The sequence below is a fragment of the Vibrio sp. JZG120 genome, from assembly GCF_053890955.1.
Genome location: NZ_JBSRRK010000013.1, coordinates 1 through 56455 on the forward strand (window position 1 = coordinate 1; position 56455 = coordinate 56455).

At 46.3% G+C, this 56455-nt stretch carries 62 protein-coding genes and 2 pseudogenes (1 of these 64 cut by a window edge); 35 read left to right on the top strand and 29 right to left on the bottom strand.

Features of this window, described 5'->3' with window-relative positions; translation table 11 throughout:
• Positions 1-110 precede the first annotated feature (110 nt).
• Positions 111-659 carry a gamma carbonic anhydrase family protein gene (locus ACWPOD_RS20030; protein ID WP_005461433.1) on the top strand — a complete coding sequence of 183 codons (549 nt, stop codon included), beginning with the start codon at positions 111-113 and terminating at the stop codon, positions 657-659.
• 7 nt (positions 660-666) lie between these two features.
• On the opposite strand, the gene ACWPOD_RS20035 is transcribed toward ACWPOD_RS20030, so the two are convergent.
• The 4 genes from ACWPOD_RS20035 to ACWPOD_RS20050 all read right to left on the bottom strand — a co-directional run bounded on the left by ACWPOD_RS20035 (position 667) and on the right by ACWPOD_RS20050 (position 3391).
• Positions 667-930, bottom strand: a complete 264-nt coding sequence (locus ACWPOD_RS20035) for a DUF1488 family protein (protein WP_012841273.1) — start codon at positions 928-930, stop codon at positions 667-669.
• Between the two features lie 3 nt (positions 931-933).
• On the bottom strand, positions 934-1767 hold the full coding sequence (aroE, locus tag ACWPOD_RS20040; RefSeq protein ID WP_167426120.1) for a shikimate dehydrogenase: 834 nt from the start codon (positions 1765-1767) through the stop codon (positions 934-936).
• Positions 1768-1868: 101 nt separating this feature from the next.
• On the bottom strand, positions 1869-2786 hold the full coding sequence (gene hemF / locus ACWPOD_RS20045; protein ID WP_065645011.1) for an oxygen-dependent coproporphyrinogen oxidase: 918 nt from the start codon (positions 2784-2786) through the stop codon (positions 1869-1871).
• 47 nt (positions 2787-2833) lie between these two features.
• Positions 2834-3391: an L-threonylcarbamoyladenylate synthase gene (locus ACWPOD_RS20050; RefSeq protein WP_046874602.1), complete on the bottom strand. Its 558-nt coding sequence runs from the start codon at positions 3389-3391 to the stop codon at positions 2834-2836.
• Between the two features lie 199 nt (positions 3392-3590).
• Between ACWPOD_RS20050 and purE the strand changes: the two genes are divergently transcribed.
• Positions 3591-4076 (top strand): 5-(carboxyamino)imidazole ribonucleotide mutase, encoded by a 486-nt coding sequence (gene purE / locus ACWPOD_RS20055; RefSeq protein ID WP_005379082.1) that lies wholly within the window; start codon positions 3591-3593, stop codon positions 4074-4076.
• Between the two features lie 4 nt (positions 4077-4080).
• Positions 4081-5208: a 5-(carboxyamino)imidazole ribonucleotide synthase gene (locus tag ACWPOD_RS20060; RefSeq protein WP_167426119.1), complete on the top strand. Its 1128-nt coding sequence runs from the start codon at positions 4081-4083 to the stop codon at positions 5206-5208.
• Between the two features lie 69 nt (positions 5209-5277).
• On the opposite strand, the gene ACWPOD_RS20065 is transcribed toward ACWPOD_RS20060, so the two are convergent.
• From ACWPOD_RS20065 to ACWPOD_RS20080, 4 genes are all read right to left on the bottom strand, one after another.
• Positions 5278-5847: a DNA topoisomerase family protein gene (locus ACWPOD_RS20065; RefSeq protein ID WP_167426118.1), complete on the bottom strand. Its 570-nt coding sequence runs from the start codon at positions 5845-5847 to the stop codon at positions 5278-5280.
• A 78-nt stretch (positions 5848-5925) separates the two neighbouring features.
• On the bottom strand, positions 5926-6405 hold the full coding sequence (locus ACWPOD_RS20070; RefSeq protein WP_005379074.1) for a DUF494 family protein: 480 nt from the start codon (positions 6403-6405) through the stop codon (positions 5926-5928).
• Between the two features lie 2 nt (positions 6406-6407).
• The gene (gene dprA, locus ACWPOD_RS20075) at positions 6408-7517 is read right to left on the bottom strand and encodes a DNA-processing protein DprA (RefSeq protein WP_167426117.1); all 1110 of its coding nucleotides are present in this window, start codon (positions 7515-7517) and stop codon (positions 6408-6410) included.
• Positions 7501-8595 carry a LysM peptidoglycan-binding domain-containing protein gene (locus ACWPOD_RS20080; protein ID WP_167426116.1) on the bottom strand — a complete coding sequence of 365 codons (1095 nt, stop codon included), beginning with the start codon at positions 8593-8595 and terminating at the stop codon, positions 7501-7503. The genes dprA and ACWPOD_RS20080 overlap by 17 nt, the downstream gene beginning before the upstream one ends.
• 138 nt (positions 8596-8733) lie before the next feature.
• Here ACWPOD_RS20080 and def point away from each other — a divergent pair, with 138 nt between their 5' ends.
• The 6 genes from def (at position 8734) to ACWPOD_RS20110 (ending at position 15103) form a co-directional block, all read left to right on the top strand.
• Complete coding sequence (def, locus tag ACWPOD_RS20085; protein WP_005379068.1) at positions 8734-9252, top strand: peptide deformylase; 519 nt, start codon at positions 8734-8736, stop codon at positions 9250-9252.
• 33 nt (positions 9253-9285) lie between these two features.
• Entirely contained in the window at positions 9286-10233 is a 948-nt protein-coding gene (gene fmt / locus ACWPOD_RS20090; RefSeq protein ID WP_005461453.1) for a methionyl-tRNA formyltransferase, read from the top strand.
• 80 nt (positions 10234-10313) lie between these two features.
• Positions 10314-11597: a 16S rRNA (cytosine(967)-C(5))-methyltransferase RsmB gene (gene rsmB / locus ACWPOD_RS20095; protein ID WP_005394040.1), complete on the top strand. Its 1284-nt coding sequence runs from the start codon at positions 10314-10316 to the stop codon at positions 11595-11597.
• Positions 11598-11661: 64 nt separating this feature from the next.
• Positions 11662-13038 (top strand): Trk system potassium transporter TrkA, encoded by a 1377-nt coding sequence (gene trkA / locus ACWPOD_RS20100; RefSeq protein WP_005379062.1) that lies wholly within the window; start codon positions 11662-11664, stop codon positions 13036-13038.
• A gap of 9 nt (positions 13039-13047) precedes the next feature.
• Positions 13048-14493 (top strand): TrkH family potassium uptake protein, encoded by a 1446-nt coding sequence (locus ACWPOD_RS20105; protein ID WP_006742925.1) that lies wholly within the window; start codon positions 13048-13050, stop codon positions 14491-14493.
• Between the two features lie 25 nt (positions 14494-14518).
• Positions 14519-15103, top strand: coding sequence for a DUF3157 family protein (locus tag ACWPOD_RS20110; protein WP_185090727.1), 585 nt, complete (start codon positions 14519-14521; stop codon positions 15101-15103).
• Between the two features lie 38 nt (positions 15104-15141).
• Here ACWPOD_RS20110 and trhA read toward each other — a convergent pair whose 3' ends face one another.
• Positions 15142-15795, bottom strand: coding sequence for a PAQR family membrane homeostasis protein TrhA (gene trhA / locus ACWPOD_RS20115; RefSeq protein WP_005394044.1), 654 nt, complete (start codon positions 15793-15795; stop codon positions 15142-15144).
• A 70-nt stretch (positions 15796-15865) separates the two neighbouring features.
• Positions 15866-16672, bottom strand: a complete 807-nt coding sequence (locus ACWPOD_RS20120; protein WP_005394045.1) for a sporulation protein — start codon at positions 16670-16672, stop codon at positions 15866-15868.
• Between the two features lie 296 nt (positions 16673-16968).
• Here ACWPOD_RS20120 and ACWPOD_RS20125 point away from each other — a divergent pair, with 296 nt between their 5' ends.
• From ACWPOD_RS20125 to ACWPOD_RS20145, 5 genes are all read left to right on the top strand, one after another.
• Entirely contained in the window at positions 16969-17136 is a 168-nt protein-coding gene (locus ACWPOD_RS20125; RefSeq protein WP_005379043.1) for a hypothetical protein, read from the top strand.
• A gap of 166 nt (positions 17137-17302) precedes the next feature.
• A complete protein-coding gene (locus ACWPOD_RS20130) occupies positions 17303-17569 on the top strand; it encodes a YihD family protein (RefSeq protein ID WP_047010287.1) in 267 nt (88 codons plus the stop codon).
• Positions 17570-17882: 313 nt separating this feature from the next.
• Entirely contained in the window at positions 17883-19304 is a 1422-nt protein-coding gene (gene ccoG / locus ACWPOD_RS20135) for a cytochrome c oxidase accessory protein CcoG (protein ID WP_046874594.1), read from the top strand.
• 54 nt (positions 19305-19358) lie between these two features.
• A complete protein-coding gene (locus tag ACWPOD_RS20140) occupies positions 19359-20345 on the top strand; it encodes a serine/threonine protein kinase (RefSeq protein ID WP_167427052.1) in 987 nt (328 codons plus the stop codon).
• Between the two features lie 34 nt (positions 20346-20379).
• Entirely contained in the window at positions 20380-20982 is a 603-nt protein-coding gene (locus ACWPOD_RS20145; protein ID WP_005379036.1) for a thiol:disulfide interchange protein DsbA/DsbL, read from the top strand.
• A 45-nt stretch (positions 20983-21027) separates the two neighbouring features.
• Here ACWPOD_RS20145 and ACWPOD_RS20150 read toward each other — a convergent pair whose 3' ends face one another.
• Entirely contained in the window at positions 21028-21906 is an 879-nt protein-coding gene (locus tag ACWPOD_RS20150) for an acyltransferase (RefSeq protein WP_006742920.1), read from the bottom strand.
• Between the two features lie 149 nt (positions 21907-22055).
• Here ACWPOD_RS20150 and ACWPOD_RS20155 point away from each other — a divergent pair, with 149 nt between their 5' ends.
• Positions 22056-23012: a DUF2860 domain-containing protein gene (locus ACWPOD_RS20155; protein ID WP_456232160.1), complete on the top strand. Its 957-nt coding sequence runs from the start codon at positions 22056-22058 to the stop codon at positions 23010-23012.
• A 57-nt stretch (positions 23013-23069) separates the two neighbouring features.
• On the opposite strand, the pseudogene ACWPOD_RS20160 reads toward ACWPOD_RS20155, so the two are convergent.
• Positions 23070-24401: pseudogene (locus ACWPOD_RS20160) on the bottom strand (YifB family Mg chelatase-like AAA ATPase); the annotation flags it as partial.
• Positions 24402-24437: 36 nt separating this feature from the next.
• On the opposite strand from ACWPOD_RS20160, the gene ACWPOD_RS20165 reads away from it, so the two are divergent.
• From ACWPOD_RS20165 to ACWPOD_RS20225, 13 genes are all read left to right on the top strand, one after another.
• Positions 24438-26036, top strand: a complete 1599-nt coding sequence (locus tag ACWPOD_RS20165) for a recombinase family protein (protein WP_262660537.1) — start codon at positions 24438-24440, stop codon at positions 26034-26036.
• A gap of 120 nt (positions 26037-26156) precedes the next feature.
• On the top strand, positions 26157-26837 hold the full coding sequence (locus tag ACWPOD_RS20170) for a DUF7424 family protein (protein ID WP_456232161.1): 681 nt from the start codon (positions 26157-26159) through the stop codon (positions 26835-26837).
• A 32-nt stretch (positions 26838-26869) separates the two neighbouring features.
• Positions 26870-27211: a hypothetical protein gene (locus ACWPOD_RS20175; protein WP_258496276.1), complete on the top strand. Its 342-nt coding sequence runs from the start codon at positions 26870-26872 to the stop codon at positions 27209-27211.
• Between the two features lie 373 nt (positions 27212-27584).
• Entirely contained in the window at positions 27585-27773 is a 189-nt protein-coding gene (locus tag ACWPOD_RS20180; protein WP_262660535.1) for a transposase, read from the top strand.
• On the top strand, positions 27770-28687 hold the full coding sequence (locus ACWPOD_RS20185; RefSeq protein ID WP_456232162.1) for a BT4734/BF3469 family protein: 918 nt from the start codon (positions 27770-27772) through the stop codon (positions 28685-28687). The genes ACWPOD_RS20180 and ACWPOD_RS20185 overlap by 4 nt, the downstream gene beginning before the upstream one ends.
• 2 nt (positions 28688-28689) lie before the next feature.
• Positions 28690-30573, top strand: a complete 1884-nt coding sequence (locus ACWPOD_RS20190) for a hypothetical protein (RefSeq protein WP_262660533.1) — start codon at positions 28690-28692, stop codon at positions 30571-30573.
• Positions 30574-30817: 244 nt separating this feature from the next.
• Positions 30818-30985, top strand: a complete 168-nt coding sequence (locus tag ACWPOD_RS20195; RefSeq protein ID WP_262660532.1) for a hypothetical protein — start codon at positions 30818-30820, stop codon at positions 30983-30985.
• The gene (locus ACWPOD_RS20200; RefSeq protein ID WP_262660531.1) at positions 30978-31460 is read left to right on the top strand and encodes a hypothetical protein; all 483 of its coding nucleotides are present in this window, start codon (positions 30978-30980) and stop codon (positions 31458-31460) included. Before ACWPOD_RS20195 ends, ACWPOD_RS20200 begins: the two co-directional genes overlap by 8 nt.
• A complete protein-coding gene (locus ACWPOD_RS20205) occupies positions 31450-31815 on the top strand; it encodes a hypothetical protein (protein ID WP_262660530.1) in 366 nt (121 codons plus the stop codon). Before ACWPOD_RS20200 ends, ACWPOD_RS20205 begins: the two co-directional genes overlap by 11 nt.
• Positions 31808-32737 (top strand): hypothetical protein, encoded by a 930-nt coding sequence (locus ACWPOD_RS20210; protein WP_262660529.1) that lies wholly within the window; start codon positions 31808-31810, stop codon positions 32735-32737. The genes ACWPOD_RS20205 and ACWPOD_RS20210 overlap by 8 nt, the downstream gene beginning before the upstream one ends.
• Positions 32738-33004 (top strand): hypothetical protein, encoded by a 267-nt coding sequence (locus tag ACWPOD_RS20215; protein WP_456232163.1) that lies wholly within the window; start codon positions 32738-32740, stop codon positions 33002-33004.
• A 13-nt stretch (positions 33005-33017) separates the two neighbouring features.
• A complete protein-coding gene (locus ACWPOD_RS20220) occupies positions 33018-33329 on the top strand; it encodes a hypothetical protein (protein WP_258496287.1) in 312 nt (103 codons plus the stop codon).
• Positions 33298-33762 (top strand): hypothetical protein, encoded by a 465-nt coding sequence (locus ACWPOD_RS20225; protein WP_262660527.1) that lies wholly within the window; start codon positions 33298-33300, stop codon positions 33760-33762. The genes ACWPOD_RS20220 and ACWPOD_RS20225 overlap by 32 nt, the downstream gene beginning before the upstream one ends.
• A 58-nt stretch (positions 33763-33820) precedes the next feature.
• Here ACWPOD_RS20225 and ACWPOD_RS20230 read toward each other — a convergent pair.
• Positions 33821-34021 (bottom strand): annotated as a pseudogene (locus tag ACWPOD_RS20230) (magnesium chelatase domain-containing protein); the annotation flags it as partial.
• 464 nt (positions 34022-34485) lie between these two features.
• Between ACWPOD_RS20230 and ilvG the strand changes: the two are divergent.
• The 5 genes from ilvG to ilvA are packed head-to-tail and all read left to right on the top strand — an operon-like array spanning position 34486 to position 40785.
• On the top strand, positions 34486-36132 hold the full coding sequence (gene ilvG, locus ACWPOD_RS20235; protein ID WP_456232164.1) for an acetolactate synthase 2 catalytic subunit: 1647 nt from the start codon (positions 34486-34488) through the stop codon (positions 36130-36132).
• A gap of 11 nt (positions 36133-36143) precedes the next feature.
• The gene (ilvM, locus tag ACWPOD_RS20240; protein ID WP_005378958.1) at positions 36144-36428 is read left to right on the top strand and encodes an acetolactate synthase 2 small subunit; all 285 of its coding nucleotides are present in this window, start codon (positions 36144-36146) and stop codon (positions 36426-36428) included.
• 12 nt (positions 36429-36440) lie between these two features.
• A complete protein-coding gene (ilvE, locus tag ACWPOD_RS20245; RefSeq protein ID WP_005378953.1) occupies positions 36441-37379 on the top strand; it encodes a branched-chain-amino-acid transaminase in 939 nt (312 codons plus the stop codon).
• A gap of 14 nt (positions 37380-37393) precedes the next feature.
• Entirely contained in the window at positions 37394-39235 is a 1842-nt protein-coding gene (gene ilvD, locus ACWPOD_RS20250; protein ID WP_193448146.1) for a dihydroxy-acid dehydratase, read from the top strand.
• A gap of 2 nt (positions 39236-39237) precedes the next feature.
• The gene (gene ilvA / locus ACWPOD_RS20255) at positions 39238-40785 is read left to right on the top strand and encodes a threonine ammonia-lyase, biosynthetic (RefSeq protein ID WP_134648225.1); all 1548 of its coding nucleotides are present in this window, start codon (positions 39238-39240) and stop codon (positions 40783-40785) included.
• Positions 40786-40840: 55 nt separating this feature from the next.
• On the opposite strand, the gene punR is transcribed toward ilvA, so the two are convergent.
• Positions 40841-41743 carry a DNA-binding transcriptional activator PunR gene (punR, locus tag ACWPOD_RS20260; protein WP_005394068.1) on the bottom strand — a complete coding sequence of 301 codons (903 nt, stop codon included), beginning with the start codon at positions 41741-41743 and terminating at the stop codon, positions 40841-40843.
• A gap of 152 nt (positions 41744-41895) precedes the next feature.
• Between punR and punC the strand changes: the two genes are divergently transcribed.
• Complete coding sequence (punC, locus tag ACWPOD_RS20265; RefSeq protein ID WP_456232165.1) at positions 41896-43101, top strand: purine nucleoside transporter PunC; 1206 nt, start codon at positions 41896-41898, stop codon at positions 43099-43101.
• 45 nt (positions 43102-43146) lie between these two features.
• Here the strand turns inward: punC and ACWPOD_RS20270 are convergent, their stop codons facing one another.
• A complete protein-coding gene (locus tag ACWPOD_RS20270; protein WP_048625599.1) occupies positions 43147-43923 on the bottom strand; it encodes a transporter substrate-binding domain-containing protein in 777 nt (258 codons plus the stop codon).
• Positions 43924-44038: 115 nt separating this feature from the next.
• Between ACWPOD_RS20270 and ACWPOD_RS20275 the strand changes: the two genes are divergently transcribed.
• Positions 44039-44779, top strand: a complete 741-nt coding sequence (locus ACWPOD_RS20275; RefSeq protein WP_031780374.1) for an amino acid ABC transporter permease — start codon at positions 44039-44041, stop codon at positions 44777-44779.
• Between the two features lie 81 nt (positions 44780-44860).
• On the opposite strand, the gene glmU is transcribed toward ACWPOD_RS20275, so the two are convergent.
• The 14 genes from glmU to mnmG all read right to left on the bottom strand — a co-directional run.
• Positions 44861-46222, bottom strand: a complete 1362-nt coding sequence (gene glmU, locus ACWPOD_RS20280) for a bifunctional UDP-N-acetylglucosamine diphosphorylase/glucosamine-1-phosphate N-acetyltransferase GlmU (protein WP_005394079.1) — start codon at positions 46220-46222, stop codon at positions 44861-44863.
• A 149-nt stretch (positions 46223-46371) separates the two neighbouring features.
• Positions 46372-46794 (bottom strand): F0F1 ATP synthase subunit epsilon, encoded by a 423-nt coding sequence (locus ACWPOD_RS20285; protein ID WP_005378937.1) that lies wholly within the window; start codon positions 46792-46794, stop codon positions 46372-46374.
• An 18-nt stretch (positions 46795-46812) separates the two neighbouring features.
• Positions 46813-48216: a F0F1 ATP synthase subunit beta gene (gene atpD, locus ACWPOD_RS20290; RefSeq protein WP_005383849.1), complete on the bottom strand. Its 1404-nt coding sequence runs from the start codon at positions 48214-48216 to the stop codon at positions 46813-46815.
• Positions 48217-48251: 35 nt separating this feature from the next.
• Positions 48252-49118: a F0F1 ATP synthase subunit gamma gene (atpG, locus tag ACWPOD_RS20295; RefSeq protein WP_005394082.1), complete on the bottom strand. Its 867-nt coding sequence runs from the start codon at positions 49116-49118 to the stop codon at positions 48252-48254.
• A gap of 44 nt (positions 49119-49162) precedes the next feature.
• Positions 49163-50704: a F0F1 ATP synthase subunit alpha gene (gene atpA / locus ACWPOD_RS20300; protein ID WP_005394084.1), complete on the bottom strand. Its 1542-nt coding sequence runs from the start codon at positions 50702-50704 to the stop codon at positions 49163-49165.
• Positions 50705-50717: 13 nt separating this feature from the next.
• Positions 50718-51251 carry a F0F1 ATP synthase subunit delta gene (gene atpH, locus ACWPOD_RS20305; protein ID WP_005394085.1) on the bottom strand — a complete coding sequence of 178 codons (534 nt, stop codon included), beginning with the start codon at positions 51249-51251 and terminating at the stop codon, positions 50718-50720.
• Positions 51252-51265: 14 nt separating this feature from the next.
• Positions 51266-51736: a F0F1 ATP synthase subunit B gene (atpF, locus tag ACWPOD_RS20310; protein ID WP_031780375.1), complete on the bottom strand. Its 471-nt coding sequence runs from the start codon at positions 51734-51736 to the stop codon at positions 51266-51268.
• A 74-nt stretch (positions 51737-51810) separates the two neighbouring features.
• Complete coding sequence (gene atpE, locus ACWPOD_RS20315) at positions 51811-52065, bottom strand: F0F1 ATP synthase subunit C (RefSeq protein ID WP_002540812.1); 255 nt, start codon at positions 52063-52065, stop codon at positions 51811-51813.
• Between the two features lie 57 nt (positions 52066-52122).
• Positions 52123-52935 carry a F0F1 ATP synthase subunit A gene (atpB, locus tag ACWPOD_RS20320; protein ID WP_005378922.1) on the bottom strand — a complete coding sequence of 271 codons (813 nt, stop codon included), beginning with the start codon at positions 52933-52935 and terminating at the stop codon, positions 52123-52125.
• Between the two features lie 8 nt (positions 52936-52943).
• Positions 52944-53333 (bottom strand): F0F1 ATP synthase subunit I, encoded by a 390-nt coding sequence (locus ACWPOD_RS20325; protein WP_005378921.1) that lies wholly within the window; start codon positions 53331-53333, stop codon positions 52944-52946.
• A gap of 189 nt (positions 53334-53522) precedes the next feature.
• Positions 53523-54404, bottom strand: a complete 882-nt coding sequence (locus tag ACWPOD_RS20330; protein WP_167426110.1) for a ParB/RepB/Spo0J family partition protein — start codon at positions 54402-54404, stop codon at positions 53523-53525.
• Between the two features lie 24 nt (positions 54405-54428).
• Positions 54429-55202, bottom strand: a complete 774-nt coding sequence (locus ACWPOD_RS20335; protein ID WP_005383838.1) for a ParA family protein — start codon at positions 55200-55202, stop codon at positions 54429-54431.
• A 10-nt stretch (positions 55203-55212) separates the two neighbouring features.
• Entirely contained in the window at positions 55213-55848 is a 636-nt protein-coding gene (rsmG, locus tag ACWPOD_RS20340; protein WP_005394093.1) for a 16S rRNA (guanine(527)-N(7))-methyltransferase RsmG, read from the bottom strand.
• 1 nt (position 55849) lies between these two features.
• Positions 55850-56455, bottom strand: the end of a protein-coding gene (gene mnmG, locus ACWPOD_RS20345) for a tRNA uridine-5-carboxymethylaminomethyl(34) synthesis enzyme MnmG (protein WP_167426109.1). 1290 nt of this gene lie beyond the right edge of the window; only the last 606 of its 1896 coding nucleotides appear in the window; its start codon lies off the right edge, out of view — the gene reads right to left on this strand; it ends in the stop codon at positions 55850-55852.

Sequence of the window (56455 nt, forward strand, 5' to 3'; positions counted from 1 at the left end):
ACATTTTTTTTGATTTTTTTATCGTTTGGGTGTTTTTTATTCTAAAAGGCGAGTTTTCACTACTATTCTACCTCCATATCCCCAGTAATCGCCCCTAATAAGGAGAAAAGATGAGCTCAATTAGAAGCTACAAAGGTATAAAGCCCCAACTTGGTGAGCGTGTTTACGTTGACTCAACCTCAGTGTTAGTCGGAGATATCCGTATTGGGGACGATTCTAGCATTTGGCCATTAGTAGCGGCACGAGGCGATGTGAACCACATTCACATTGGTGATCGAACTAATATTCAAGATGGCAGTGTTTTGCATGTCACCCATAAGAACTCTGAAAACCCAAACGGCTATCCACTTATTATTGGCAATGACGTTACGATTGGCCACAAAGTGATGCTGCACGGTTGTGAGATACACGATCGTGTATTGGTTGGTATGGGGGCGATTGTTTTAGATGCTGTCGTTATTGAATCAGAGGTGATGATTGGAGCGGGCAGTTTAGTACCGCCAGGAAAGAGATTAGAAAGCGGTTATCTTTATGTCGGTAGTCCAGTAAAACAAGCTCGCCCTCTATCAGAGACAGAACGAGCTTTTTTGCAAAAGTCTGCCAATAACTATGTTCAAAACAAAAACGACTACTTACATGAAGTAGAAGACTTGAACTAAAGGTCTGTTAGCCGATGATAATATGGCCTTCTTCGTTGAAGGCTTCATCTTCTATTAACTCTTCTGCTATTTCTTCCAGATCAAATCGGTAGTCAATAAAAGCAGAGAGCACGGCCTGCTCCGTATCTAACTCTGAGCCAGATAACTTTTCTAACTTTTGTTTCGTCACAAAGCATTCTATTAGTGCGCCTGATTGTTGCGCCGCAAAGTTTACTGATTGTGATACTTCATCCCATGATTGCATGTCTGGGAATAAAATGGATTGATTCATCGCTTATTGACCTTCAAGGTTCTTTCTTAATTCACGCAAAATCTGTTTGGCGCCTGGACGAAGACCGCGCCATAACATAAAACTCTCAGCAGCTTGGCCAACTAACATACCTAAACCATCATAAGCATGTGCCGCACCGTGTTGCTTAGCCCATTGGTTAAATGTGGTATCACCTTTGCCATACATCATGTCGTAGCTTGTACTATTGGCGGCGAACACCGAGGAAGAGATCGCAGGTAACTCACCACTCAATGATGCAGACGTGGAGTTGATTACGACATCGAACTCTTCAGCAATGGTATTCATCTCGTTTGCTGTAACAGGGCCATATGCAGAAAACAATTCTGCCAATTCTTCGGCTTTGGAAAATGTACGATTAGTTATCGTTAGAGATGTTGGTTTTTGATCGAGCAATGGTTTAATCACACCTCGAGCGGCACCACCAGCTCCTATGATCAAGATACGTGCACCTTCTAACACGACTTGATGTTGCAACAAGTCCTGCACTAAGCCTGCACCATCAGTGTTATCACCAATGATTTCACCATCATCAAGCTTCTTAAGTGTATTCACAGCTCCAGCAAGCTGAGCACGCTCGGTCAAACGGCTGGCAAATTGATAGGCGTCTTCTTTAAAAGGCAAGGTCACGTTACAACCTTTGCCGCCGTCCGAAAAAAATGCTTTCGCCGCCTCGATAAATCCACCCACAGGCGCACATTCTGCGGTGTATGTTAGGGACTGATTCGTTTGACGAGCAAAGAGTGTATGGATAAATGGCGACTTGCTGTGCCCGATAGGGTTACCAAACACGGCGTAACGATCGATTTGCAGGGTCATTTCCTTACCTTTATTCCTTACTTAGATATAGAGAAAACAGGGCCATCTGATTACGGATGACCCTATCACTATCTATCTATATAGAAAAGGAGATTCCGTGCTTACCATTCGCGTGGTTTCAGGTATCGATCGTAAAGTTCGGCTTCAGGCGTTCCTGCTTCTGGTTCGTAGCGGTACTCCCATCGCGCTAACGGCGGCATCGACATCAGAATCGACTCGGTACGCCCACCACTTTGTAAACCGAATAAAGTGCCACGGTCGTACACTAAGTTGAACTCAACATAACGACCACGACGGTAAAGTTGGAATTCACGTTCGCGCTCGCCATATTCGATGTCTTTACGACGAGACACGATCGGCAAATAAGCTTGGCAATAGCCTTCACCCACCGCTTTGATGTAATCAAAACACTTATCAAACTCCCAGTGATTCAAATCATCAAAGAACAAACCACCAACACCACGAGTTTCATTTCGGTGTGGCAAGAAGAAGTACTTATCACACCACGCTTTGTGTTCAGCATATACTTCTTCACCAAATGGGGCACAGATTGCCTTAGCTGTATCGTGCCATGACTGACAATCTTCTTCGAAAGGATAGAAAGGAGTCAGGTCGAAACCACCACCAAACCACCAAATTGGTTCTTCGCCCTCTTTCTCGGCGATAAAGAAACGCACATTCGCATGAGAAGTTGGGACGTAAGGGTTTTTGGGATGGATAACCAAAGAGACCCCCATCGCTTCAAAACGGCGACCCGCTAGCTCCGGACGATGTGCCGTCGCAGATGCTGGCATTTCTTTCCCTTCTACATGCGAGAAGTTCACCCCACCTTGCTCGAAAACAAGGCCATCACGCATAACACGTGAGCGCCCACCGCCACCAAGACGTTCGCCCGGTTCACGATGCCATGCATCCTCGACAAAGACGGCCTCTCCATCTTCTTGTTCTAACTGCTGACAAATGGAGTCCTGAAGTGACATCAGGAACTGCTTTACGGCGTGCTTATCGATTGCTGACATACGTTATTACCTATTACGTGATACCGGTTGATGACTGGCAAGCAGGGTTAGCCCTGTCTTAATATTTGTGAAGTCTTGGCGTCACGAATCTCGCTGGGTTTATCACGACCGCTGGTTTCACCACGAAGAATGGCCACCAGCTTGTCACCCAATTGCTCTTCGACTTCTTCCGTGGTCATACACGGTGGCAAGCCGGAAAGATTCGCGCTGGTAGAGGTTAACGGCTTTCCGAATGCATTACACATCTTTTGAACCAAAGGATGATCAGTCACACGAACTGCAATTGAATCAAACTGCCCTGAAACCCAGTTGGAGACTTTATCGCTCGCAGGCATGATCCAAGTGTATGGACCTGGCCAAGTTGCATGAACGGTCGCTAATTGTTCTCGAGTCAGTTGAGATTCATCAATATACGGCAAGAGCTGCTCATAACTTGCAGCGATCAGAATCAGCCCTTTTTCCACCGGGCGCTGCTTGAGCTCCAGCAGTTTTTGAATTGCTTCTGGGTTATCTGGATCGCATCCGACACCAAAAACCCCTTCTGTTGGGTAGGCAATCACTTCGCCTTGTTGTAGTGCGTTGAGCACTTGTTCAAAGTTATCCACCGATTACTTCCTGATTGTCTGACTGTATTATTTTCACTAAGTGTACAAATATTCATTCTCAGACACTAAAGCAATTTTTTTATAAAATGTATCAATAGCGTCAACAACAAGACGCAAACGTTTGCTTGAGATAAAAATCCCCGTATAATGCGCACAAATTTATCAGCTCACCTAATTTTGCAGCTTGAAGGAGTTTGAGATGAAAGTCGGTATCATCATGGGTTCTAAATCCGATTGGCCAACCATGAAACTAGCAGCGGACATGCTAGACCAATTTGGCGTACCTTACGAAACAAAAGTCGTGTCAGCACACCGAACTCCTCAATTACTGGCGGACTACGCCAGTGGCGCAAAAGAACGCGGCATCAAAGTTATCATCGCAGGCGCAGGTGGTGCAGCCCACCTACCAGGTATGGCTGCTGCGTTTACTAGTTTGCCAGTGCTTGGTGTTCCCGTTCAGTCTCGTGCACTGAAAGGTATGGATTCACTGCTCTCTATTGTACAGATGCCAAAGGGAATTGCGGTTGGTACATTAGCGATTGGCGAAGCGGGCGCAGCAAACGCCGGTATCCTAGCAGCGCAAATCCTAGGCACTCATGATGAAAACATCATGGCGAAGGTAGAAGCGTTCCGCAATGAACAGACGGAAACCGTACTGGCTAACCCAAATCCAGCTGAGGATTAATCAGATGCATGTACTGATTCTCGGATCAGGTCAGTTGGCTCGCATGATGTCTCTGGCTGGTGCACCACTGAACATCCAAATCTCGGCTTACGATGTCGGCAGCGGTAACGTTGTCCATCCTCTTACCCAACAGGTACTTGGCCATGGTTTGGAAAATGCGATTACGCAAGTTGATGTGATTACTGCCGAGTTCGAGCATATTCCACATGACGTGCTCAAGGTTTGCGAAGCGAGCGGCAAGTTCCTACCAAGTACGCAAGCCATCAAAGCAGGTGGTGATCGCCGTATTGAAAAAGCACTGCTTGATGATGCTGGCGTGCGCAACGCGAAATACTACGTGATTGAAACTCGTGAAGACTTTGAGCGCGCAATTGAACACGTTGGTATGCCAATGGTTCTGAAAAGTGCATTGGGAGGTTACGATGGTAAAGGTCAATGGCGCTTAAAAGAAGCTTCTCAAGTCGACGACATTTGGACTGAGATGGCAGAGTGCATCGCGGCAACACCAACTCAAGCGATTGTTGCTGAAGAGTTTGTTCCTTTTAACCGCGAAGTATCACTAGTTGGTGCTCGAAGCAAAGATGGCTGCGTTGAAGTTTACCCTCTAGCAGAAAACGTTCACATCAATGGCGTACTGAGCTTATCCACCGCAATTGATGCGCCAGAACTGCAAGCCCAAGCCAAGCAGATGCTCACGGCCGTCGCAGATAGCCTAGATTACGTTGGTGTATTGGCGCTCGAATTCTTTGATGTCGATGGCACGCTGCTAGTGAATGAGATTGCCCCACGAGTGCACAACTCTGGTCACTGGACACAGCAAGGTGCAGAAACCTGTCAGTTCGAGAACCACCTGCGCGCCGTATGCGGCTTGCCGTTAGGCAGCACCAAACTGATTCGCGAAACCTCGATGGTGAATATTCTTGGTGAAGATACGTTGCCAGAAGCGCTTCTCGCCATGGATGGTTGTCACATCCATTGGTACGGCAAAGAGAAGCGTGAAGGGCGAAAAATGGGTCACATCAACGTATGTGGTGACTACCCAGGAGAATTGCACCGTAGGTTGTGCGCTCTCTCGGATGCCTTAGATCCAATGGCATTCCCAGCCGTGCACGAGTTTGCGAAACAAGCGTAACGCTAAAATCTAGCCCCAAAAACCACAAAGGGTCGCACGATGCGACCCTTTTTAATTCCTTTGATGTATTTACCCTTGCTGAGTGTGCTGGCACTTACGGTTGGCACATTGCAATTTCACACCACTGGCGAGTTTCTTCTCCACCAACAGAGTAAAACCACATTCTTCGCACCTCCCCTTTACCGGAGGGAGATTCACGGCAAATTTGCATTTAGGGTAGTTATCACATGCGTAGAAAGTTTTACCAAAACGCGTCTTACGTTCAACTAAATGACCTTTACCACATTCAGGACACGCGTGTTGTTCTTGCGGCTGCTTTTCTGGCTCAGGTTGATTAATTGACTCAATATGATGACAAGCCGGATAGTTACTGCAACCAACAAACATGCCATAACGCCCTTGGCGTAATACCAACTCGTTACCACAATCTGGACAAGGAACGCCAAGCTCTTTGACGATGTGGCCATCATTATTGTGCAGAGCTTTGATGTAATCACAGCTTGGGTAGTGGCCACAGCCAAGAAATGGACCGTGTTTGCCATGTTTGAGGATCAACTCACTGCCACATTTAGGACATGGCTCGTGTTCCAATGCGTGTTCATGGGCAGAGAAAAGGGTGTTGTCGATTTTACTACTCATACTTACCGTTTCGTGAAAAACACACCAAAAGACAAGCTCGCGTTCTTGCTAGCTAAACTCGAACTTGCCTAGATTGGGTTAGTGAAGAATCCCTTGTTCCTTGGTGTACAACAGCTCTTCCATTAGCGTATAAGCGTTTTCATTGCCAGGCACATTAAACAGCACCATCAAAATGATCCATTTGAGGTCTTCAAGCTCAAACTCACTCGTTTCTAGACCCATCACTCGGTCAATCACCATTTCGCGAGTTTCTGTGGTTAACACATTGATTTGCTCGAGAAACAATAAAAACCCTCGGCATTCCAAATCTAAACGCTGCATCTCTTTCGCTGTGTAGATACGAGTTGATGACGAAGCCATGCAAGTCGAGATTGCAGAAGAGGTGTCACTTTGCTGCAATGCGGCAAGCTCTTCTAACCAGACAAGGGCTTTGTAGATATCTTTTTGTTGGAAGCCTGCACGGAGCAGCTCTTCTTCCAACTCGTCTTGTTCGACCTGTAACTCTGCATCGCTATGGATGTAGGTTTCGAATAGATACATCAGTATATCCATCATCATAGCTAGCCCCTCCCCTTTCGAATATAGCCACCTGAAACCGCAACGACATGCCCAGAGAGTTCTAACTCTAAGAGCTGCATCATGACTTCCTGGACAGGTATATTGGTCCTGTTTGCAAGAATATCAACCGGTGTAGCTTCACTTCCTACGTTAGCTAACAGCTGAGGAAATGGCAATTCTTCTTCATCATTTAACGTAGAAAATAAATCGGTACTCTGATTAATAGACCAACCAAGCAAAGACTGTATTTCATCTAAGACATCTTTCGTCTTTTCTACGAGGCAAGCACCATGACGTATCAACTGGTTGCCACCGCTGGCATTAGGGGCATTTATCGAAGCTGGCAGCGCAAACACTTCTCGACCTTGCTCAAGCGCGTAACGAGCAGTAATTAACGAGCCACTCCTTTCCGCCGCTTCCACAACTAACACACCTAGCGATAATCCGCTAATAATGCGGTTTCGACGCGGGAAGTTTTCCGGGCGCGGCTTGGCGTTGGGACGAAACTCAGACACCAAAGCCCCATGTTCAATAACACGTTGCGCTAAACCACGATGACGTGCCGGATAAATATTTTCTAAGCCAGATCCCAGCACCGCAATCGTCTTACCTTTTGCTTGCAACGCACCATCATGCGCATGGCCATCAATGCCTAAAGCGAGACCACTGGTGACAATAAAATCGTGCTGAACAAATTCGGCGGCAAAGTGGCGTGCATGCTGTAAGCCATCAATACTCGCATTTCGGCTGCCAACCATCGCGATTTGTGGCTGCGAAAGACAAGTAGAACTTCCTTGCACAAAAAGCAGAGGTGGCGGCGCAACGATTTGTTTGAGTTGAGGTGGATAAAGCGGGTCAGTCAGTGTCAGGATATGATGATTTGTAGAAGCCTCAAGCCAACTTAAACAGGCTTCAACTTCTTTATCTGTTGAAGCCCAAGCTTGAATTTGCTTAGTTGTTAACCCAAGTTGTTGTAGCTGTTCGGGAGAGAAGTTTACGATGTTACGCGGCGTGTCTCTTGCCAGTAGCTTATTCATTTTGACCCCGCCAATGCCTGGTAAACAACTCAGTTTTAACCAGGCAGCGAGATCATCGTTATTTCTTCGATTCATCGATGGTTAATTCGTTCGCCAACGGTGACACCACCGAAACATCTTGGTTAATGGGTTTCGTACTGTTAGTGATAAGTGCCAAGCTAAAGTACTGATACGGACGAATCACAAGCAATTCGCCAACTTTACTCTGTGGCAGAGTGATTTTCTTATCAAGCACGCCAAACTCTTTCTTGAACTCATCGCCGTCTTTGTAAACTGGGTGCGCGTCTTCTTTTAAATCAAACACACTGCCTTGCTTCAGATTGTCTGACGTGCCTTTATCAATCACCACGACTTGGTTAGTTGAACTAAAGCGAATACCTTCGATATTACCTAGCAACTTTGCCGAACTGCCTTGTGGCGACGGCAGCGGGTAGAACGTAGTCGTGAAGTCAGTATTCTCAACCGATTGATTTGGCAACGCGATATCGTTACGTAGAATTTCTTGCATCTGCGATGTAAGCTTCAAACCTGAATAATCACTCGAAGCTTCAACGAGCTCGCCTTTGGCAATCAAACGCAGCGCGGTAATCTCTTCGGACACATCGTCACGCGAAAAGGTAGCTACTGGTCGGTAAATAGCCCAACCTGTCGCGGTCTGATTACCATTGATATACAGCACATCTTCTGCAGTCAGATACTTACTGCCTTTGCTGCTACCCATCACTTTTGCTGCACTGTTCAACGCATCTTGATCCAGCAACCGATCCGATTTGAGGTAAGGCATCACCAAACCTTCCGCGACCGTTGGTACCGCTTTCTTTTCCGTGATACGTGCTTTCGGGCTCAGCTTCTTAACCGGTTTTAGGCTCAATACGGGCTGACCGTTAATCCACACCAAAGACAGCTTGTCACCGGGATAAATTAAATGAGGGTTGTCGATTTCCGGGTTTACTTGCCATAAACGAGGCCACAACCACGGGCTATCCAAGTACATGGCCGAAATATCCCATAGCGTATCGCCCTTCACGACTACATATGTTTGTGGCGCATCATCTTTAACAGTCAGTGGGTTTGCATCCACATTTGCTACAGCGTTGAAAGAGAAAAGTAACGGCAACGTAACACTGGCAACGTTGCGGAAAATTCGATTCATGACCCTCGTCCTTGGTCTATTAAGCAGGAACCAGAATGGAAATTGGTGCAAGGATGCTGTCATTTAGGCTATAAAATGTCTAGAATTGAGCCAACAAGGTTTGTGCTGTTTCGGCACAGTTCAATATTTCGAGTGAATATGTCTGTATTACAAGTATTAACATTCCCGGATGATCGCCTGCGCACAGTCGCAAAGCCTGTTGAAGCGGTGACGCCTGAGATTCAAAAAATCGTCGATGACATGATTGAAACCATGTACGACGAAGAAGGTATTGGCCTTGCTGCAACGCAGGTTGATATCCACAAACGTATCGTAGTGATTGATATTTCAGAAACTCGCGATGAGCCGATGGTGCTAATCAACCCTGAGATTCTGGAAAAGCGTGGCGAAGATGGCATCGAAGAAGGCTGTCTGTCGGTACCAGGTGCACGCGCACTTGTGCCTCGCGCTGCAGAAGTTACCGTTAAAGCACTGGATCGTGATGGCAAAGAGTTCACCTTTGAAGCCGACGACCTGCTAGCGATTTGTGTTCAACACGAGCTTGATCACCTACAAGGTAAGCTATTCGTGGATTACCTATCGCCACTGAAACGCAAACGCATTCAGGACAAGCTAGCAAAAATCAAACGCTTTAACGAGAAGCAGCAAAACGCTTAATCTCGAACCATACCAATTAGAAGGAAGCCTACCTTGAGTCAGTCTTTACGTATTGTCTTTGCAGGTACTCCGGATTTCGCCGCCCGTCACTTGGCGGCGTTGTTGTCTTCGGAGCATGAAGTCATCGCGGTTTACACAAACCCAGATCGTCCAGCGGGTCGTGGCAAGAAATTGGCTGCGCCACCGGTAAAACAACTGGCGCTGGAACACAACATCCCGGTTTACCAACCTGAAAGCTTTAAGTCCGACGAAGCGAAACAAGAACTTGCCGATCTGAACGCCGATCTCATGGTTGTCGTGGCGTACGGTATGCTACTGCCACAAGCGGTTCTTGATACCCCTAAACTGGGTTGTATCAACGTACATGGTTCTATCCTACCTCGTTGGCGTGGTGCGGCTCCAATCCAACGCTCTATTTGGGCGGGCGATGCAGAAACGGGCGTGACCATCATGCAGATGGACATCGGTCTCGACACTGGTGATATGCTGAAGATTGCAACTCTGCCAATCGAAGCGACAGATACCAGCGCTTCAATGTACGAAAAATTGGCTGAGCTTGGCCCAGAAGCCCTGATTGACTGCTTAGCCGACATTGCTGCGGGTAAAGCAGTGCCAGTGAAGCAAGACGATGAGCTAGCGAACTACGCGAAAAAACTCAGCAAAGAAGAAGCACGCATCAATTGGAACGACGATGCAGCGCACATTGAGCGCTGCGTTCGTGCATTTAACCCATGGCCAATGAGCCACTTTGAGGCGGCAGAAAACAGCATCAAAGTATGGCAAAGCCGTGTCGCAGAGCAAACCAGTGACAAGCCAGCCGGCACCATCGTGCAAGCAGATAAAACCGGTATTTATGTTGCGACAGGCAACGGCGTACTGGTGCTAGAGCAACTGCAAGTTCCTGGCAAAAAAGCCATGTCAGTTCAGGATATTCTGAATTCGCGTGCGGCTTGGTTTGAAGTTGGCACTCTGCTGGTTTAAGCCATACTAGGGGTTATTATCCCCAATAATACGAACTTTTAGAGGGCAGAGATGCCCTCCTTTACTTTAAGGTACTCATCATGAATGTTCGCGCTGCGGCTGCTAACGTCCTGTATCTTGTCGTCGACAAGGGCCACTCACTTTCAAGCGCTCTTCCAGCGGCTCAACAAACGGTACGACCTCGTGACCACGCTCTGCTACAAGAGATCTGTTACGGTGCGCTACGTTACCTACCTCGCCTAGAAATGATCGCAAACCAGTTGATGGATAAGCCACTAAAAGGCAAACAACGTGTATTCCATCACCTAATTCTGGTTGGTATTTACCAACTGAGCTTCATGCGTATTCCTGCGCACGCAGCAGTCGGTGAAACGGTTGAAGGCACTAAAGAGCTGAAAGGTCCTCGTCTGCGTGGTTTGATTAACGCTGTATTGCGTAACTACCAACGCAACCAAGAAGAACTCGACCAAATGGCCGTCAGCAACAACGCTGGCAAGTACGGTCACCCAAGCTGGTTACTAAAACTGCTGCAAGAGGCCTACCCACAGCAATGGGAAAGCATTGTTGAAGCGAACAACCAAAAAGCACCAATGTGGCTGCGTGTGAACCATCAACACCACACTCGTGATGAATACCTTGCGCTACTCAAAAATGAAAACATTGATAGCACGCCACACACAGAAGCAATGGACGCCATAAAATTGGCCGCACCATGTGACGTGATGAAGCTACCTGGTTTTGATAAAGGTTGGGTTTCGGTCCAAGATGCGGCAGCGCAGCTTTCGATCAACTACCTAAAACCACAAGACGGCGAACTGATTTTAGATTGCTGTGCTGCGCCAGGTGGCAAAACGGCGCACATTCTAGAGCGCACGTCAGGTAGTGAAGTGGTCGCGATTGACTGCGACGACACACGCTTGAAACGTGTGCATGAAAACCTGAAGCGTCTCAACCTTCAGGCAAAAGTGGTTTGCGGTGATGCGCGTAATCCACAAGAATGGTGGCAAGGCGAGCAATTTGATCGCATTTTGCTGGATGCCCCATGTTCTGCGACTGGCGTGATTCGTCGTCACCCAGACATCAAATGGCTACGTCGTGCAGACGACATCGCCGCATTAGCAGAGCTACAAAGTGAAATTTTTGATGCCATGTGGACGCAGCTGAAACCCGGCGGCACAATGGTTTACGCGACTTGTTCAATCACACCGCAAGAAAACGTGGAGCAAGTAAAAGCGTTTTTAGCACGTACCGCGGATGCGCAACTGCTGGATTCTGATCCCGACCAGCCTGGTCGTCAAATTCTACCAGGCGAAGAAGACATGGATGGTTTCTACTACGCAGTGCTAACCAAAACACACGCGTAACAGCATGCTAAATAGGGCGATTGGAGTGATTTCAATCGCCTTTTTCAGATAACGAGAAAAGAGTATGAAGATAATTATTCTTGGTGCAGGTCAGGTTGGCGGCACACTGGCAGAAAACCTAGTGGGTGAAAACAACGACATCACCATCGTCGACAACAATGCCGACCGACTGCGTGAATTGCAGGACAAATACGACCTGCGTGTGGTCAATGGCCATGCGAGCCACCCAGACGTGCTGCACGAAGCTGGTGCGCAAGACGCCGATATGCTCGTCGCGGTGACCAACACTGATGAAACCAACATGGCCGCCTGTCAGGTCGCGTTCACTCTATTCAACACCCCAAACCGCGTTGCGCGTATTCGCTCTCCAGAATATCTGGCCGAAAAAGAAGCCCTGTTTAAATCTGGCGCTATTCCTGTTGATCACCTTATCGCACCAGAAGAACTCGTTACGAGCTACATCGAACGTCTGATCCAATACCCAGGCGCACTGCAAGTGGTGAGCTTTGCTGAACAGAAAGTCAGCCTAGTGGCGGTGAAAGCCTACTATGGTGGCCCGCTGGTGGGTAATGCGCTGTCTGCTTTGCGTGAGCACATGCCGCACATCGATACCCGTGTGGCGGCTATTTTCCGCCAGGGTCGCCCGATTCGCCCACAAGGCACCACAATTATTGAAGCCGACGATGAAGTGTTCTTCGTTGCAGCAAGTAATCATATTCGCTCAGTGATGAGTGAGCTTCAGCGTCTAGAAAAACCGTACCGCCGCATCATGATTGTTGGCGGGGGTAACATCGGCGCGAGCTTAGCAAAACGCCTAGAGCAAACTTACAGCGTGAAGCTGATTGAGCGTAACTACCAGCGTGCAGAAAAGCTCTCTGAGCAACTCGAAAACACCATCGTGTTCTGCGGTGATGCGGCAGACCAAGAGCTTCTCTCGGAAGAGAACATCGACCAAGTCGACGTCTTCATCGCGCTGACCAACGAAGATGAAACCAACATCATGTCTGCGATGTTGGCAAAACGCATGGGCGCGAAAAAAGTAATGGTGCTGATCCAACGTGGCGCTTATGTAGATCTGGTACAAGGCGGCGTAATTGATGTGGCGATCTCACCACAACAAGCGACCATTTCCGCCTTGCTGACGCACGTTCGTCGCGCTGATATCGTGAACGTATCCTCACTTCGCCGCGGCGCTGCGGAAGCCATTGAAGCCGTCGCTCACGGTGATGAAAGTACATCCAAAGTGGTTGGACGTGCGATTGGAGATATTAAGCTCCCACCTGGGACCACCATTGGTGCTATCGTTCGTGGCGAAGAAGTCCTTATTGCCCACGACCGTACGGTCATCGAGCAGGATGACCATGTGGTGATGTTCCTGGTCAACAAAAAATACGTATCAGACGTCGAAGCGCTATTCCAGCCGAGTCCATTCTTCCTCTAGGATTTTCCTATGGTCAACTTACGTCCCGTACTGTTTGTTATCGGGCTGGTTTTATCCAAACTGGCCCTGTTTATGTACGTGCCGACTTTGGTCGCTTTCTTTACCGGTACGGGGGGATTCCTCGATTTCGCCCAAGCCGTTGTGATCACGCACCTTGCCGCCTTCATTTGCCTAACGATCGGTCGAACCGCCAAGTTCAAACTCAGCGTACGCGATATGTTCCTCATCACCAGTCTGGTTTGGACCATCGCGAGTGCGTTTGCCGCCTTGCCATTTGTGTTTATCAACCACATCAGCTTCACCGACGCCTACTTCGAAACGATGTCGGGTATCACCACGACGGGCTCAACGGTGCTCAGTGGCCTAGACAACATGGCGCCGAGCATCTTGCTGTGGCGCTCTATTTTGCAGTGGCTTGGGGGGATTGGTTTTATCGTAATGGCGGTGGCGGTGCTACCTATGCTCAATGTCGGTGGTATGAAGCTATTCCAAACCGAATCATCAGATTGGTCGGATAAAAGTAGCCCGAGAGCGAAAACGGTCGCCAAAAACATCGTAGCGGTTTATTTGATGCTTACTGGCTTATGCATTGTGGGCTACTTGGTCACCGGCATGAACCTGTTTGAAGCGATCAATCACGCCTTTACCACGCTATCAACGGGCGGATACTCTACATCCGACGGGTCGATGAACCACTTCTCTAATGGCGCACACTGGGTGGCCACTACCTTTATGTTCTTAGGTGGCTTGCCATTTTTGCTCTTCATCGCCGCGTTACGTAAACGCCGTATTGATGTGTTAGTTAACGACGCTCAAGTTCGAGGATTCGCGTACCTGTTCGTGTTCTCAAGCTTAGTGATTTCAGCCTGGTTAGTGATTCGAGACGGATACACCATTTTGGATGCGCTACGAGTGTCGATGTTTAATATCGTCTCTGTCGTCACCACAACCGGCTTTGGCTTAGAGGACTTCACCGCGTGGGGCGCATTACCCACAACTCTTTTTGCCTTCTTAATGATGGCGGGGGCATGCTCAGGATCAACGTCTGGCGGGATAAAAATCTTCCGTTTCCAAATCGCAATGACACTGCTGAACAAACAGATGATGAAATTGATTCACCCTTCAGGTGTATTTGTACAGCGCTACAACCAACGCCCAGTGAATGATGACATTGTTCGCTCGGTGGTCGCGTTTGGCTTGATGTTCTTTATCACCATCATCTTTATCGCGGGTTGCTTGAGTGCACTGGGTTTAGACCCCATCACTAGCATCTCTGGTGCCATCACTGCGGTAGCCAACGTCGGCCCAGGTATGGGAAGCGTGATTGGACCGACGGGTAACTTCGCGCCTCTGCCAGATACCGCCAAGTGGCTCCTGAGCTTTGGCATGTTAATGGGCCGCTTGGAAATTCTGACTATTCTTGTACTGTTCTTCCCTGCGTTTTGGCGCCGTTAAGCAGACACAAATAAAAGGTATAACAATGAAAACATGGATCACTCTGGCGACCCTACTTGCCGCCTCATCCACATACGCCGCTGAAGTCATCACTTTAGCCGATGGTCGAGAAGTGAAGTTAAACGATGACTTTACTTGGGAATACGTCATGAAAAAACCTGCGCAGCAAGCAACAGAGACGCAAGCGACAACAGGTGCGGTTGAAACGATCGCAGCTCCCGCAATTGCGACAATTCCAGTAGTGACGAAAACTGTTGGCACTACCGTGGTAGTAAACGCCAAAAAGCCAACCATGCAGCTGTCTGACTCTGGTGTCGACGTACTGATTGGCTCCGCGAGCTATCAAGATGGTGAGCTCGTACTGCCAACGTCCATTACCAATCAAAGCTCACAATCGGTGATTCAAGTTGAAGTGGAAGTTCAGGTATTTGATATGTCTGGCCAGCAACTGGCGAAAGAAAAAGTCACAGTTTGGCAATCCATCAAGCGAATGGCGGATACTTACCTGCGACCAAAACAAGCAGAACAGGGTAAAAGCATCAAACTGGCAGTGCCGCAGTCTCAGCAATACCAGTTTTCAGCCAAAGTGTTAGAAGTGAAAACTCGTTAATGTGATAACACATGTTTTGTCGAGTTCATATCTATCCGTTAGATAGGCTCGACAAAATAATAAATTGCGAAGAAGTGACACACACAACCCGCTAAAACGAAGCCGTGCCAAATCGCATGATTGAATGGAATACGCTTCGCAACGTAGAAAATCACCCCCAGTGAATACACAATCCCACCAGCTGCGAGTAATGTCAGTCCGCCAATATCCAAGTTGATCGCCAACTGATAAATCACAATCAACGACAGCCAGCCCATGACCAAATACGTCATCAAGGAAAGCTTTTTAAATCGGTAAACAAACGCGACTTTCATGATGATGCCGAGTAGAGCAATGGTCCAGATAACAATCATCAAACCAAACGCGAGCGGCGTACGTAAACTCACCAACAAAAAAGGCGTGTAACTGCCAGCAATGAGCAGATAAATGGCGCAGTGATCGAAAGTTTTTAGCCAGCGTTTGGCGTTGGGGTGCGGAATTGCATGATACAGCGTCGAAGCCAAAAATAGCACGATAATACTCGCGCCGTAGACAGCCATACTGGCCAGCGTCAGCGTATCAGCTTGCTGGTCTATGGCTTTGATTAGCAGCAGTATCAAGCCAACAATACCAAAAATCATCCCAATGCCATGAGTGATGGTATTGGCCAGTTCTTCGCGTTGACTGTATTGAGGTTTCTGCAGTTCAGACATCAATGCGCCTATACTAGAGTTTGAAATTTTCTCTAGTATGGCACATTAGGCTTACACGTGTAAGCTTAAATTAAGACTCATGAACGGCCGTGGTTTGATCGAGATAATTAAGTACAAGTTCGCCCACTTGATCAAGCTTAGTTGTGGCTGGAATGGTCAACTCTCGTTTGAGTTTTCCGCTACCCAGTAAGCTTGCGAGCATGCCACCCTCGCCCTTGCGTGTGCGGTCAACTTCAAACCATAATTTGAGTTCTTGCTCGCTACGATGAGCGACAAATTCTAACTCACGCCACACGCCATGGTATGGCCCGTCAGTCGGCACCATCTCAAATTCTTGCACAAATGGCAGGTCGAACCCTTTTACTTCCTCACACTCCACTTGGCGAATACGCAAACCTTGCGCTTCAAATGCGGATAACACCGCATCCATTAGTGGATCAGGTCGAACGGTGAGGATGTCTTTATCGGTCGGGTCTAAAGCAGCAGCAACGTCCAAGCCGGTTTCGAGCCACACTTTGGCGTCACCAATGGTGACAGGCGTATTCCAAGGCACATCGAGCTGAACATCGAAGGTACGCTCTTCGCCGGAATGGATGGTAAACGCATAAGGGAGGCTCCACTTAGCAAGCACATGAGTCTGAGGTACTCGGCGCATGCTGTGTCCTTCTCGCGCACCACGGTCATCAGGAGCTTCCGCGATATAGCGACAACACAGTTTTAAATCGATGTTGTCGATCGCTTGTTCAGTGGCACCACCATAAACATGGATAGACACATCCACACTTTGACCAGGATATAGCACGTCTTGATTTAGGATTGAGTCGACCTTAGCGCTCCCAATCCCAAAACTGGCAAGTGTCTTCTTCAAAAATGACATAGGCACCTCCTTCGTCGAGATCTCATACTACTACTGCTGATCGAGGGATCAAACAAAAATTGCCTCGATCATCGCGACAAAATGACAAAATCTAAACAATTCAATTGCTCAACTATCGATCAATTATTACAAGGATGCTAATCTTATACGTGATATGCATGCATATCGGTATTCCTGATTCATTAACTGGATTGGCGAGAGCCAGAAGAGTGATTCTTCAATCTTGTTGGAGCCTAGCTCATAATGATTCAGGCCATTACATCGGCAATGGATATGCCTGACAGTTAGGTAAATTAATGCGCCCAACAACAGTCAGGTTCGCACACACTAATACTAGTGCAATGCGCCGCCGCAGTGGCTTTACTACTGCACCAAAGGCAAAGCAAGTTGCGCCAGCAATGACATTGGTTGAGAAGACAGCAATGATGTCGAGTGTTCCGGCCAAAGTTATCAAAGCAGCTTAATCAAAAGCGCGGCGCCAGCTGCGCTTTTTTCTTTGCACGCAACTCAAACCACCTCAACGACTTAGAACAAAACACAGTGAAATAGATAGTTTTTCCTATTTGGTCTTCGCAAAGCAATTTGGTACCTTTACAGCTAATTACACCTATAAATTCTGTGGAGAAAGAAATGAAGTGTCATCGCATTGAAGAGCTGCTTGAGCTACTAGAGCCTGAATGGCATAAAGACCAAGAAATGAACCTACTGCAGTTCATCGTGAAGCTAGCGAAAGAAGCAGGCTACGAAGGCAAGCTAGAAGATCTGACCGACGACGTGCTGATCTACCACCTTAAAATGCGTAACAGCAGCAAAGACGAAATGATCCCAGGTCTTAAGAAAGACCAAGAAGATGATTTTAAAACTGCGATTCTGCGCGCTCGTGGCGTCATCAAATAACCGGCTCAACAACCCAGTATTCTTTAAGCGACTCCCTCAAATGAGTCGCTTTTTTATAACTAAAATTTTTAGTCCCACAGTTGGTTATAACTGTTCAGCCAATTATCAGGTTAACTGTACTGACTTTTGTTGTTAAACGTTGACTGCGTTAAAGAAAAGGAATTGTTATTGATTGTATAATCGCCGTTCATCAGTATTTACTAAAATAATTATGTCCGGTCATGATTTATGATAAGGACGAAGTAGCAATGTCATCGAGCGACATCAATAGAAATGACGCCGTACATTATAAAAGCCTAAGAAGGATGAGTGCATGAGTCAGGATAAGATCGATATCAAAGATGTGACTCCTAAAACCTACAACCCCAAGACTCATAAAGGGAATGGGGATCGATTCAACCCAAGTAATCGCATCTATGTACGCGAAAGCAAAGGGACTTACCAGAAACTGCGTCGTTACGGTGGTTGGTTCTTACTGCTTCTCTTCGCTTTGATACCGTGGATCCCTTACGGTGAACGTCAAGCGATCTTGCTCGATATTGGCAACCAGCAGTTCAACTTTTTCGGTACCACGTTGTATCCGCAAGATCTTACCCTACTCGCCTTGCTATTTGTGATCGCGGCGTTTGGGTTGTTCTTTATTACCACCTTCTTAGGTCGAGTTTGGTGTGGCTATCTCTGCCCACAAACCGTCTGGACCTTCATGTATATCTGGTTTGAAGAGAAGCTAGAGGGCAGCGCCAATAAGCGTCGTAAGCAGGACTCCAATAAGCTGACGGCAAATTTAGCGATGCGCAAAACCGTCAAACATATCGCTTGGTTTGCCATTGCGCTCGCCACTGGTTTTACTTTTGTTGGCTACTTCGTACCAATGAAGCAATTGGTTATCGACTTTTTCACCTTTAACGCCACCTTCTGGCCCGTCTTTTGGATCATGTTCTTTGCCATTTGTACTTATGGTAATGCTGGTTGGATGCGTTCCATCATGTGTATCCACATGTGTCCTTATGCGCGCTTCCAGTCTGCCATGTTTGATAAAGACACCTTCATCGTTGGCTATGATGCCAAACGTGGTGAAAAACGTGGTCCACGTCCGCGCAAAGCCGATCCAAAGCAACTTGGTTTGGGTGATTGTATTGATTGTGATTTGTGTGTACAGGTGTGCCCAACAGGTATCGATATTCGTGACGGCTTACAATATGAATGTATTAACTGTGGTGCCTGTATTGATGCGTGTGACAACACCATGGATCGCATGGGTTACGAAAAAGGCCTAATCAGCTACACCACCGAGCATCGCTTATCGGGTAAGAGTACCAAAGTCATGCGTCCGAAGCTGCTGGGCTATGGAGCTGTGCTACTGGTCATGATTGGTCTGTTCTTTGCCCAAATCGCAGCGGTAGACCCAGCAGGCATGAGTGTTATTCGCGACCGTAACCAACTGTTCCGAGTAAATAGCTCAGGCGAAGTAGAAAACACCTACACCCTCAAGGTGATCAACAAAACCCAGCAAGTGCAAGAGTACTCGTTGGATGTTGAAGGGCTATCCGATGTAAGCTGGTACGGTAAGCAGACAATTCAGGTACAGCCAGGTGAAGTATTGAACTTACCAATGAGCCTTGGCGCCGATCCTGACAAGCTAAACTCTGCGATTACGACAATTCAGTTTATACTCACCGATAAGAGCAACGAATTCACCATTGAAGTGGAAAGCCGCTTTATAAAAAAACTATAGCGTCTACTTCAGTGACTAATGGAAAAAGGCTCAGCAATGAGCCTTTTTGTTTATATGTCCCAAAGTATGTTTAACTTTGACGCCCTTACCCCAGATTTTATGTGGTACGCGTTAGAAAGCATCGGCGTTCGCGCAGAATCAGGCTTTCTTCCCCTCAATAGCTACGAAAACCGTGTTTATCAATTCACTGACGAAGAGCGTCGTCGTTATGTCGTCAAGTTCTACCGCCCTGAACGTTGGAGCAACGAACAGATCCAAGAGGAGCACGACTTCACTTTAGAACTGATTGGCAACGAAATCCCCATCGCACCACCTGTGCGCATCAACGGTGAAACCCTTCATCACTATCAAGGCTATGCATTTGCGCTGTTTGAGAGCGTAGGTGGTCGCCAGTACGAGGTTGACAACTTAGATCAGCTCGAAGGTGTAGGGCGTTTCCTTGGCCGAATCCATAAAGTCGGCAGCCGCCAAGCCTTCCAACATCGCCCAACGATTGGATTGCAAGAATACCTGTATCAACCAAGAGAGATTCTGCAAAACGCCAACATGATTCCAATGCACTTGGAGAACAGCTTCTTCAATGACTTGGATATGCTGATCAAATCGATTGAAAGCCACTGGCAAGAAAGCTTCAATATCATTCGTTTGCATGGCGATTGCCACCCAGGCAATATTTTGTGGCGAGATGGCCCTATGTTTGTTGATTTGGATGACGCTCGTAACGGCCCTGCAGTACAAGACTTATGGATGCTACTGAACGGTGAACGCCAAGACAAACTGATGCAGCTGGATATTGTTTTAGAAGCTTATCAAGAGTTTTGCGACTTTAACCCCGCAGAATTGAAACTAATTGAGCCACTTCGCGGTCTACGAATGGTGCACTATATGGCATGGCTAGCAAAACGTTGGCATGACCCTGCGTTTCCTCTCGCTTTTCCATGGTTTAATGAGCCAAAATACTGGGAAGGTCAGGTCCTTGCATTTAAAGAGCAGATCGCCGCTTTAGAAGAAGCACCGCTGTCTTTAATGCCTCAATGGTAAGTCAGGCCACAAATTCAAAAATGGAGATATTTCGATGAAAAAACTGTTCGCACTGTTTTCTATGCTGATGCTAAGCCTGTCGGCACATGCAGCGCAATTCAAAGAAGGTGAACATTACAAAGTATTGGATCTTGAGGCATCAAAAAAACCTCTTGTGACGGAGTTTTTCTCTTTCTACTGCCCGCACTGTAATAGCTTTGAACCTGTTATCCAGCAACTGAAAAAGCAGTTGCCAGAAGGCACTAAACTACTAAAAAACCACGTTTCTTTCATGGGTGGCAACATGGGCCCATCAATGAGCAAAGCCTACGCGACCATGGTTGCACTAAAAGTGGAAGACAAAATGGTGCCAGTGATGTTTAACCGCATCCACAATCTAAAGAAGGCGCCACGTAACGATGAAGAGCTTCGCCAAATCTTCCTTGATGAAGGTGTAGACGCGAAGAAATTCGACTCTGCATTCAAAGGCTTTGCGGTTGATTCCATGGTTCGCCGTATGGACAAGCAATTTGAAAACAGCGGTCTAACCGGCGTTCCTGCGGTTATCGTTAACAACAAATACCTAGTTCAAGCACAAAGCATCAAGACGATGGATGAGTACTTCTCTCTGGTGAACTACTTGCTGACACTAAAATAAGCGCATCGATATCAATCAAAAGGGGAGCTCATCGCTCCCCTTTGTTTATTTGTAAATCTCTTGTAGCAACCGATCTTTTTCTTGCCACACATCACCCAACCATTGCTGAAATTGTCGCTTATAGGGCTTATCGTTAAAGTAATCACCAAGCACTCGTTCATCGACGGGCAACACATTCACACGCACAACAACCTTGCCCATTCGGCCCATTAATAAATCCTTGAATGGCTTATTTGTATTTTCTGGGTACGCCAGCGTCACATCGATAATGTTCTCGAACTGCTCCCCCATTGCCGCTAACGTGTATGCGATCCCGCCCGATTTTGGTTGCAGCAAATATTGGTAGCTCGTCTTGCTCTTACGCTGTTTTTCTTCGGTAAATCGAGTGCCTTCGACATAATTAACCACTGTGGTTGGTGCATGTTTGAACTTGGCGCACGAGCGACGTGTCGTCTCTAAATCTTGACCTCGTTTGTGCGGGTTGCGGATCAGATACTCTCGCGAATAACGACGCATAAATGGCATGTCGAGCGCCCAACACGCCATCCCAATGAAAGGCACATACAACAGTTGTTGTTTGAGGAAAAACTTCGGCATAGGTATGCGGTCTTTAAACACGCAGCAAAGCACCACAATATCGGTCCAACTGAGATGATTACTGATCAACAGATACCACCCGTCTTTTTTCAGCGCCTCACCGCCCTGAACATCCCAGTCAACACGGTTAGAAACCGCCAGAATGCCCGCATTAACGGTAGCCCATAACCACATCACCTTGTTGGCACAAGCGGTCGCTTTCGCTTTTAGCTCCACGCTTGGAAGCAATACTTTAAACACAGCGATAATACAAATTGCGATTGAACACAGCGCAGAATTGAGAATCACAAAAGAAGCGTTAAAAAAAAATAACAAATATGCCAACATGATAGTCAAACAACAGTGATAATGTGTGAAGAATAAAACAGCGTGTAATTATACTGCGCCTTTGCCACATTGGAATATGCGTGGGAATGGTCAGATTTGTTACCTCAACCAATATTTGCACCACTCATTCGACAATAAGGAGATAACGAATGAAACCAAGGCTAATTCTCTTGCCTTTGGCCTTTGTCGTCAGTTCTGCTCAGGCTCAACTCGCTGAAACCACAGGTTTTGGCGGTGAAATTTCGCTGAATGCCGGATTTGTATCATCAGAGTCCAACTTCAATACGGAAAATAGTAACACCATCGATTCTCTCGATAAGCGCGCCGATAGTGACAGTTCCGTTATCGCTGCGCCGCTAGGAAGCATTACTTACACTTTTGGTAACCGACTCAATCACCAAGTGTACGCGGGTACCACACGTTCCGATGTCGCGGTTGGTACCCTCGCTTTTCAGCTGGGCTATCAACACGAGTTGCCATCCGGCACCGTGCTCGATATTTCCTATCTACCGACCGTGCTCAAAAGCGAAACTTGGCGTAACCCATATCAAGTCGGAATCGCCCGTCAAGAAACGGATGTGGACGGCAATGCCTATCGCTTTCAAATCAAGGGATTGATTGATAAAAACTTCAACCTTGATCTCGCTTATGCTGATAAAGACATTGAGCAAGAAGAAGTAACGGACCGTTCACTCGCTCGCGATGCGAGCCTTTACTACGTTAAAGGTGACTATCGGATTTCACTTAATCAAACATCCATGTTGCAACCGGCGTTTACCTACATTAATCAAGATGCCGACGGTAAGGCGGAATCATTTGATTCGTACGGGTTTGACATCAGTTGGTTTAAATTTATCAACCGCCATCGGTTGGCCCTCACCGCAGGTTATGCATGGAAAGACTATCAAGCCGCTAGCCAAACTTTTGCTAAAACACGAAATGACGACACCGTCAGCCTATTTGCAGCCTATGAATATCAAAACGTATTTGACTGGCAAAACTGGTCGTTCATCTCTTTAGCTGGCTACAGCCAAACGGAATCCAATATCACGTTCTATGATGAGAAAGAGTACCTGTTGTCTCTTGGTCTCAACTACACCTTCTAACGTCCTTCATCGCAACAAGGCACTTACAACACTTGTTGCGGTGATATTTGCACGTCTCTATACCGCTTGCGCCGTGAGTTGTTTCAGTAAGCGATCCATCGCTCGATACCCAAGCGCCTCGGCTAAGTGCGCTCGTTCAATCTGCTCCGCCCCATCAAGATCTGCTATCGTTCGTGCTACTTTGATAATGCGATGATACGCGCGAATCGAAAGCCCCAAACGATGTAAAGCGGTTTCAAGAAACTCCGCATCACTTTTGTGTAAGGGGCAAAACGCCTCGATTTCTCGACTGCCTAACAGTGCATTTACCTTACCGCTGCGGTTCAACATATTGGTACGCGCATGATTCACACGTTCTTTAACGATAGCGGTCGGCTCACCGCGATCACCACCTTCTGCTAATGTCCCTTTGGGCAAAGCTGGGATTTCTAAAGACATATCAAAGCGATCTAACAGTGGTCCGGATAATCGACCAAGGTAACGCAAAATGGCTTGTGGATTGGTGCGGGCTTGATTGCCTTCGTAATATCCTGTCGGACTTGGGTTCAGTGCACCAACTAATTGGAAGCGAGCCGGAAAACGTGTTTTACCTTGCGCCCGAGAGATAATGATCTCACCAGATTCGAGCGGTTCGCGTAACGAGTCCAGCACCTTTCGGTCAAATTCGGGCATTTCGTCGAGAAACAACAAGCCGTTGTGGGCTAAAGAGATCTCCCCGGGTCTGGGTACCGAGCCACCGCCAACTAATGCAGCCATTGAACTTGAATGATGCGGAGAGCGAAACGGACGCGACTTCCAATTGTGCTCATTAATTTCACTCTGCGTCAGCGACGCCACCGAAGCGGTTTCCATTGCTTCTTCGTCACTCATCTCCGGTAATAAGTCACACAAACGCGAAGCCAACATGGTTTTCCCGGTACCTGGCGGGCCAAGGAAAAGTAAGTTGTGGTTTCCAGCGGCAGCAATCTCCAGTGCACGCTTACCTTGTTGTTGGCCAATAATATCTTGTAAGTCTCGACCATGTTTTTCGACTATTTTGCGCTTAGGCGTTTGAAAAAGATTCAGCCGATGTTGGCCACAAAGCTCGGCACATACTTCCAGTAGAGATTGAGCCGATTTATGTTGTTCTTTCCCCACTAGCGCCGCCTGATCGCCATTTACATGTGGGACCACTAAATGACGTTGAATCTTACTGGCTTCCAGCGCAGCAGGCAGCACACCTTTTACAGGTCTTAGACCACCAGATAGCGCTAACTCGCCAACAAATTCGTAGTTTTTAAGCTTATCTGTCGCGATTTGCTCCGAAGCGGCCAAAATCCCCAATGCGATAGGAAGATCAAAACGCCCTCCCTCTTTGGGCAAATCTGCTGGAGCTAAATTAACGGTAATGTAATTCGTATGTGATATAACTCAAAGAGACAAAACATGGGAATTTCAGCGGAACTACAGGCACTATACAATAGCACTTTCGGTCAGGGTGAGACAGGTACAGTGACGGCAAAGGCGACAGTTCATTCTTACATTCGATTCAGTAGCTCGATTCAAGAACAAGGCGACAGTATCACTCGACAGGTAGCAGCTACTAAACAGTGGGCAGCGTCAAAGGGGCTAAATGTATCTGAGCAATCATTCAGTGACTTGGGTATCAGTGGCTATAAACAGAATGCAAAGCGTGACGGGTTAGATCAACTACTTGAGGCAATCGAAACTGACGCTATCAAACGTGGTGATTGGGTATCAATTGAGAAGTTCGACAGACTGAGCAGACAGGGTATTGATCATACACAAGAGCTAATTAGACGAATTCTGCGTGCTGGCGTTAACATAGTGGCAGTTCACGACAATCTGGAGCTGACGCTAGATAGCTTAAATGATGTTAGCAAGGTCATTCAAATAGCAGTGTACGCTAGTGCAGCTCATCAGCAATCAGCAGAGAAGAGTTATCGGGTAGGAGCAGCTAAGGCGTCACAACGCAAAGCGGCGCTATCTGGTGAGGTCACTAAGCGTAGATTATGCTGGTGGATATCACGAGATAACGACAAGTACGTTCTGAATGAAAACGCTGAGCACGTTAAGGCAATGATTGAGATGAGGCTAGCTGGAAATGGTTGGCGCTCTATCGCTAAGCACTTCAATGAACAAAACATTCTCAGTAGAACGGGTAAAAAGTGGTCTGACAATGCAATCAAGTGCATGATCACGAATCGAGCAGTCTATGGCTCGTATGAAATGACTGACGGTAATATTGTAGACAATTATTACGACGCGATATGCAGCTACAGCGACTGGAAAACTCTCAATAGTAAGTCTCAAAACTATGCTGGTGGCAAGAGCAAAACGAATGCTATATCTGGGCTGGTACGCTGTTCATGCGGCTCTGCTATGAGTTTGAAAATGCAATCACGCACGACTAAGACGACGACACATCACTATAGAACTTGGATATGCAGAGCTTCGACGACTGGGGCTTGTGATAATACGGGGTCGGTTCGTGATCTAGACGTAATAATCAAGGGTGCTTGCAGTAAGCTGAAGTATAAGAAGCTAGGAAAGGCAGCAAAAAACAACAGCGTCGAGATTGAAAAGACGAGAGACAGATTAGATGAAATCAAAGCACTTATGACGGACGTCAATAGCGCAATTTCTGTGTCTGATTTGGCAGTTATGGCTGGCTCTCTTCAAAGCGATCTAACTAAGCTACTAGCTCAAGAGTTAGAAGAGACAACACGCGATGAACTCAAGCAGTTGAAGACGATCACGGATGACACGCTGTGGAATATCAAAGCTAAACAGCTTATTAGATCATGTACTGTGACACGTAAAAGTAAAAATGTTTGGCATATCAGCATCATTCAGAAAAACAGCTATGTGGTGAATGCAACGATCATGCGTGAGTCACAACGAAAAGAGGTCAAAGTCTTCTATGGCAACAAAGAGGCTCAAGTTGATTTCAGAGATAAAGTTACAGAGAAGCTCTTTGATGGAGAAGAAGTCGGCGATTACGATAGCTATGAAGTTGATTAGCAAATAAACATGTATTATTACTAATTTCATCAAAATCATATGGTTGAACTGAAACTATGTGATCATAAACAAGTTTTTTAATCAATAAGATTGATAGAGTTTTATTTTTAAGGTGAATATATGGACATACTAAAAAATAGGTCGCTATCTCTTATATTATTATCTTTATCACTTGTTGGCTGTAACGCAGATATGATAATCGATGTTCCCTATAGCTATTTATCTGATGAGGAATCAAATGGAAAAATAATTGATAGCTATATGGTAGTTAAGTTCTTTGGTTCGTGCTTTGACGGTAAAACTGGTGCAGAGAGTGACTCATTGTCTGAATCTGACGGAATGGTTTATAATTTATTCAAACAAAATCAAGAAAGGGTGAGTTGTAAAACTGACGACTGGGGAATTAATAGTGAAGTCATATATAAATTTAAAATTGGCATCGATACTATTAAAGATGGTAAAAATCCTACTGACTTATCAATTCATATAGCATCAAATTCAGAAAGTGGACACAATATTGTTATAGATAAAGTTCTATCTGGTCGAATTAAGTCTCGATTGAGCAAAGCAGATGGTCTTGATTATTCACTTATCGTAAGAATTAATAATGACACTGAAAAATCTTTTAGGTTATGTTCAAACTCTACATATTATTATAATGAGTCAACAAAATCATATGAACCATGGCAATATCTAGATGTAACAAATAATAATGGTCAGCTTGCTTTAAAGCAGAGTGATGTAGCTATTGATGCTCTATTGAATCATGGTGCAATGAACTTTGGTTGGAATTGTGGTTAATAATTAAATTTAAAACAATTGGAGTATTAATAATGGCTAAATCTGTAACTCTAATTGAGTGTAGTGTGTGTAATAAAGAAGTAGCATCAAACACTCATAAGTGTACTCATTGCGGAGCAGTTGTTAACAAGCTAAAGAGAAGTTTTTTTGGAAAAATAATAAAATATAGCTTTATTATTTTTAATATATTCATGGCTTGGTGGCTTATTGCTGGTTTTAATAGCGCAACTGAATCTAGTCAAGGCTTACAAGGAGCTGAAGCTGCGGGAGCAGCAATAGGTACAGGGCTGGGTATAACAGTGATTGTTGGAATATGGTTGGTAGTAGATATTATCTTAGGATTATTTGTTTTATTTACAAGACCAAAAGCATAAAGTAAGCACATCAATCAAAGCGCACTTCGATGCGCTTTTTTTATGATTGTTATTATGAAGCTAATAGCGTTCACAGAAGTAAATTTAAAGAATGAGGGATATATTAACTAAGCACGCACTGGCGTGCTTTTTTAGGCTAAAAAAACGTGTGAAAACGCGGTTTATTGGTTTTTCTATTAATAAAAGAAAAAGTGGAAAACAGCGTTTTCACACGCTTTTACTCTATATGGTTTAAGTTCACTCTATGAAATAGACTTAATAAGTTAAATTCATTTAAAAAACAACGACTTAACAAAAAATAGCATCAAAAATCTTAATCTCAACTCTCTCTTATATAAATACATATACGAATCAATAAAAAGAGATATAAATCATGGGATTAGGTAACAGAAGAAAAAGAAAATCATACACTGACGAGACACGACTGAGCGCAGCAAAGCAGTATCTAGAGGGTGTAAAAGTGGCAAAGATTGCAGAAGCGCATGGTTGTAGTCAAATGGCAATCTACTACTGGGTGCAGCAGTTTCAGGACGGCAAATTAAATTATTTGGGTGAGCAATGAGTCATACACTTTTCAATAATAACTACGCGGTGACGGGTAAAGACGTATCTATCAAACAGATTGCTGGTTTGCTCAAATCAGAGTATATGCGTGAGCGAATTGCGGCACTGAGGAACACGACATGCAAGTACGAACGGAAACGTCTCAAGGAACAGTTACTGTGTGTGACTTTCGCGGCTTCATTCGACACTCGATGCAAAGCTGGAATTCAGAGAGCTTCAGGGGTGATGCTTTTTGATTATGACGATATTAAAGATGAGCAGCATGCTAATCAGCTAATAGAAAACATCAGGCGTGAGCTTGGGGATAGTTTATTGATCGCTTTTCAGTCACCGAATCATGGCGTCAAATTTGCGGTTAAAACAGACTTGGTAACAACTGATAACGCGGTCTTCAGGCACGTCTACAAATGTTTGTTGGCTGAGTTTGAGAAGCGTCTGGGTATAGTGCTTGATAGAAGCACTTGTGATATCACACGTCTTTGCAATCTCTCATACGATGAAGGGACGTACTTCAACGAGCACGCTGAAGTAATTGAGATAGGCAAGCAAATAATATCGGATTTCGACGCACGGCAGGCAAAATTAAGACGAATTGCAGAGCTTAAACATGAGCGGCATATGCAGCGTCATGAGCACGTGTGCAGTGAGAGGCAGCGTATTCTCGCAGAGAAAGCGCTAGCTCAATTCAAGGACAGAGATACAGCGGGACATCGGCACAATGCATTGTTTATCTATGCTATGCGATTGTTTGAAGCGGCATATTCAGTGCAGCAGGTGACAATAGCTTTCAGAGCACTTGGTGGCTCTTACACTGAGAGTCAATCGATTGAGAAATACGTACAAAGCGTGTTTGATACTTTCGGGAAAACGTCTGGGGTAAATGCTTGGGTATACAGGGTAGAAGAGATTTAGATTTGAAAATTGAGTTAAACGAAAACGAATATCTAAGTGACTTGGATTGCATTTCAAAAGACGTTGGGGTTCATCTAATCAAAGCAGGGACTGGTGTTGGCAAAACAACGTACATGATGAGCGAAGCAAGCAAAAGCACTGATATTGTCGTCTTCAGTATGAAATCGATCAAGGCTCAACAGATTGCGTCAGCTTGGCGAAAAAAACAGCGATGTAATGTTATTCAACTTGAGCATCTGGTTGATATGTCAGCGGATGACATCGTAGAAACTGTAGGTGAAGGCGGAGCATTACACTTAGACGAAATTCAGAATATTTACGAAGCGGATTATAGGAGCGATACGTTCAGCAAGCTGGTGGATTTGCTGAACGTACTACGGGCAAGAGTACGGATCTACTGCTATAGCGGCACTTTCATTGATGAGCTATCGGCAATCAAATTCAACTCAGTATTACAGGTTAATAAGCAAGCTGCGAATAGACAAATCACGGCATACGTAACGACGACGAAAAGCGGTAGTGACTCATACTATGGTATTAGCAATAAGACTATTGTGGAGTTCATTAGGCGAGATTTAAACAAAACGGTCTTATTTTTTAACAACAATCATAAGATGAATTCTCAGCTTGCACAGTTATTTAGACAGCAAGGCATCTCGGCTGTAACGGTCAATCGGGATTCTATTGAGGATGAGAATCACGCGATACACAGGTTAATCGACACAGAGCTTATTAGCTCAATGGACACACAGGTGGTCTTGACTACTTGCTCACTGGAAGAAGGCATCAACATCAAAGACGAAGTGAGAATTTGCGCTGTGGCTAATGCAGCAGAGCGCGTGGTTCAACAGTTCGGCCGATGTCGAAATGCAGAGCTAGGTTCATTCGATCTACTCATCGGGGGCGGTGACAAACTGGTTCAGATAGAGCATGTGAAAGAAAATGCTAATGCTTTATCTGAACGAGTCGGCGACGCTAGTCTGAGCAAAAGTAACAGCTATGACATTATCAGACGACTTGATCGTCACGGAATAAGTCACAACGTGCTATCGGTAAATCATGATTTCAGGTGCAAGGTTATTGCTCGGGCAATGCAGGCACAAAAATACTGTAGCTCATCTTATGGGCTTGGGATTTTGCTGGAACTGAAGAAATACGGCTATGAAGTAACAGGCGTTTATGACGTTACACCGGAGGATGGTTCTCTGCTACTAGGCACGGTGACGAAAGGCGAGATAATTGATGTTCTGCGCAAGCTTAAAACAGTGGCTGAAGTGGCGAAGCAGCGTGGTCTACATGAAGCAATTGTAAGGTCTTGTGTAGATAAAGCTCTTAGGTTCAAGGGTAGGTTTCAGCAATTAGAAATCAAATACGGGTGTTCTGACTGGCTGCATGCTTTTGAGAAACTTACTCTAAATGAGCTGGGTTTCTTGATTGGAATCACTGACGCTCAAGCTCTATTTCTAGGTGAACAGATAGCAGCTAACTCTATCAAGTCGCGAATTGAGCGAATCAACAAACAACAGTATGTGAATCTGGTTCATGACTTCTGGCATAAGAAGCACTTTAAAGGGGCTACTGAGTGGTATTCACTTGATGACACTGGTGAGTATGTGGTTACAGCAGCGCAGAAGCGACTGTTTAATTATCTAACTGGATGGGAATCTGTTCGTGGCGGCGAATATGTCAGGAGCAGCGATATAGTTTTTGACTGGCAGGATGCTCTGAATAACGCGCAGCGTAATAGGCTTAACGCTCGTAAGAAGCACATCGAAAGAGTCACTGATATATCTACTTTTTGCACTCAGCTTGAACTCAAGCGAAGTGAAGTAGCTGACATGAGTACTAAGGACGTGAAAATCAAACTAGCTGAAGTCAATTGGTAAACTCAAAAACGTGTGAAATCGCGGTTTCTTGGCTTTTCTATTAATAAAAGAAAAAGTGGAAAACTGCGTTTTCACACGGTTTTTCTAATCTGAGTCTGATCTATGGCTCATCACACTCTCTCTGCTCAAATACTCGCTTAAAAACTCTTCTAAATAGTAGTGAATGATTCAATCACTCAGCACATTCAATTCCTTATTCAAGCGTGGCTCACTTGGTGCTAAACGGGCTAATTTGGGAGAGCACATGAGAAGCAAGTTATTCAACACGGAAGAATCGCTGAAGCTAGCGATTCTGGTCATATGTGGGGTCAGCATCAGTCAGCTATCAAGTGAGCTGGGCTGCACTCGCAATACTATTTCAACAACGACTAAATCACACAGAAAGCGACTACGGGAGCTTGGTTATGCTTAATCTCAATTTGCGGCACTGCATGCAAGACTGCTCTGGGCGGCTGCTACTAGATGACGTATTGGACGCGATTCAAGCACAAGCTGATTTTGCATATCACAGAACGGTCGTTGTGGCTGGCAACTACGACAAATGGCTCGATGAAGCTGCATTAAAATCATTACTCAGCGAGCACTCTAGATATGTGGCTGAGCAAAAAGCGGCTCAGGAATCACAGCAACGAAAACGAAAGGCAAAGCAACTGGATAGGTTGTACGCATGCGCTGGTGACAAGAGATGTCTGATTGGCGAACTTGATCACAGTGAGACATACGAAATCACAGTATCAGAGCAAGACTTTATGGAATACGTGTCTGAGCAGTTACTTAGGTCTGACATCTCTGTAACGTACCGCGAGAACTTACAATACGCTCGGTATCATCTCAACGGCTCTGAGCTAATAACAATCAAAAACAACGAGGCACAGCATGTACTTTGAAGAATTACTGGGCGCGGTTCGCTCTATCAATACAGAGGCTAACTTTTTATACAGTGTCGTATATAAAATTTCAGCAATGGAAAAAGCAGGAGAAGATGTGACTGACTTTCAGCACTCTTTCAATAAGGCACTGAAAAATAGTGACTTACTAACACTATCAACAGTTGAAGCGCCGATTGGGGAGCACTCGCTAGAATCACAGGTGAAGTATCTACTTAGGGGAAAATTCTTCGAGCATCTGGTAGCTGAAATCGACGCAACTCAAGACTCAGCGATCAAATCTGGCTCATCTAACAATCGAGCTTTTCGAGAGTGGCTGAAGACATACAAAAACGGGGGACTACTACATGATTAAGACATTCAAACAGCACTATCGAGAGCTGGAAGAAGCTATCGGAAAAAGCACATATCTAACGACTACTCGACATGATGCAATGGCAGAGCTGAGATATTTGGTTATTCACTGCTCTAATGATTCTCTGGTAATAGACTACGAACGGTCACTACTACGCTCGAAAGCAGTGAATAACAGTGGCAGCAAATACGGCATCATGGCATCAGAAATTGCGGCTAAGAGCGTCTTATCTAGAGACATCACTCGACAGATAGCGACGGTTAATGCGTTGCTAGAACTCGATAAAATATCGGTGTCGGGTGAATTCGATATGTCAGATTTCGAGGACATCAAACTGAGTGCAGAATTCAGACAAGATATAGGTATGGCTGAAGTGATTAATCTACGCAAGGCACGAGCAAACGGTGACATCGATCAAATCGCTTCAGCGATTCAAAACACGCTGTATGCAGAAGAGTATTACACAGAGGCTACGGCACTTCGATTTCTAGACATACGTAAGGCTGTTCATAAGGTCAAGAATATCAAACTGGTTCAGGTAATCGCTAACACAGTCAAGATGCTAATCGGCTCGACTGAGTTTGGGAAATTCAAACAGCGAATTCAGGCATTTAGTACATCGTTAGCAGCTCACGTTGAATATATGCAGGGTATCGACATTAACGACATCGACAGTAAGAAATTGAAAGTGGCGACTACTGAAGCGCGGCAAATGGCAAATGAACTTTCTGAAACTCTGTACGACTACAAGCGCAAAGGCTTTTCAGTTGATGATCGGCTATTCAATAAGGCCACTAAGCTTTTGAAAAATATCACGGCTATTACCGATAACACGAGCAAGGCAGCGGCATTTGGTCTTACTGGTAACACAGAAGCAGCAGAGAAGCAGATGGAGCGAGCGCGCTCTATTAAGTTGGTGTAAATGCTTGATACTTCATTACTAATGACGAAGCACGAACAAGCTCTGGATGAACAACTAGAGCTATTCGATAGACAAAAAGTGTTTGAACTGGTTTGGGATGGGGCTATTCGGCTCGATGCACAACGCAAGCACGGTATCACAGAAAGGGACATACGTTATTTTACTAACGTACTCGCGGCAATCGAGGTTCTATCGGATGAAGAACTACTTGATTTGTGTAGCGATGGCAAACACTTCAGACAGGTCATGAAAAATAACGTGGAATAACGTGGAATAACGTATGGGATTTACATCAGAACAGGCTAGAGAAGCTGGGAAAAAAAGCAAGCGCAAATCAGCACGGGTGGTGCTTCAGACTCATGATAATTTAGACGACTTATTGGATGACGTACTCAGTGGCAAGTACTCTGAAAAGCTGCGTGACGAGGTCATTAGGCTACTGGTAAGTGATGCGATATCTGAACGAGCGGAGAAACGTAAGTTATCGGCAGCAGAGCAATTAGTAGTAGCGCGTGCTTATTGTGCGACATTAAATCGGGATGAGCTGGAGGGACTACTTGATGAAGAGAGCGACGAAGAAAAAAGAGATTAAAAAGCCATTCACACATCGTGATCTGCTTCGGAGCGTTGGTTCGTTAGATGAGCATCGATTTAAACTAGCGACAGACAGCAAATATGCGGCGGGACATCAGGCGTGGCTGGAACATCATAATAGAGAGCAACATCGAATACGTGAAGAACTGCAAAACAAACTCATCGAGCGAGTTGTGGCAAATCACAAAGCACTGGTTCTGGCTGGTGAGCGATTCGCGGACGTCGATGATCTGAAGTGGTTACGTACACTGAATATTGGCGAGAGTAGCAAAGTTTATATGAGTCATGCGGAGATTGAGTTCGACGACGACGTGGACAAGCTGCTTGATAAGCTCAGTGAAGTCGATTGCAGCGAACTCGCGCATATTACAACGTCATTCAGAAAGGCGATATACGATGCTATTGGAAGAGATCAGGTCAATATCAAATGATAAAAGGCACTCAATCGAGTGCTTTTTTTTCGGCTTTAGTTTGAACTAAATCGAAGTACATAGTGATCCGCTTAGCTGGAAACTGAAAATTAGAATTAATGATCGCGCTACGAACGCGATCTTTGGACTCTTTTACCGTCGTCTCTGGCAGCCCTACCAAGGTAAACCCGGGCATACCATTGCTAATATGAACTTCTACACTAACCGATGGCGCTTGCACCCCGACGCTTGCTCGACTATGAATGATTGCCAGCCCCATACGTTCCTCAATTTATTGAACACTCTGTAAACAAATGTTTTATCTAGTTGGTTATGTTATATACCGCGTCCCAATTGAGAGTTAATGTGAAAAAAGAATGACTTTTTGCTTGTCATGCAGCGGAATTGTGTGATACCACTAATGACGCAAACAATTTCGTAGAACATTACACAACATTTTTTAACGAAAAAAGAACGACAGACAGATGAACCTTTTCGCTCATATCAACGCACTGCTAGCCCTGATTATCGTGGTCATTATTGGCACCGCGCGGGGTATTGTGGGCGAAAGGTAACCACAAATTACAAAAAACCCCCGCACTGAAAAGTCCGGGGGTTTTTTTACAACTACAAGTTGTCATCTGTCTAACCCTCGGACAGTTTAACGGGAAGAATGGGAGTGCACATGAAGTGCAATAAATATGGCAATAGCTACGAGCCACAACGTAGCAAAGGAGGTTTACGATGACTGGTGCACAACTTGTCGTAGCCGCTTTAAGACAGCAAGGCATCGAAACCGTTTTTGGCTACCCTGGCGGGGCCATCATGCCAATCTACGATGCTTTGTATGACGGAGGGGTGGAGCACATCCTATGCCGTCATGAGCAAGGGGCTGCCATGGCCGCCATCGGTATGGCTCGTTCCACTCAAGACGTTGCCGTGTGCATGGCAACTTCCGGCCCAGGGGCCACTAACCTTGTTACCGGCCTTGCCGACGCTTTCCTTGACTCCGTACCTCTAGTTGCCATCACAGGCCAGGTTGCTAGCTCTCATATCGGTACCGATGCATTCCAAGAAATGGATGTGATCGGAATGTCCCTAGCCTGTACTAAGCACAGCTATCTCGTGACCGAAATTGAAGACCTAGCGCCAACGCTAGCCGAAGCGTTTGAAGTGGCCAAAACGGGTCGTCCGGGTCCAGTCATTGTCGATATCGCCAAAGACGTTCAACTGGCTCAAACCCCAACAGATCTACTGCCTCCATACGTAGCGCCTGCAATCGAAGATGTCAGCGCTGAAGACATTAAGCGCGCACAAGATGTACTGGCAGCCTCAACTCGCCCAGTGTTGTATGTTGGTGGTGGCGTGCAACTCGCGAAAGCAACCGATGCAGTACGCGAATTCCTTCGCTTAAACCCAATGCCAGCAGTTAGCACACTAAAAGGCCTCGGTACCATTGAACGCCATGACCCTCACTATCTTGGTATGTTGGGCATGCACGGCACCAAAGCCGCTAACCTAGTGGTTCAAGAAGCCGATCTATTGATCGTGGTTGGCGCGCGCTTTGATGACCGTGTGACGGGTAAGCTCGACACGTTTGCACCAAATGCGAAAGTGATTCACATCGACATTGATGCTGCGGAGATTCATAAACTGCGCCACGCCAACGCACCATTGCGTGGCGACATCAACACCATTCTTCCTCAGCTAGAGCTGACTCAAGATATCTCACCGTGGGTACATCACAGTGAAAGTCTGCGCAGCGGCTTTAAGTGGCATTACGACCACCCGGGCGAGTTAATCTACGCACCGCTATTGCTTAAACAACTGTCAGACATGATGCCAGACAGCTCAATTGTCTCGACTGATGTAGGTCAGCACCAGATGTGGGCAGCGCAACATATCCAGCCACGCGAACCACAAAATTTCATCACTTCTGCTGGCCTTGGCACCATGGGCTTTGGCTTGCCAGCAGCGATGGGTGCAGCAGTCGCACGTCCTGATGATCAGTCTATCCTTATTACAGGTGACGGTTCATTTATGATGAACGTGCAGGAATTGGGCACGCTGAAGCGTCGTCAGATTCCAGTGAAGATTGTCCTTCTTAATAACCAACGTCTTGGCATGGTTCGCCAATGGCAGTCGCTGTTTTTCGACGGTCGCCACAGTGAAACCATTCTTGATGACAACCCAGACTTCGTGATGCTTGCCAAAGCGTTCGATATCCCGGGCAAAACCATCACCAAGAAAGAAGAAGTCGAACCTGCTCTCAAAGAGATGCTAGCGAGTGAAACTTCTTACATGCTTCACGTTTTGATTGATGAAGAAGAAAACGTGTGGCCATTGGTGCCACCTGGCGCATCAAACAGTGATATGTTGGAAAATACATAGGAGACAATCGCATGGACAGATATTTACTCGACATCAAAGCCGATGACAAACCGGTACTGTTGGAGCGCGTTCTACGTGTGATTCGTCACCGAGGCTTCGTGATCAAACAAGTCGCTGCTACGCAAAACCATGAAAGTAAAGTAGCCAGCGTCGAGATCATTGTCGACAGCGATCGACCAATCTCGTTTTTGATCAATCAAATAGAGAAGTTGTGGGACGTTCGTAAGGTTGAGGTGCTAAAAATCCGCAACGATGAACTGCCAAATCACAACTTACAACAACACGTAAGTGCATAAGGAAGGCAACAAATGGCAACGAAAACTGCAGATTTCATTTGGTTTAATGGTGAGATGGTTCCATGGGCAGAGGCGAACGTGCACGTTCTAACTCACGCAATGCATTATGGTACATCCGTGTTTGAAGGCGTGCGCTGTTATAACACACCAAAAGGCCCAATTGTCTTCCGTCACCGTGAGCATGCACAACGTTTAAAAGATTCCGCCAAGATTTACCGTTTCCCGATCCCTTTTTCTGTAGAAGAAATCATGGAAGCTACCCGCGAAACACTGCGCCAAAACAAACTCGATAGCGCTTACATTCGTCCATTAGGTTTTGTCGGTAATGTTGGTTTGGGCGTGTGCCCACCAGTTGGCACTGAAATGGATCTAATCATTGCGGCATTCCCTTGGGGCTCTTACTTAGGCGAAGAAGCGCTAGAGAAAGGCGTGGATGCAATGATTTCAAGCTGGAACCGCGCGGCACCAAACACCATCCCGACAGCAGCTAAGGCCGGCGGTAACTACCTATCTTCACTACTGGTTGGTGGTGAAGCCCGTCGTCACGGATACGACGAAGGTATCGCACTGAGCGTTGATGGTTACCTATCTGAAGGGGCTGGCGAAAACATCTTCGTTATCAAAGATGGCGTGATCACCACACCACCAGCAACCAGCGCGATTCTTCCGGGCATCACGCGTGATTCGATAATGACGATTGCACGCGATAAAGGCTACGAAGTACGTGAAGCCAACATTGCACGTGAAGCGCTTTACCTTGCCGATGAAGTCTTCATGACAGGTACTGCAGCTGAAATTGTGCCAGTGGCAACCATCGACAAAATTGAAGTGGGCACAGGTAAACGCGGCCCAATCACTAAAGAACTACAAGCAGCCTACTTTGGCCTATTTGACGGCACCACGGAAGATAAGTGGGGCTGGTTAGACTATGTGTACCCAGAACAGAAGTAAGAAGGATTTAAGAAATGCCAAAATATAGATCAGCTACCACCACACATGGTCGTAACATGGCGGGTGCACGCGCGCTGTGGCGTGCAACGGGTGTGAAAGAAGAAGACTTCGGTAAACCAATCATCGCCGTGGTGAACTCGTTTACTCAATTTGTTCCGGGTCACGTACATCTTAAAGACATGGGCCAGCTTGTCGCACGTGAAATTGAAAAATCGGGCGGCATCGCGAAAGAATTCAACACCATCGCGGTTGATGATGGTATCGCAATGGGTCACGGCGGCATGCTGTACTCACTGCCTTCACGCGAACTGATCGCAGACTCAGTAGAATACATGGTGAATGCGCATTGTGCTGATGCCATGGTATGTATCTCTAACTGTGACAAAATCACTCCGGGAATGTTGATGGCATCGATGCGTCTTAACATCCCTGTTATCTTTGTTTCTGGTGGTCCGATGGAAGCGGGTAAAACCAAGCTTTCTGATCAGATCATCAAACTAGACCTTGTTGATGCAATGATCCAAGGCGCAGATCCAAAAGTATCTGATGAGCAAAGCGAGCAGATCGAACGCAGCGCGTGTCCAACCTGTGGATCGTGTTCAGGCATGTTCACGGCAAACTCGATGAACTGTCTAACGGAAGCGCTGGGTCTTTCTCAGCCGGGCAACGGTTCTATGCTGGCGACTCACGCTGATCGTGAACAACTATTCCTTAACGCGGGCAGACGCATTGTTGAACTGACTCGCCGTTACTACGAGCAAGATGACGAATCCGCGTTGCCACGCAACATTGCAACTTATGATGCCTTCGAAAATGCAATGGCACTGGATATCGCCATGGGTGGCTCAACCAACACCATTCTGCACCTACTGGCCGCGGCGCAAGAAGGTGAAGTGGATTTCGATATGGAAGATATCGATCGCCTATCACGTCAAGTACCACACCTATGTAAAGTGGCACCATCTACTCAGAAATATCACATGGAAGACGTACACCGTGCAGGTGGCGTAATGGCGATTCTTGGTGAATTGGATCGTGCTGGTCTACTGCACAATGATGCTCGCACCGTACTGGGTCTTTCAATGAAAGAGCAGTTGGCAAAATACGACATCATCCAAACGGAAGACCAAGAAGTACTTAAGTTCTACCGTGCCGGTCCGGCTGGTATTCGTACCACCCAAGCGTTCTCGCAAGATTGTCGTTGGGATCGCCTTGATGACGACCGTGCAGAAGGTTGTATTCGCGCGAAAGACAACGCCTTCAGCCAAGAAGGTGGCCTAGCCGTTCTATCAGGCAACATCGCATTGGATGGCTGTATCGTTAAGACAGCCGGTGTTGATGAGAGCATTCTTAAGTTCACTGGTCCGGCTGTGGTATTTGAGAGCCAAGAAGATGCGGTGGAAGGCATCTTGGGTGGCAAAGTCAAAGCAGGTGACGTGGTTGTTATCCGTTACGAGGGCCCTAAAGGTGGTCCGGGCATGCAAGAAATGCTTTACCCAACCACTTACCTAAAATCGATGGGCCTTGGTAAAGAATGTGCACTGCTGACTGACGGTCGTTTCTCTGGTGGTACATCAGGACTCTCTATCGGCCATGCTTCTCCTGAAGCCGCTAACGGCGGTGCTATTGGACTGGTGAAACCGGGCGATATGATCGCGATTGATATTCCGAACCGTTCAATTTCACTCGAAGTGTCTGAACAGGAACTTGCAGAGCGCCGTGCAAAACAAGACGAACTTGGCTGGAAACCTGTTGATCGCCAAAGAGAAGTTTCCTTTGCACTTAAAGCGTACGCGAGCATGGCCACCAGTGCTGACAAGGGTGCAGTACGAGACAAGTCGAAGCTAGAGGGCTAGCAATGATGGAATCTCAACCCGAAAAGAAAGTAAATCAAACTGGCGCAGACTATCTGCGCCAAATCCTCCGCGCTCCGGTGTATGAAGTCGCAACAGTAACACCACTGCAAGAAATGCCACGATTGTCTGCACGTATTGGTAACAATGTGCAAATCAAGCGCGAAGATCGCCAACCCGTGCACTCATTTAAATTACGCGGTGCGTACAACATGGTGGCAAGCCTAACTGAAGCACAAAAAGCCGCTGGTGTCATCGCAGCATCGGCAGGTAATCACGCTCAAGGCATGGCGCTGTCTGGCACTAAGCTGGGCATCAAAACCACCATCGTGATGCCAAAGACCACTCCGGATATCAAAGTCGACGCCGTACGCAGCTTTGGTGGCAATGTGGTACTACACGGCAGCAACTTTGATGAAGCAAAAGCAGAAGCCGAACGTTTGTCAGAGCAATATGGCTATACTTTTGTGCCCCCCTTTGATCACCCACTGGTGATCGCAGGTCAAGGCACCATTGGTATGGAAATGCTGCAGCAAAATGGTCACCTTGATTACATCTTCGTTCCTGTCGGTGGCGGCGGTTTGGCCGCTGGTGTTGCGGTACTCGTGAAGCAGTTAATGCCAGAAATCAAAGTCATTGCCGTAGAGCCGGAAGACTCATCTTGTCTGAAAGCCGCGCTAGATGCAGGTGAACCTGTCGTACTAGACCAGGTCAGCATGTTTGCCGATGGCGTTGCAGTAAAGCGCATTGGTGAAGAGACTTTCCGTCTGTGCCAGAAGTACATTGATGGCCATATTGCAGTGTCCAGTGATGAAATCTGCGCAGCAGTAAAAGACATCTTTGAAGATACCCGTGCGATTGCTGAACCTTCGGGTGCGCTTGCTCTGGCGGGTTTGAAGAAATTTGCTGAGCAAAACAAATTGCAAGGTAAGAATCTAGGTACAGTATTGTCTGGCGCAAACACCAACTTCCACGGTCTACGTTATGTTTCTGAACGCTGCGAGCTTGGTGAAAAACGTGAAGGTCTGCTTGCCGTCACCATCCCTGAGCGTCAAGGTGCTTTCTTTGAGTTCTGTAACCTCATTGGCGGCCGTGCAGTTACGGAGTTTAACTATCGTTATAACGATGACGAACTCGCTAATATCTTTGTCGGTGTTCGTCTGCAAGGTGGTCAAGAAGAGTTGGAAAACATTATTCACGATCTACGTGAGGGTGGCTATCCGGTGGTTGACCTTTCTGACGATGAAATGGCGAAGCTACACGTTCGCTACATGATCGGCGGGAAGCCATCGAAGCAACTCAAAGAGCGACTCTACAGCTTTGAATTTCCAGAGTACCCAGGTGCCTTGCTGAAATTCTTAAGCACTCTTGGTACCCATTGGAATATTAGCTTGTTCAACTACCGTAACCACGGCGCAGACTACGGACGCGTTTTATGTGGTTTCGAGTTAGATGAAGGAGATTTAGCTCAGTTTTCTGCGCATTTACGCGAACTTGGCTATCAATGCAAAGACGAAACAGACAACCCGTCTTACAAGTTCTTCCTGTCATAAAACGCCACATTCCAAACATATCAAATAAAACACCTCGCTATTGCGAGGTGTTTTTTTATGACTGTAACCAATCTTGATGCAGCTGATTAGGCGATCCTAGGTAATCCACCATCCATTGGATCAATTTATGATTATCATCTTTGCGCCAGACCAAGCAACAATGACTGAGCGGCTTATCATCTGGCATCACCTTCTCCACCAGCACACCATCATTGATCAGTGGCGTTGCAATATGACGTGGCATGTAACCCACGCCAACTCCATTTTTCAAACATTCAATTGCACTGTACCAGTTGGGTAGTAACAATCGGCGTTGTTGCGGGTAATGGCCAGTATGGCGCTTTGGCAGCACGTTTGAAGTGTCATCAAGGCAGATCGCCGGAAATTGACTCACAAACTCTTCAGTAAGCACTTGTTGGCGAACACAGGGATGAGCGGGAGACATCACAAATGCCCAATCTAATACGCCCATATCTTTGACTTCAAAATCTCCCCCAACGGGAACCGCAGATGTCGCGCCAACGACAATGTCGGCTCGACCTTGTGCTATGGCTTCCCAAGAACCATTGAAGACTTCCATATTGATCTGCAATTCAGCAAATTCAAACTCGCGATAAAAATCTTCCACCAAAGGTTTGAGCTTCTCTAACTTCACCACGTTATCTAAGGTCAGCTTTAACGTGCTCTTCCATCCCTGAGCCGCTCGCCGCGTTTGTGCTTTCACCTCTTCCATTTGACGCAGCAAAGAGCGAGCCTCAGCCATAAAAAGTTCACCTGCTGGAGTTAACTCCACTTTCCTCGGTAAGCGTCGAAACAGCACCACATCTAAATCTTGCTCGACCTGCCTTACTCCATAACTGATGGCTGAAGGGACTTTATGCAGCACCTCAGCCGCCGCGGTGAAACTGCCTAAACGGGCAACCGTATCCAGCATTTCCAGAGACGCTTTAGAGAACATGATTTAACCTTTCAAAAAATTTGATTGATAACCAACAATTTTAGCGTTTTATTTTATCAAAATCGAAAAATAGAATAATAAGGTAAATAAATCAGGGTTGGCGCCAACTGATGTTGATTAAAAAATGATTAAATAATTTGACTGGTTGAATCATGAAAATATCAAAACTACAGCTCATTTATCTGGCAGCATTATCGATGCTTGGCTTCGTTGCTACCGATATGTATCTGCCAGCATTCAAAGCGATGGAAATCGACTTTGCAACAGGCCCTGAGCAAATAGCGCTCTCTTTAACGGTATTCCTAGTTGGTATGGCGGTTGGCCAGCTAATGTGGGGATTGGCATCCGATAAATTTGGCCACCGCAATACACTCGCGGCCGGGTTAGTGCTGTTTACTATCGCGTCATTCGGTTTGGCTTTCTGTGACCAAGTATGGCAACTACTGACACTGCGCTTTATCCAAGCTATCGGTGTATGTGCACCAGCAGTGATCTGGCAAGCTATGGTCATTAAACGCTACTCAAGCAGCAGTCAGCAAATTTTCGCAACGATCATGCCGTTAGTCGCGCTATCACCAGCGCTAGCACCTCAATTAGGGGTAGTGTTGGCAGATAACTTCGGCTGGCACAGTATCTTTATTACGCTAACACTAGTTGGTGTCTTCTTGGTCTTTGCGACAATGGCCCAAAAAGACGAGAAAGCAGAAATCAAACAAACCAGTATGTCTGCCGACATCAAAGCACTGCTGAGTTCTAAAAAGTACCTTGGCAACGTGTTTATGTTTGCGACGGCTTCGGCTGCATTCTTTGCTTACCTAACTGGTATGCCAGAAATCATGGCGCAACTAGGCTATGAAGCAAAAGATATTGGTTTGAGCTTTATCCCACAAACTATCGCGTTTATGGCTGGTGGTTACTTGGGTAAAGTCGGCGTTCATAAATTTGGTGATGAAAAAGTTCTACGTCAATTGATTGGACTATTTAGTGTCGCGGCAATAATGATATTCATTGCCTCACAATGGGAACTATCTTCTATCTGGCCAATTCTAGCGCCTTTCTGTTTAATTGCGGTAGCCAATGGTGCGCTATACCCAATCGTAGTAAACCGCGCGTTGGCAAGTGCTAAGCAAAGCCCTGCAACAGCTGCAGGCCTGCAAAACAGCTTACAAATTACTGTGAGCAGTCTATCAAGCGCATTAGTTGCTGCAATGGCAAGCCAAGCTCAAATGGTAACGGGCGTTGCAATCATCATCTGTATGGGTGGTCTTTGGATGGGTTACATCTTATCTAACCGTGAATTGTCTCAGCACTTCACGACTCCAGACAATGCTCGTGTAGTGAGTGAAGACGAACTTTAATTGTTCAGATAATAAAAAAGAGCCGCATAATGCGGCTCTTTTTGTTTATAAGCTTTTCAACCCCCACTTCTTGGCAGTCAGCTTGAAAAAGCCTTGGGTCTTTTTCAGCTCAACCCAATGGTTGATGTAATTAATCCATACTTGATCGTTTTGCGGCAACAGCATCGCAATTGGTGTCGGTTTACGCGGAGCGGTCACTGGTACTATCGCCAGTTGTTTAAACTTGTCCACCAACGTCGCTGCTTCCACATTGGACGTCACCGATACATCGGCCCTGCGAGCTAGTAATTCTTGGAAGTCGCGCGCTGGCGCTTCAATCACAATGTGTTGAGCCAGCGGGAAAAACTCTTTAACCATTTTTTCTTGCACCGTTCCTAGTGTCGCCGCGACTTTCACATCAGGCGTATTAAAATCTGCCCAATCAGAGAATTTGGCGAGATCTTTCTTTTGCACAACAGGTACAAAGGCAAGGTAGAAATACGGTTGGCTGTATCCAGCGACTTTCGCGCGCGACATATTCAGGGACGCGCTGCCAGTAATATCGTATTTGTTGGCGGTAATGCCATTGACTAGCGTCTTCCAATCCGTGGCTACATACTCTACTTTGACACCGAGATCTTTAGCAAGCTCTGTCGTTACGTCGATATCAAAGCCACGATAACTGTTGGTTGCAGGGTCTTTCATCGTCATCGGATTCCAATCTCCCGTCGTTCCAACACGGAGTACACCACTGTCTAAAATGGATTGAAGACGGCTTTCAGCATGAGCAATTTGAGTTGCAGCAAGTAAACACATTCCTAGCGCTAGTAAAATCTTTTTCATTTTTATTCCCTTAAAAATAATGACCTTATGCGGTTTAATGATTAACCTTTATTAAAGCTCTATTGATAACATAGCAGCAACAATGGAAGTTTTTTAGTTAATTCAGGGAGTAAATGTGACCTTTCGAACTCTATGGCTGATTTCGCTGCTGTTGCTCACAGGTTGCTCAGATTATCAATGGGGCTGGTATGTGCTCGATCCCTCCACGGAGCAAGGACTCACCAATCTGAAGTTTTTAATCGCCGGATTTAGTGACACCATCCAAGTATCACTCCTCAGTATGTTATTTGCCATGACCTTAGGTTTAATCATCGCCCTACCGGCTCTGTCGAACTCTCCCTACTTGAAGTGGATCAACCGAATTTATGTCGAGGTAGTCCGCTCAGTGCCTGTTTTAGTCTTACTACTTTGGGTGTATTACGGCATGCCAACGCTATTGGATGTCTCACTCAATCACTTTTGGGCGGGTGTTATTGCACTAACCATTGCTGAGAGTGCGTTTATGGCGGAGGTGTTTCGCGGCGGAATCCAAGCCATCAGTCGTGGCCAGCATGAAGCGGCTGAATCTTTGGGCTTAAGCTATTGGCAAAAGATGCGCTTGGTAATTCTTCCTCAAGCGTTTCGGCAAATTCTCCCACCATTGGGCAATCAATTTGTCTACATCCTCAAGATGAGCTCTTTAGTCAGTGTGATTGGTTTAAGCGATCTCACTCGCCGTGCTAATGAGCTAGTGGTGAATGAGTACTTACCCCTAGAGATTTATACCTTCCTCGTTTTGGAGTACTTGTTGCTCATTCTATTCGTATCCCAAGCCGTTCGTTGGCTCGAAAAACGCATCGCCATTCCCAGTTACTAACGATGAAGCCTTTAGCTAGAAACAACAAAGCCGCTCTTGTTGAGCGGCTTTGACAATATAGCGACAGAGTGCAGGTACTGCTTATTTCTGTTTTACAGGGCGTTGCCAGCCATTAATTTTGCGCTCTTTGACGCGAGTAATCACTAACTCGCCTTCTTCAACATCTTTTGTCAGCGTCGTGCCTGCACCGATGGTTGCGCCATCAGCGATAGTGACAGGAGCCACCAGCTGACTATCAGAACCAACAAATACATCATTACCGATGATGGTTTTAAACTTGTTCGCACCATCGTAGTTACAAGTAATCGTACCGGCACCGATGTTCGTACGTTGACCGATTTCAGCATCACCAAGGTAAGTTAGGTGGTTCGCTTTTGACCCTTCTCCGATACGCGCATTTTTAACTTCTACGAAGTTACCCACATGGGAATCGTTACGCATCTCAGCACCAGGACGAAGGCGAGTAAATGGACCAACGGTACATTCTTCACCAACCGTTGCACCTTCAATCACACTGTAAGGGCGAACGATGGTGTTGTCGTCGATTTCGCAATCTTTCAGTACACAGCCAGCACCGATAACCACGTTATCACCGAGTGATACTTTACCTTCAATGATAACATTCACGTCAATTTCACAGTCCATACCGCACTGCAACTCACCACGCAAATCAAAGCGTGCTGGATCGCGTAGCATCACACCTTGCTCTAGTAGCTTCTGAGCTTGCATTGATTGGAAGGCACGCTCTAGACGAGCCAGTTGAGCACGGTCGTTGACCCCTTCCACTTCAATCGCGTTTACTGGGTGTACTGCCTCGACGGCGCGACCTTCATCGTGTGCGGCTGCAATAACGTCAGTTAGGTAGTACTCGCCTTGCGCGTTGTTATTGTTTAAACCAGACAACCAACGCTTAAGATCCCCACCAGTCGCAACCATCACGCCAGTGTTGATCTCTTTAATTTGCTTTTGTTCTTCCGTTGCGTCTTTTTGCTCAACAATCGCAACAACAGGACCATTTTTACGAATAATACGACCATAACCTGTTGGGTTATCAAGCATCACTGTAAGCAGTGCAATACCACCAGTTGGTTGAGCATCCAACAAGTTCTCGATGGTTTCGGCTGAGATTAATGGCACATCACCATAAAGCACGAGGATTTTCTCATCATCTTCAAAGCGAGGAGATGCTTGGTCAACCGCATGGCCAGTTCCCAACTGATCCGCTTGCAGCACCCAGTTTACTGGCTCTTCAGCAAGAGTGGTTTGCATTTGATCACCACCGTGACCAAATACTAAGTGAATATTTTGTGCACCAAGACCAGTACATGTATCAATCACATGTTTTGCCATTGGCTTCCCTGCCAAAGTGTGTAGCACTTTAGGCATGTTCGAATGCATACGGGTGCCTTTACCCGCAGCAAGAATCACAGCACTGAATTTCATTGATAACCTATTGACGTTTTATGTTAATTGGCCGTTATTTTAAACAGCTCTTTTAAAATAGTTAATGGAGTAAGGTAAATTTCCAACTAAAATTAATCAAAAAGGCGACCATTTGGCCGCCTTTTGTCATGCAACGTTGCTAATTGAGCTTAGCGACGCTTTTTTGTCAGCTCGATAACTCGTAGCTGAGCAATGGCTTTAGCCAGTTCACTGGCCGCTTGTGCGAAGTCCATGTCACCATGCTGATTCTGGATTTGCTCCTCAGCGCGGCGCTTGGCTTCTTCTGCCTTCGCTGCGTCTAGCTCTTCACCACGGATAGCGGTATCAGCCAGTACAGTCGCTGTACCAGGCTGAATCTCTACCATACCACCAGAAACATAAATGATTTCTTCGTGGCCGTGCTGTTTCACAATACGCACCATACCAGGCTTGATAGCGGTCAGCAGCGGTGTGTGACCATGGAAAATACCAAGTTCACCTTCGCTACCGGTCACCTGAAACGTTTCAACACGACCAGAGAAGATTTTCTTCTCAGCGCTTACTACGTCTAGGTGAAAGGTTATTGCTGCCATATCGCCTCCTAGTTAGCCTTATAGCTTCTTCGCATTCTCAATAGCATCGTCGATGCTACCGCAGTACATGAATGCCTGCTCAGGAATGTCGTCGTATTCACCAGCTAGTAGACCTTTAAAGCCACGTAGAGTCTCTTTTAGAGGTACGTAAATACCAGGGTCACCTGTAAATACTTCTGCTACGTGGTAAGGCTGAGTTAGGAAACGCTCAATCTTACGTGCACGAGATACAACTTGCTTATCTTCTTCAGATAGCTCGTCCATACCTAGGATAGCAATGATGTCTTTCAGCTCTTTGTAGCGCTGAAGTGTCTGCTGAACGCCACGAGCAACTTCGTAGTGATCTTGACCAACTACTAGTGGATCAAGCATACGAGATGTTGAATCTAGTGGGTCGATCGCAGGGTATAGACCCATTGCCGCGATGTTACGGTTAAGTACAACCGTTGCATCCAAGTGCGCGAACGTGGTTGCTGGAGACGGGTCAGTCAAGTCATCCGCAGGTACGTATACCGCCTGTACAGACGTGATAGAACCTGATTTCGTTGACGTGATACGCTCCTGAAGTACACCCATCTCTTCTGCAAGAGTTGGCTGGTAACCTACCGCAGAAGGCATACGACCTAGCAGTGCCGATACCTCTGTACCTGCCAGTGTGTAACGGTAGATGTTATCAATGAACAGTAGTACGTCACGACCTTCGTCACGGAAACGTTCTGCCATTGTTAGACCAGTCAGTGCAACACGTAGACGGTTACCTGGTGGCTCGTTCATCTGACCGTAAACCATCGCTACTTTCGATTCTTCAGGCTTCTCAACGTTTACAACGCCCGCTTCCTGCATCTCGTAGTAGAAATCGTTACCTTCACGAGTACGCTCACCAACACCCGCAAATACGGATAGACCTGAGTGCTGTAGTGCGATGTTGTTGATAAGTTCCATCATGTTAACGGTCTTACCTACACCTGCACCACCGAATAGACCGATTTTACCACCCTTAGCGAATGGACAAATTAGGTCGATTACTTTAACGCCCGTTTCTAGAAGTGCGATCTCGTTTGATTGTTCTTCGTAGCTTGGTGCGCTGCGGTGGATAGAGTAAACCTCTTCCGCGCCCACTTCACCACGCTCATCAATCGCGTCACCTAGGACGTTCATGATACGACCTAGAGTTTTAGTACCGACTGGTACTGAAATTGGAGCGCCAGTGTTAACCACTTCAACTCCACGACGTAAACCATCAGAGCTACCCATTACGATACAACGAACTACGCCACCGCCTAGCTGTTGTTGAACTTCAAGAACTAGACGCTCTTTTGAGTCCGTTACGTTTAGAGCGTCATATACACTAGGTACATTGCTCTGTGGGAACTCTACGTCGACTACCGCACCGATGATCTGTACGATCTTACCTGTAGCCATCGTTAATCCTCTAAACTATTTCGTTTTACCTAAGCTTAAACCGCAGCTGCACCACCAACGATTTCCGATAGTTCTTGTGTGATCGCAGCCTGACGGGCTTTGTTGTACACAAGTTCCAAATCGTCAATCAAGTTGGTTGCGTTATCCGTTGCAGCCTTCATCGCAATCATTCGAGCCGCTTGTTCACAAGCAAGGTTCTCAACCACACCTTGGTATACCTGAGACTCTACGTAACGCACTAGTAGCGTATCCAGTAGAGGTTTTGGCTCAGGCTCATAGATGTAGTCCCATGAGTGCTCACGCTGCATCTCTTCGCTGTCCGATTTAGGCAAAGGTAGCAATTGATCGATCGTTGGTTGCTGAACCATAGTATTCACAAACTTGTTGAATACTACGTATAGACGGTCCAGTTCACCTTCATCGTATTTCTTCAGCATTACGCCAACAGAACCGATTAGGTCTTCTAAGCTTGGGTTATCACCCAGGCCAGAAACCTGTGCCGCAACTTTTGCGCCACCATGTTTAAAGAAAGCTGTTGCTTTTGAGCCAACAACGGCAAGCTCAATCTCAGCACCTTTCTCTCTCCATGCTTGCATGTCTGTAACGGCTTTTTTGAACACGTTAATGTTCAAACCACCACACAGACCACGGTCTGTCGAAACGATGATGTAACCAACACGTTTAGCTTCACGCTCTTCTAGGTACGGATGACGGTACTCTAGGTTTGCGTTAGCCACATGACCGATCACTTTACGCATTGTTTCAGCGTATGGACGAGAAGCTTCCATTGCATCTTGAGAACGACGCATTTTTGAAGCTGCTACCATTTCCATCGCTTTCGTAATTTTCTGCGTGCTTTTAACACTACCGATTTTATTACGTATCTCTTTTGCGCCGGCCATCGTTACTCTCCGTTAGTTGGTGGCAGAAACTGCCACCGACCTAATTACCAAGTTTGGGTTGCTTTGAAGTCGTCAGTCAGTTTCTTCAACTGAGCTTCGATTTCATCGTTGTAAGCGCCAGACTTGTCGATCTCAGCTGCTAGTTCAGCGTATTGACCGCGAGCGTACGATAGTAGAGCCGCCTCGAAATCTAGAACTTTGTTAAGTTCTACATCATCAAGGTAACCGCGCTCTGCCGCGAAGATAGTTAGAGCTTGGTCAAATACAGACATTGGAGCGTACTGCTTCTGCTTCATTAGTTCTGTTACTTTTTGACCATGGTCTAGCTGTTTCTTCGTTGCTTCATCAAGGTCAGAAGAGAACTGAGCAAATGCAGCTAGTTCGCGGTACGCAGCTAGTGCTGTACGGATACCACCTGATAGTTTCTTGATGATTTTCGTCTGAGCTGAACCACCTACACGAGATACTGAGATACCTGGGTCAACAGCTGGACGAACACCGGCGTTGAATAGCTCAGTTTGTAGGAAGATCTGACCATCGGTAATCGAGATTACGTTAGTCGGTACGAATGCTGAAACGTCACCTGCTTGAGTTTCGATGATAGGAAGAGCAGTCAATGAACCAGTCTTACCTTTCACTTCACCGTTAGTGAAACGCTCTACGTACTCTTCGTTTACACGAGCTGCACGCTCTAGTAGACGCGAGTGTAAGTAGAATACGTCACCTGGGAATGCCTCACGGCCTGGTGGACGTTTAAGTAGTAGAGAGATCTGACGGTAAGCTACCGCTTGCTTAGATAGGTCATCGTAAACAATCAGTGCGTCTTCACCGCGATCGCGGAAGTATTCACCCATCGCACAACCTGCGTATGGCGCTAGGTATTGCAGCGCTGCAGATTCAGAAGCTGATGCAACTACAACGATAGTGTTTTGTAGTGCGCCGTGCTCTTCTAGTTTGCGAACTACGTTAGCGATAGTCGATGCTTTCTGACCAATTGCTACGTAGATAGAGAAAATACCAGAGTCTTTCTGGTTGATGATCGCATCGATCGCCAGTGCTGTTTTACCAATCTGACGGTCACCGATAATAAGCTCACGCTGACCACGACCGATTGGGATCATTGAGTCAACTGACTTATAACCAGTTTGCACAGGTTGGTCTACCGATTTACGGTCGATTACACCTGGTGCGATCACTTCTACAGGCGAAGTCATTTTCGCTTCGATTGGACCTTTACCATCGATAGGCTCACCCAGCGTGTTTACTACGCGGCCTAGTAGTTCTGGACCAACTGGCACTTCAAGAATGCGGCCAGTACCTGTAACTTTCATGCCTTCCTTAAGGTCAGCATATGGGCCCATTACAACCGCACCAACCGAGTCACGCTCAAGGTTAAGTGCCAGTGCATAACGGCCACCCGGTAATTCAATCATTTCACCTTGCATCACGTCCGCTAGGCCGTGGATGCGGATGATACCATCGCTTACCGATACGATAGTACCCTCGTTGCGAGCTTCACTAACAACTTCGAAAGATTCGATACGTTGTTTGATTAGATCGCTAATTTCCGTGGAATTAAGTTGCATGCTCCAATCCCCATTAAGACTGCAATGCATCGCTCAGGCGGTTCAAACGACCACGCGCTGAGTCATCGATGACTAGGTCTCCGGCTCGAATAATAACCCCACCAAGTAGGGTCTCATCTACACTGCAATTCAGCTTCACTTTGCGTTCAAGACGCTTTTCAAGTTTGCTGCCAATGTTTGCAAGTTGCTCATCAGAAAGTTCTGTTGCTGAAATGACTTCAACATCGATTTCTTTCTCATGCTCTTTCTTCAGAGTGTAAAACTCTGTGCAAACATCAGGAAGGGCCGCTAAACGACCATTCTCAGCCATCACCTTCAAAAGGTTTTGACCGTGCGTATCAACTTGTTCGCCGCAAACTGCAACAAAAATCTCTGCCATTTTATCAGCAGAAACCGAACCGGTTAGAAGTTCGTTCATTTGTTCGTTTTTGGCCACTTCAGCAGCAAAAGATAACATTTGGCCCCATTGGTCCAACTGGTCTTTCTCTAAAGCAAAGTCGAAGGCTGCTTTAGCATAGGGGCGTGCGATAGTAGTCAAATCAGACATATGCGCCCCCAGACTTAAAGTTTTGCAGTAATGTTGTCGAGAATATCTTTTTGCGCATCTTTATCGATAGAACGCTCAAGGATTTTCTCAGCACCAGCTACAGCCAGAGTAGCAACTTGTTTGCGCAGGTCATCGCGCGCACGATTGCGTTCAGCTTCAAGTTCTGCTTCTGCTTGCGCTAGGATTTTCTGGCGTTCTGCCTGAGCTTCCTCGCGAGCTTCATCAAGAATTTGAGACTTGCGCTTGTTCGCTTGTTCGATGATCTCAGTTGCTGTGCGCTTCGCTTCTTTCAATTGATCAGAAGCGTTGGCTTGTGCTAGATCCAAGTCTTTCGCAGCACGTTCTGCTGCTTGAAGGCCATCAGCAATTTTCTTCTGACGCTCTTCGATCGCTTTCATCAATGGTGGCCATACATACTTCATGCAGAACCACACAAATAGTGCAAACGAGATTGCTTGACCTAGCAGAGTTGCGTTTATGTTCACAACAGCTACCCCTCTATTTGGACTTAGTGTTAATCAGTGACAAGCGCTAATCGCTCGTCCCGAGTTAAAGGTGATTAACCTAGTTGACCAACGAATGGGTTTGCGAAAGTGAATAGTAGCGCGATTACGATACCGATCATTGGAACCGCATCAAGTAGACCCGCGATGATGAACATCTTAACTTGTAGCATAGGAGCCATTTCTGGTTGACGTGCAGCACCTTCTAGGAATTTACCACCTAGCAGTGCGAAACCAATCGCTGTACCAAGAGAAGCAAGACCGACGATAATACCTACGGCGATTGCAGAAAAGCTCAGTAAAGTTTCCATTACTATCTCCAATTTATAGTTGTTGGCTTAGTGCCCAAATAAAAAGCTTTAAAAAAATTAATGATCAGGATCTTCGTGTGCCATTGACAGGTAAACAATTGTCAACATCATGAATACGAAGGCTTGAATCGTAATAACCAAGATATGGAAGATTGCCCACGGTAGTGAACCCATCCATTGTAAGTACCATGGTAGCATTGCCGCACAAAGAATGAATACAACCTCACCCGCGAACATGTTACCGAATAGACGCATACCAAGTGATAGAGGTTTCGCCAGTAGCGATACCACTTCAATCAGTAGGTTAAACGGAATCATAAGTGGGTGATTGAATGGATGTAGTGCAAGTTCTTTTGCGAATCCACCTAGACCTTTCACTTTGATGCTGTAGTAAATCATCAATGCAAAAACGCCTAGAGCCATAGCCATGGTGATATTCACATCAGCAGACGGTACAACCTTAAGGTAAGGGATACCTAGCCAATGTTCTGCTGGGTACGGTAAGAAGTCGATAGGAACTAAGTCCATCACGTTCATCAAAAATACCCAACAAAAGATAGTCAGTGCTAAAGGCGCGATCAGTGGGTTGCGTCCATGGAACGTGTCTTTGACGTTATCGGCGACAAATTCAACGATCATTTCTACAGCACACTGAAGCTTACCCGGTACACCCGCTGTTGTTCTCTTCGCTACTTTGTAAAAAATTCCGAGGAAGATTAAACCAGTAAACCAAGAAAAAAACAGGCTATCGATATGTACGTTCCAGAAACTTGTCTCCGACCCTACTAAACCCAACTTATACAGCGATAGGTTAGAAAGGTGGTGGGCAATGTAACCGGACGATGTTAGCGCTTCACCTGGCGCAGCCATAACTCATCCTATTTTTTGTTGTTAATGAATAGCACTGGTGCACAGATATTAATACCTAGTACCAGCAAATAGGTTAGTTTGAGGGGAACAAGTTCCACCTGCATATACATGTAGGCAACATAGAACAGTGCAACCGTGATGAGAATTTTCAGTACTTCACCCGTATAGAAGGAAGCCGCGATGCGCTTGGCAGCGCGAGCCCCACTAAACATGAAAGCACACAGCGCGAATACTGCATTGGCAACAACAAAAATGCCTCCGCCAATCAGCGCTGAAAATCCCCAGTCAGGATTTATGGCTACCGCCATTCCTGCTGCCACAAAAATAACCGCGCCAGACTGGATCATTAACAATTGCCTTGCGAGCTCTCGTCCTGGTCTAGCTAACGCAGCTACCATGTATTCGTACCTCTAGTAATATCCACTTCGCACTAAACTCTCTGTGCTGGGAAATTGGCGAAAATTATACGTTCAGTTCAACGTAAAGCAATTCGATTGCATCAAAAACTTACAGTTTTGTTTACAAAACGACAACTTTCGCACAAAATTCGATTAATTAGATTAATTGACCTAAATCAATTATCTCATCTAGGCCTCAAGCTTGGCAATTAGTTGGTCCAATTTGTGAGGCTCATCAATACTTATCGTCAATTTCGCTTTTCCGTTTGCAGAACGGGTCAGAGAAACTTTTGCATCAAGCAGCTGACTCAATTTATGCGACATTTGCTCAGCTTCGGTATCTTCTTGTTGCCCTTTTTGCTCATTTTGTGGGGCTAAGCACTTTTTTACTAACTGTTCGGTTTGACGAACAGTCATTTGCTTTTTCGCGACTTGTTGAGCAACCTCAACCTGCTGTTCACCCTGCAAGGCCAATAGCGCTCGCGCATGACCCATTTCTAGCAATTTATCCGCAACCAAGCTTTTCACATCGGACTCAAGCTGGTTTAAACGTAACAAGTTACTGACCGTCGTTCTCGACTTACCAATCACTTCTGCGACTTGTTGATGCGTAAGCGTAAATTCGTCTTGTAAGCGCTCAAGCGCTTGTGCTTCTTCAATCACATTCAAGTCTTCACGTTGAATGTTCTCAATCAACGCCATGGCAATCGCCGCGCGATCTTCGACTTTCTTCACCAAACACGGCACGCGTTTTAAACCAGCCTGCCTTGCCGCACGCCAGCGGCGCTCACCTGCGATGATCTCAAACTGGCCGTTTTCAACCTGGCGAACCACAATTGGCTGAATAATGCCTTGTGACTGAATCGAAGCCGCTAATTCTTCTAGCGCTTCAGGCGCCATATCTTTACGCGGTTGGTATACGCCCGGTTGCAATTGACCAATCGCTAAGTCGGTTAACTCACCGTCTGCCGATAATTCTTGGCTATGCGATGCAATATGCTGTTTTTCACGAGCAAACGAACTGGTCGACAATAACGCATCCAGTCCTTTTCCGAGACCACGCTTAGACATGGGATTGAATTCCTTAGGTTAGAGTTAAACTGGGATTTCTTCGCGGCGGAGCATTTCGCCCGCTAGAGCAAGATACGCTTTGGCCCCTGCAGAGTACTTATCGTAGTACATCGCTGGTTTACCGTGACTTGGCGCTTCAGCCAAACGCACATTACGCGGAATGACGGTACGGTAAACTTTATTGCCAAAGTGTTTTTTAAGTTGATCGGACACTTCATTCGATAGGCGGTTGCGCGGGTCGTACATAGTACGCAGTAAACCTTCGATTTTGAGGTTTTCATTAACCACAGCCGCTAACTTGCTGATTGTGTCCATAAGAGCAGTTAAACCTTCTAACGCAAAGTATTCACATTGCATCGGCACCAGCACAGAATCAGCTGCCGCCATCGCATTGATTGTAAGAAGGTTTAGAGAAGGAGGACAATCAATAAAGATGAAATCATAGTTATCGCGAACTGACGACAATGCATTTTTTAAACGCACTTCGCGAGCGAACACTTCCATCAATTTGATCTCTGCCGCGGTTACGTCACCGTTCGCCGCGATCAAATCATACTTCCCTGTGGTTTGGGTACATACGACTTGATCGAACGGTGTATCTTCGACCAAAAGATCGTATGCGGTGGCATCGACCATATACTTATCCACGCCACTGGCCATCGTAGCATTGCCTTGCGGGTCGAGATCGATCACCAAAACCTTGCGCTTTGTTGCCGCCATCGAAGCCGCTAAGTTAATGCACGTTGTTGTTTTGCCGACCCCACCTTTCTGGTTGGCGATTGCTACAATTTTACCCACGATTACCTCGCTAATTTTCCTTGCGCGATAAGATTACTAGATGACGATCACCTTCCAACTCAGGAACAGCTAAAGATATGATCTCTGTCACACTGCACCATTCAGGAAGCTGATCCATTTCATCTTTAGGGTGCTGTCCTTTCAGCGCTAGAAACACCCCATGCTCTTGTTTCGGCAAATGGTGGCACCATTCCACCATGTCTGTCATTGAAGCAAAAGCTCGACTCAAAACGCCATCAAATTTTTCTTCAGGTTGGAATTCTTCGACGCGACTTTGAATTGGTGTCACGTTTTTAAGCCCTAATGTGTGCACGACCTGCTTGATAAAACGGATGCGTTTGCCAAGACTGTCGAGCAAGAAGAAGGTCTTCTCAGGGTTCATGATTGCCAAAGGTATGCCCGGTAAGCCCGGACCAGTACCAACATCAATAAAGCGCTCACCGGGCAGGTGTGTGCTCACCACGATGCTATCAAGAATATGTTTCACTAACATATCAAGCGGATCGCGCACCGACGTTAAGTTGTACGCTTTGTTCCACTTGTCGAGCAGTTCGACGTAACCGACCAATTGCTCTCTTTGTTGCTCTGACACTTCTAAATCGGTTTTCGCGATCAGTGAATCCAGTTTTGTTCGCAATGCGCTCATTTTATTCTTCCTCACCTTTCTTCAGCAAACCATGCTTTTTCAAGTGAACAAGAAGAATAGAGATTGCTGCAGGCGTAATACCAGAAATGCGCGATGCAATACCGATGCTCTCTGGTTTGGCCTCACTCAATTTAGCAACGACTTCGTTTGATAAACCTTTTACATCGCGGTAATCCAAATCAGCAGGTAACTTGGTATTTTCGTGACGCAATGATTTTTCGATCTCTTCCTGCTGACGCTTGATGTAACCATCGTATTTTACTTGAATTTCAACTTGCTCCGCCGCTTGCTGATCTTCAAGTGCAGGAGCAAACGCTTCAAGTTGCGTCAGTTGCGAATAAGTGATCTCTGGACGACGCAGAAGATCCTCACCACTCGCTTCACGTGCCATTGGGGTTTTCAGTAGCTTGTTCAGCTCATCAACGCCTTCTGATTTCGGATTCATCCACGTTGATTTCAAACGCTGACGTTCCGTTTCCATGTTATTGATTTTCTCGTTAAAGCGAGCCCAACGAACATCGTCAATCAAGCCTAACTCGCGTGCTTTTTCCGTTAAACGTAAATCGGCGTTATCTTCACGTAGCAACAAGCGGTATTCCGCACGAGA

Excerpts from the sequence above, each read along its gene's own strand:
- ACWPOD_RS20030 (WP_005461433.1), top strand. The coding sequence starts at position 111 with ATGAGCTCAATTAGAAGCTACAAAGGTATAAAGCCCCAACTTGGTGAG.
- ACWPOD_RS20035 (WP_012841273.1), bottom strand. The coding sequence starts at position 930 with ATGAATCAATCCATTTTATTCCCAGACATGCAATCATGGGATGAAGTA.
- aroE (WP_167426120.1), bottom strand. The coding sequence starts at position 1,767 with ATGACCCTGCAAATCGATCGTTACGCCGTGTTTGGTAACCCTATCGGG.
- hemF (WP_065645011.1), bottom strand. The coding sequence starts at position 2,786 with ATGTCAGCAATCGATAAGCACGCCGTAAAGCAGTTCCTGATGTCACTT.
- purE (WP_005379082.1), top strand. The coding sequence starts at position 3,591 with ATGAAAGTCGGTATCATCATGGGTTCTAAATCCGATTGGCCAACCATG.
- ACWPOD_RS20060 (WP_167426119.1), top strand. The coding sequence starts at position 4,081 with ATGCATGTACTGATTCTCGGATCAGGTCAGTTGGCTCGCATGATGTCT.
- ACWPOD_RS20065 (WP_167426118.1), bottom strand. The coding sequence starts at position 5,847 with ATGAGTAGTAAAATCGACAACACCCTTTTCTCTGCCCATGAACACGCA.
- ACWPOD_RS20070 (WP_005379074.1), bottom strand. The coding sequence starts at position 6,405 with ATGATGATGGATATACTGATGTATCTATTCGAAACCTACATCCATAGC.
- dprA (WP_167426117.1), bottom strand. The coding sequence starts at position 7,517 with ATGAATCGAAGAAATAACGATGATCTCGCTGCCTGGTTAAAACTGAGT.
- ACWPOD_RS20080 (WP_167426116.1), bottom strand. The coding sequence starts at position 8,595 with ATGAATCGAATTTTCCGCAACGTTGCCAGTGTTACGTTGCCGTTACTT.
- def (WP_005379068.1), top strand. The coding sequence starts at position 8,734 with ATGTCTGTATTACAAGTATTAACATTCCCGGATGATCGCCTGCGCACA.
- rsmB (WP_005394040.1), top strand. The coding sequence starts at position 10,314 with ATGAATGTTCGCGCTGCGGCTGCTAACGTCCTGTATCTTGTCGTCGAC.
- trkA (WP_005379062.1), top strand. The coding sequence starts at position 11,662 with ATGAAGATAATTATTCTTGGTGCAGGTCAGGTTGGCGGCACACTGGCA.
- ACWPOD_RS20105 (WP_006742925.1), top strand. The coding sequence starts at position 13,048 with ATGGTCAACTTACGTCCCGTACTGTTTGTTATCGGGCTGGTTTTATCC.
- ACWPOD_RS20110 (WP_185090727.1), top strand. The coding sequence starts at position 14,519 with ATGAAAACATGGATCACTCTGGCGACCCTACTTGCCGCCTCATCCACA.
- trhA (WP_005394044.1), bottom strand. The coding sequence starts at position 15,795 with ATGTCTGAACTGCAGAAACCTCAATACAGTCAACGCGAAGAACTGGCC.
- ACWPOD_RS20120 (WP_005394045.1), bottom strand. The coding sequence starts at position 16,672 with ATGTCATTTTTGAAGAAGACACTTGCCAGTTTTGGGATTGGGAGCGCT.
- ACWPOD_RS20125 (WP_005379043.1), top strand. The coding sequence starts at position 16,969 with ATGCGCCCAACAACAGTCAGGTTCGCACACACTAATACTAGTGCAATG.
- ACWPOD_RS20130 (WP_047010287.1), top strand. The coding sequence starts at position 17,303 with ATGAAGTGTCATCGCATTGAAGAGCTGCTTGAGCTACTAGAGCCTGAA.
- ccoG (WP_046874594.1), top strand. The coding sequence starts at position 17,883 with ATGAGTCAGGATAAGATCGATATCAAAGATGTGACTCCTAAAACCTAC.
- ACWPOD_RS20140 (WP_167427052.1), top strand. The coding sequence starts at position 19,359 with ATGTCCCAAAGTATGTTTAACTTTGACGCCCTTACCCCAGATTTTATG.
- ACWPOD_RS20145 (WP_005379036.1), top strand. The coding sequence starts at position 20,380 with ATGAAAAAACTGTTCGCACTGTTTTCTATGCTGATGCTAAGCCTGTCG.
- ACWPOD_RS20150 (WP_006742920.1), bottom strand. The coding sequence starts at position 21,906 with ATGTTGGCATATTTGTTATTTTTTTTTAACGCTTCTTTTGTGATTCTC.
- ACWPOD_RS20155 (WP_456232160.1), top strand. The coding sequence starts at position 22,056 with ATGAAACCAAGGCTAATTCTCTTGCCTTTGGCCTTTGTCGTCAGTTCT.
- ACWPOD_RS20165 (WP_262660537.1), top strand. The coding sequence starts at position 24,438 with ATGGGAATTTCAGCGGAACTACAGGCACTATACAATAGCACTTTCGGT.
- ACWPOD_RS20170 (WP_456232161.1), top strand. The coding sequence starts at position 26,157 with ATGGACATACTAAAAAATAGGTCGCTATCTCTTATATTATTATCTTTA.
- ACWPOD_RS20175 (WP_258496276.1), top strand. The coding sequence starts at position 26,870 with ATGGCTAAATCTGTAACTCTAATTGAGTGTAGTGTGTGTAATAAAGAA.
- ACWPOD_RS20180 (WP_262660535.1), top strand. The coding sequence starts at position 27,585 with ATGGGATTAGGTAACAGAAGAAAAAGAAAATCATACACTGACGAGACA.
- ACWPOD_RS20185 (WP_456232162.1), top strand. The coding sequence starts at position 27,770 with ATGAGTCATACACTTTTCAATAATAACTACGCGGTGACGGGTAAAGAC.
- ACWPOD_RS20195 (WP_262660532.1), top strand. The coding sequence starts at position 30,818 with ATGAGAAGCAAGTTATTCAACACGGAAGAATCGCTGAAGCTAGCGATT.
- ACWPOD_RS20200 (WP_262660531.1), top strand. The coding sequence starts at position 30,978 with ATGCTTAATCTCAATTTGCGGCACTGCATGCAAGACTGCTCTGGGCGG.
- ACWPOD_RS20205 (WP_262660530.1), top strand. The coding sequence starts at position 31,450 with ATGTACTTTGAAGAATTACTGGGCGCGGTTCGCTCTATCAATACAGAG.
- ACWPOD_RS20210 (WP_262660529.1), top strand. The coding sequence starts at position 31,808 with ATGATTAAGACATTCAAACAGCACTATCGAGAGCTGGAAGAAGCTATC.
- ACWPOD_RS20215 (WP_456232163.1), top strand. The coding sequence starts at position 32,738 with ATGCTTGATACTTCATTACTAATGACGAAGCACGAACAAGCTCTGGAT.
- ACWPOD_RS20220 (WP_258496287.1), top strand. The coding sequence starts at position 33,018 with ATGGGATTTACATCAGAACAGGCTAGAGAAGCTGGGAAAAAAAGCAAG.
- ACWPOD_RS20225 (WP_262660527.1), top strand. The coding sequence starts at position 33,298 with ATGAAGAGAGCGACGAAGAAAAAAGAGATTAAAAAGCCATTCACACAT.
- ilvG (WP_456232164.1), top strand. The coding sequence starts at position 34,486 with ATGACTGGTGCACAACTTGTCGTAGCCGCTTTAAGACAGCAAGGCATC.
- ilvM (WP_005378958.1), top strand. The coding sequence starts at position 36,144 with ATGGACAGATATTTACTCGACATCAAAGCCGATGACAAACCGGTACTG.
- ilvE (WP_005378953.1), top strand. The coding sequence starts at position 36,441 with ATGGCAACGAAAACTGCAGATTTCATTTGGTTTAATGGTGAGATGGTT.
- ilvD (WP_193448146.1), top strand. The coding sequence starts at position 37,394 with ATGCCAAAATATAGATCAGCTACCACCACACATGGTCGTAACATGGCG.
- ilvA (WP_134648225.1), top strand. The coding sequence starts at position 39,238 with ATGATGGAATCTCAACCCGAAAAGAAAGTAAATCAAACTGGCGCAGAC.
- punR (WP_005394068.1), bottom strand. The coding sequence starts at position 41,743 with ATGTTCTCTAAAGCGTCTCTGGAAATGCTGGATACGGTTGCCCGTTTA.
- punC (WP_456232165.1), top strand. The coding sequence starts at position 41,896 with ATGAAAATATCAAAACTACAGCTCATTTATCTGGCAGCATTATCGATG.
- ACWPOD_RS20270 (WP_048625599.1), bottom strand. The coding sequence starts at position 43,923 with ATGAAAAAGATTTTACTAGCGCTAGGAATGTGTTTACTTGCTGCAACT.
- glmU (WP_005394079.1), bottom strand. The coding sequence starts at position 46,222 with ATGAAATTCAGTGCTGTGATTCTTGCTGCGGGTAAAGGCACCCGTATG.
- ACWPOD_RS20285 (WP_005378937.1), bottom strand. The coding sequence starts at position 46,794 with ATGGCAGCAATAACCTTTCACCTAGACGTAGTAAGCGCTGAGAAGAAA.
- atpD (WP_005383849.1), bottom strand. The coding sequence starts at position 48,216 with ATGGCTACAGGTAAGATCGTACAGATCATCGGTGCGGTAGTCGACGTA.
- atpG (WP_005394082.1), bottom strand. The coding sequence starts at position 49,118 with ATGGCCGGCGCAAAAGAGATACGTAATAAAATCGGTAGTGTTAAAAGC.
- atpA (WP_005394084.1), bottom strand. The coding sequence starts at position 50,704 with ATGCAACTTAATTCCACGGAAATTAGCGATCTAATCAAACAACGTATC.
- atpH (WP_005394085.1), bottom strand. The coding sequence starts at position 51,251 with ATGTCTGATTTGACTACTATCGCACGCCCCTATGCTAAAGCAGCCTTC.
- atpE (WP_002540812.1), bottom strand. The coding sequence starts at position 52,065 with ATGGAAACTTTACTGAGCTTTTCTGCAATCGCCGTAGGTATTATCGTC.
- atpB (WP_005378922.1), bottom strand. The coding sequence starts at position 52,935 with ATGGCTGCGCCAGGTGAAGCGCTAACATCGTCCGGTTACATTGCCCAC.
- ACWPOD_RS20325 (WP_005378921.1), bottom strand. The coding sequence starts at position 53,333 with ATGGTAGCTGCGTTAGCTAGACCAGGACGAGAGCTCGCAAGGCAATTG.
- ACWPOD_RS20330 (WP_167426110.1), bottom strand. The coding sequence starts at position 54,404 with ATGTCTAAGCGTGGTCTCGGAAAAGGACTGGATGCGTTATTGTCGACC.
- rsmG (WP_005394093.1), bottom strand. The coding sequence starts at position 55,848 with ATGAGCGCATTGCGAACAAAACTGGATTCACTGATCGCGAAAACCGAT.